Genomic DNA, 57192 nt, shown 5'->3' on the forward strand with positions numbered 1-57192 from the left:
GGCTGTCCCCGGCCCAAGCCGGTGGCGCCGTCGTGCCGGCGTCGAGGAGCGAAAGGCCGCGGCCGGGCTCCTTCGGCTCCCGAGCGGTCTTCGCGTAGAGCCGGCCGCCGAAGGACCGGACCACCGGGGAGCGTTGCAGGCCGCCGGGCAGCAGATCCGGGTCGAGCAGCGCCGAGACGATCCGGTTGATGAAGTGGAAGGCGAGCAGCGTGCCGGTGACCTCAGGGCGGTAGGGGCTGTGCCACTCGGCGGCTAGGGGGCTGCGGCTGGCCTCGGCCCAGGCGGCGAGCTGGGCGTGCCTCGGCTCCGGTGGCGTCCCGCCCTGGGAGATGACCTCGGCCAGCTCATGCTCGCCGAGCGCGTGCAGCAGCATCACGTGGGCGTCGACGCAGAACCGGCAGCGGTTGGCCCGGGACACCGCCGAAGCGACGAGCTCGCGATCGACCCGGGGCGCGTCCCCGGCGAGCAGGGCCTCACGCATCAGCGCCCAGGTCGCGGCCAGCACCTCCGGCAGGGCCGAGAGCGCCTGGAAGGTGGGTACCGGCCCGATGAACTCGTCCCGCAGCTGCCGGTAGACCTCCGCGGTGAGACCGGTCGCAGCCTTCGCGCGAGCGGGGGTGAAGAAGCGGTATGTCATGGGCTCGATGCTTGTCTCGGCGGGCCGGGAAAGCGTCGTGCCGCCGCAGGCACTTACCCGGCCGCCGATACCGCATCCGCGGTACGCCTCATCTACTGCAGGCGGGGGATGCCCCCTGACGACGGCCGTTCTACAGTTCGATCATGCGCCGCGATCTGCCGTATGCCCTCGGCGGCCTCGCCCTCGGCATCCTCCTGCTCGGCAACGCCGCGCTCGCGCCGGACGCCGGACCGGTGCGGGCGATTGACGTCGCCCTGGTCCTGGTCATGGCGGCGGCCCTGGCGGTGTGCCGGCGGTACCCCGTGGTCGCGTTGGGCGTGGTTACCGCCGCCATGCTGGCCCTTCACATCCAGGTGCACGCCGGGGTGTCCGCCGCGTTCGCCGTCCTCGGCACCGTCTACGTCGCCGCCTGGCGGGGGCGCCGATCAGCCGCCGCCCTGGCCAGCCTCGTCTTCCTCGGCGGCTTCCTCGCGTACGACATCTCGGTCGCGCCGGCCGGCCGGCCCGGCCAGCAGATCGTCGAGCGGACCGCCCTGCTGCTGGGCTGGTTTGTGGCGGCCAACGTCGCCGGGCTCATCGCGCGGCAGCGCCGGGCATACCTGGAACAGGTCGAGCAGCGGGCGATCGACGCCGAACGCACCCGCGAGGAGCTGGCGTTGCGTCGCGCCGGGGAGGAGCGCCTGCGTATCGCCCGGGATCTGCACGACTCGTTGACCCACAGCATCTCGGTGATCAAGGTGCAGGCCGGGATCGCCGTGCACCTGGCCCGCAAGCACGGCGACGAACCGTCGGCTGCGCTGCTGGCGATCCAGGAGGCCAGCAGCGCGGCGATGCGGGAACTGCGGGCGACGCTGGACGTTCTGCGCTCACCCTCCGACAGGGACCGCGTCGGGGTGGACCGAGTGGGGGAGCTGGCCGAGCGGACCCGGGCGGCCGGCGTACCGGTGCAGGTGACCGTCACCGGTCAGCTCCGGGACCTGCCCGCCGAGGTCGACCAGGCCGGGTATCGCGTCGTCCAGGAGGCCCTGACCAACGTGGCCCGCCACGCCGGCGCCGCCACCGCCCAGATCCACGTCGAGTACGCCCCGGCACAGCTGACCGTCTCGGTGACCGACGACGGCCAGGCGTCGCCGGTCCCGCCGCTGACACCGGGGGTGGGCCTACGCGGTATGCGGGAACGGGTCACCGGAGTGGGCGGCACGCTGCACGCCGCCGCCCGCGACGGCGGGGGGTTCGCGGTACGGGCCACGTTCCCGCTGGACGGTCCGGCATGACTGAGCGCTTGCGCGAGGTCCAGCCAGCTCAGTCCGCCACGGATCGTGGCGGCTCCGACCGGAGGGGGGAGCCGGCATGACTGAGCGCTTGCGCGAGGTCCAGCCAGCTCAGTCCGCCACGGATCGTGGCGGCTCCGACCGGAGGGAGGAGCCGGCATGATCCGGGTCCTGCTCGCCGACGACCAGGCTCTGATGCGGGCCGGATTCCGGGCGTTGCTCGACGCCGAGGACGACCTGGAGGTCGTCGGCGAGGCGGCTGACGGCGCTTCGGCCGCCCAGCTGTCGCGACGCCTGCGGCCGGACGTCGTGCTGATGGATGTGCAGATGCCGGGACTCGACGGCATCGAAGCCACCCGGCGCATCGCCGCCGATCCCGACCTCGCCGCGGTCCGCGTCCTCATCCTCACCAACTACGGGCTCGACTCCTACGTCTTCGCCGCACTCCGCGCGGGTGCCAGCGGGTTTCTCCTCAAGGACGCCGACCCCGCCGACCTGCTGCAGGCCGTCGCCGTCGTGGCTCGCGGCGATGCGCTGCTCGCCCCGGCGGTCACGCGTACGCTCATCAGCGAGTTCGTCGCCGGACCGCCGCCGGCCGACCCGGCGGCCGGACGCGACGTGCTGACCGCCCGCGAACAGGAGATCATCGAGCTCGTCGCCCGGGGGCTGAGCAATGACGAGATCGCCGAACGCATGGTGATCAGTCCGTTGACCGCCAAGACGCACGTCAACCGTGCGATGACGAAGCTGCACTGCCGCGACCGTGCCCAGTTGGTCGTGTGGGCGTACGAGTCGGGGCTGATCACGCCGCGTCGCCGCTGACACCACATCGTTGGGCGCGGAAGACAACGGCCGCGCGACGATGTGGGCTCCAGCCACGCGGTCCATCGAAGACTAGCCCAGTTCGCCCTCCAGCCATTGCAGGACATCGGGGGTCACCGGGTCGGTGATGTCGGCGAACTCGTCATGCTTCTTCAGGAACTTGGCCACGTAGGGGCAGACGGGCACGATCCGCTTTCCGGAGGCGCGTACGTCGGTGAGCGCCTCCTGGACCAGATGGGCGGCCAGGCCCTGGCCGGCGAAGGCGTCGTCGACTTCGGTGTGGAAGAAGACCCGTTGCTGACCGCGGTCGCGGTACTCGGTCAGGCCGGCCCGCTTACCGTCGACCAGGATCTCGTACCGATGCTTGGCATCGAACCGCTCGACGATCGGAGCGGCAGACGGTTGACTCATGGGGTGCCTTTCGGACGGAGCTGGCGCGGAGGATTCCGGCGCGGCGTAATGGTGGCGTTCGGCAGGGCGGGCGCCGGAAGGCGGTCCCCCGGATATCCCTCGACCGTGCCGAAGCGGTCGGAGGATGCCTCCCAGTCTGCTCGGGCCCGGACGATGTCCTCGTGGGTGCGGCCGATGAAGTTCCACCACATGACGATCTCCTCCTCGAACGGGGTACCGCCGAGCAGGATCGTCCGTGCCGGGCCGTCCGACAGGTTCGCGAGCGCCAGAGCGTCGATGCCGGGGCGGACATAGCCGAGGTCCGTCGGGCGCAGCAGGGTGTCGGCTACGCGGACGTGCCCGCTGTCCACGAGAAGGCCGTGCTCGAAGGCGGTGTCCACGGCGAGTGTGATCGCCGCACCCGGTTCGAGGGTGATCTCGACGCCGAGCAGCGGGGTGAACGTCCGCACCGGAGAGACACCTCCGGCGAGCGAGCCCAGGAATACCCTGATCTCGGCCCCGTCGATCCGCAGGGGTTCGGGTACGTAGTGCTGAAAGTCTCGTTCGGCGTTTCGGTGCTCTTCGGGCAGGGCCACCCACAACTGGACGCCGTGCAGGACTGTCGTGCGCGGCGTGGAGACCTCCGAGTGGGCGATGCCATGGCCGCCCGTCATGAGGTTCAGCTCCCCGGGCCGGATGAAGGCGTGACTGCCCAGACTGTCGCGGTGTTCGACCTCCCCGCTGAACAGCCAGCTCACCGTCTGCAGGCCGGTGTGCGGATGCGGGGGGACCGTCATGCCACCCGTCCGGGCGACGTCGTCGGGGCCGTAGTGATCGGCGAAGCACCAGGCTCCGATCAACGTCCGGGCCCGCTGTGGCAGCGTCCGCCGCACCGACATCGCCCGCGGCCCGCCCAGGGGTACTTCCCGCGGGGAAAGCACGTCGACCTGTGGCGCCTCAGCCGGCCGTCGGGTGTCCACCAGCGCTCCACCTTTCATTTCGACAGGTTGGGCTTCCACCTTGCTCATCATTGCTTCGCACGGCAACTATATGCCGCCGGTTCCTTCGTCGAGCAAGTAAACCGTCGCTGTTCGCCCAATGCTCAGCGGGTGGGGCTGCTTCCCCCGCCCGACCGATCATTGGCAGCCGGGCCGCGGTCCTCGAACTCGTACGTGGTGGTGAGGCCCTCGGGCAGGTCGGGGACGAGCGCGTTGGTGCCGTCGACCACCTGGACGTAGCGGCGGCCCTGGAGGATCGAGTAGCTTCCGTCGGCGACCTGCTCGATCTTGAAGAGCTGCGTCTGCGCGGTCGGATCGCACCCGCGGTCGCGGACGCTGCCCGGCGCAGCGTCGTGCACGACGGTCATGCAGATCTGGCTGGTGCCACCCGGCGTAGCCAGCATGATCCGGAATCTGTCCCCCTCAGGGTGTAGGACCCACAGCGCCCGGTCGTCGATGTCCTGCTCGGTGGTGGCTCGCACCCGGTCGTCGTCACGGCCGATCGCCAACGCGGCCCCGCCCATGCCGGGCACCACGATCAGGACCTGCCGCCGGCCGCCGAGGATCTCCTCTGGTCCCGCTGGCGCGGTAACGGACGGAGCGACCGATGGCGGGACCTCGCCCGCTGGGCCAACAACACCCCTGTCCGGCGTCCCAACGTGGTCCCGCGCCGGCAGCAGGGTGGCGCCAGCGGTCACGACCAGCACGGCCAGGCCCGCGCCGGTGACCGCCACCCGGCGCCGCCGGCGCTGGTCGCTGCGGCGGCGCAACGTCTGCGCTGTGGGCAGTGTCGTAGCCTGCCGGACCCGGTCGGCGATGGCCGTGAGGTCGTCGTGCGGATCAGCCATGGGAGGCCCCCTCCTCGTGCGCCTCGGCCAGCATTCCGGCCATCGCTCGTCGACCGCGGGCAAGGTACGTCTTGACGGTCCCGATGGGCACCTGCATCTCGGCGGCCACCTCGGCAACGCTGAGATCGTTCAGGTGGTACAGCACGACGGCCCGGCGCTGGTTGGCGCTCAGCCGCTGCAGCGCCTGGAGGAGAGCGACGTGGTCCTCGCTGAGTCCGGGCACGCTCTGATCCACGGCGGCCCGGCGGTGTGCACGGATCCGGTTGATCGTCTTGCGCCAGCTGCTCACCGCCGTTCGGGAGGCGACCCGGCGGACCCACGCCTCCGGGCTGTCCGCCTCCCGCACAGTCCGCCAGCGCTGCCAGGCCCGCATGAAAGCCTCGGCGACGGCGTCCTCCGCCTCGCTGCGGTTGCCCGTCAGCGCATAGACGTGACCCACGATCCGTCCCGCGCAGGCCGCGTAGAAGGCATCGAACTCCTCGGCGTCACGCACTCGACCTGCACCTCCCCAAACCTCGTCTCGTGGTTGCCGCGGAATGACACCCGGGAGGGACGTAGGTGCCACCTGCGCCCTGCGGGTTTGTGGCAATCGTCACACCGTGAATGATCAACCTCTCGAGCGGGCCGTGCGTCATCGTGCCGTCCCGGGAGAGGCCCGTGGCGGAGAGGACGATGTGCGACGACGGCAACGACGCGCCCTGACAGCCGGAGTGCTCGCGACCGCGCTGGCGGCGGCGGGCCTCACGGCTACCCACGCGGACGCGCAGGAGAAGCCGGGGGCCACGGTCTCCGGCAAGCCCGGTACCTACACGTTGATCACCGGGGATCGGGTGTCGCTGGACGCCGACGGCCACCTGGAGATCCAGCGGGGGCCGGGGCGGGCCGGCATGCGGTTCGTGAGCAGCCGGGAGGGCGGTCACCAGTACGTCGTCCCGGTCGACGCGATGCCGCTGCTGCACGGCGGGCAACTCGACCGGCGGCTGTTCGACCTCACCGCGCTCGGCGAGTTCGGCTACGACGACCGGACCGCCGAACTGCCGCTGCTGGTCGCGTACCCGGAGAACATGGCGCCGATGGCACGGTCTGCGGCCGTCGAGGGTGCCGCTCGGGTACGGGCCGACCTGCCCGCCGCCCACGCGCTAGCCGTACGGGCGGGCCTGGACGAGCGAGTCACGCTCTGGGCGTCACTCACCCGCGGCGCGCCGTCCGAGCGCACGTTCACCGCCGGGGTCACCCACGTCTGGCTGGACGGCAAGCGCCGGGTCTCCCTGGACCGCAGCGTGCCGCAGATCGGCGCACCAGCGGCCTGGCAGGCCGGCTTCGACGGCACCGGCGTCACGGTCGGCGTGCTGGACACCGGGATCGACGCCAGCCACCCCGACTTCGCCGGGCACATCGCCGCGATCCGGGACTTCACCGGCGGCAACGACCCCGGCGACACGGTCGGCCACGGCACCCACGTGGCGTCGACCATCATGGGCAGCGGCGCCGCCTCCGGCGGCCGGTACCGCGGCGTGGCGCCGGGCGCGAAGGTGGTCGTCGGCAAGGTCTGCGCCAGCGTGGAGTGCCAGGACTCGGACGTCATCGCCGGCATGCAGTGGGCCGCGTCGCAGGCCCGCGTGGTCAACGTGAGCCTGGGCGGTACGGACGCACCGGGTCTCGACCCGCTGGAGACCGCGGTACAGGACCTGAGTCACCGGTACGGCACCCTCTTCGTGGTCGCCGCCGGCAACGAGGGCAAGCCGAAGTCGGTCATGTCGCCGGCCTCCGCGGACGACGCCCTCGCCGTCGCCGCCGTCGACGCCGACGACCAGCGGGCCTACTTCTCCGCCAGGGGCCCCCGCGTCGGCGACAACCACATCAAGCCCGAGATCAGCGCGCCCGGCGTCGACATCGTGGCGGCCGCCCCGGGCGGCGACTACGTCGCCATGTCGGGCACGTCGATGGCCACCCCGCATGTGGCGGGTTCGGCCGCGATCCTCGTCGGGCAGCACCCGGACTGGTCCGGCCCGCAACTCAAGGCCGCCCTGATGGGCTCGGCCAAGCCGGCCGGCGACGACAGCCTCTACGAGCAGGGCGCGGGCCGGGTGGACATCGGCCGTGCCATCGGCCAGCCGATCGCCGCCGACGTCGCCGCGGTCGACTTCCCGGTCCAGCGCTGGCCCCACGCCGACGACACCCCGATCTCCCAGGTCGTCGGCTACCGCAACACGGGCAGCGCGCCGGTCACCCTGTCGCTGACCGTCGCGCCGGCCGCGGCCGGCATGATCACCGTCAGCCCGGCCACCCTGGTGGTGCCGGCCGGCGGCCACGCCGAGGCGACGATCACCGTGGACACCCGGGTGGACGCCCCCGACGGCCTCTACCAGGGCGCGCTGACGGCGACCGGCGCCGGGGACCTGCGGGTGCGGACGCCGTTCGCGCTCAACCGCGAGATCGAGAGCTACGACGTCCGACTTGACCACACCGGACGCGACGGCACGCCGGCCACGGAGTACCGGACCGTGGCGGCGAACCTGGCGACCGGGGAGTTCACCATCATTGACGGGCAACCGGGCGGCGGCACCCTGCGGCTACCCAAGGGCCGTTACGCGCTGTACAGCACCATCCACGAGGGCAACGTGTCGACCCTGCTCGTGCAGCCGGTCCTGGACGTACACGGCCCGGTCACCGAGGCGCTCGACGCCCGTACGGCCCGGGCGGTCGCGCTGACGGTGCCGCAGCGGGACGCCGCACCGCTCTCGATCAACGTGAGCGCGAACTGGAACGACGGCTTCCGCTATCCGGGTGTCCAGCTCAGCGGCGTGTCGTTCGCGGACGTCTTCTTCGGCCGGATCGGGCCCGCCGTCGCGGCCCCCGAATTCACCGTGACGCTGGGCGTCGGGCTTGCCCGGCCGGGCCCCGACCGGACGTTCCGGAACAGCCCCTACACCTACGACCTCGCGTACGTGCGCCGGGGCGACATGTTCACGGGGCTGACCACGAAGCTGTCGCCGGCGAACCTCGCCACCGTCAAGGCGACCTACCGGAGCCAGTCCACCACCGCGACCGCCGTCCGCTTCCACCGCGCGGCGTCCCCCGGCGGCCCGGGTCCGATCGGTTCGAGCACGTCGATCGACCTGCCGTTCCGCGCCACCGAGTACTACAACACCGACGGCGGCATCGTCTGGACGTCCACGTTCGTCGAGGGCGACAACGTCACCACGCAGGAGTCCACCTTCCAGCCGGGCAGGACGTACACCCAGACCTGGAACGATGCGCCGTTCGGGCCCACAGTGGGCCAGGCGTCGGCCTGGTCGCCGCTGGGGTACGCGGGCCGCGACGGCGACACCATCTCGGTGGCAGCGCCGCCGCTGTTCGGCGATGCGACCGGCCGCCCCGCCAGCCGCGACGACCTGCCGGTCCACTTCCGGTTGTCGCGCAACGGTAAGGAGATCGCCACCGCGGACGGCCCGTACGCGGACTTCTCGGTGCCTGCCGACAAGGCCGCCTACCGTTTGGAGGCGACCGTCACCCGCGGCGCCCCGGACACCCTGTCGACGTCGGTCTCGGTGGCCTGGACCTTCACCTCGGCGCACACGTCGACGCCGGAGCGACTGCCCCTGACGACGGCCCGGCCGATGCCCGTGCTCGACGACACCAACACGGCCCGGGCGGGCACGACGATGACCATCCCCGTGGCGCTGGACCAGCAGGCGGGCTCGGCCGCCGCGCCGAACCGCACGCTCGACGTCGCCGCATCCTTCGACGACGGCAGAACGTGGGTCGCGTTGCCGGTCTTGCGGGGCGTCGCACGCATCGCCCATCCGCGACGGCCCGGCTTCGTGTCGCTGCGCCTGACGGCCACCGACGTCGCCGGCAACATGGTGACGCAGACGATCCAGCGGGCCTACCGGATCGCCTGAACCACTGCCGCAGTCCGGGGTGGCCACCTGCCGGTGCCGCCCCGGACTGCGGCGTCCGCCGATGGTCGCGAGCAAACAAGATCACACCGGTCGACGGTGTTTGGCGACGAGGCCCCCGGTGGGGCGCCGATGGCGGAACAGATTGGGGATCTCAAGCACTCGATCTTGCGCCCTGTAAGACGATGTCGTCGGAGAGCCGATGGATTCACGGAGGTGAGAGGTGCGCGGCCCCCTTCGGCGTACACCGCCGGGGAGCGTGCGGCGAGAAGGCCGCGATGCTTACGAGCGGCTGCGCACGTACTTTATCGTCGCGGCGCAGGCGGCGCGGGAGGTCGCGGTGCTGTCACCATGGCGGAGACGTCGGCTGGGCATCATGCGCCGGTACGAGCACGCCGCCGAGCACCTCGAACTCGCCTACACCAACAGCCGCGAGATGGTGCATTGGGCCGTGTCGACGATACGCGCCAGTGAACCGGTGCCGGTCGGTCTTCCGGCGTCGATCGAGCACCTCGGCGAGGCGCTCCGGCTGTTGCATCGTGATTTCCTCGCCGGCCAGGAGCCTGACCTTGCGCGGGCGCGGGCCCTGCAGGCCATCAAAGTGGTCAACGAGGCGTGCGCCGACGGTGTCGAGTTCGCCGGGACCGTCGTCGTCTCGAAACTGCGCGTAGGCGTCTCTGAGCTCTTGGAAGCCTCCGGAATGCCACCGACAGAGGCGAAGCACCAGGCGGGCTTGACCGCCGAGAAGTGGGTGATGTACCGGCGGGTGGCTGAATCTGACCAGCGTTTCCAGTGCCGCCCACTGCCCGTCGGTCCGGTCGAACCGCCTTCTCACCGCTGAGGTGGCCGCGAGGTCTCCGGTGTTCAGGGTGTCGTCTCGGTCGATGAACCCGCTACCGGAGACCTCGCTGCGTATCGATCACTCGGGTACCGGCGACGACCCGCTCTGGACCAGCCGCCGTCAGCTGCCTTCCACCCGCTTCTTGAGGGCCTCATTCAGTGCGACGAAGCCCGCCTGCGTGTTGTTCAGCAGCTTTCCGGTGAAAGGCACCAGGATCCCGGTGAACCGCTCGGCCTGCACGAGCCGGGTGCGGCCGTCCGAGGTGGCGGTCAGGGTGAAGATGTGCTCCCCGTCGAAGACTCCGGGCATCAGGAGCCGGCCGATCCAGCGCAGCTCATGTGGTGGTGTCTTGGCCAGGACGCGTGGCTTGAGCGAGATCGGGCTGGAGCCCGGGGGATAGGCCCGGAAGTTCAGCCGTTCGCCCACGGCCAGCCGGCCGGTTGCCTCCCGCAGGAAGGGGTTCCATTCCGGATAGGCGGCGACGTCAATTAGCACCTCCCATACGGCGGCGGGGGCAGCTTCGATCTCGATCTCGGTGGTGATGGTCCTCATGCCGGAATCTTCGCGGCGTGATCGTCACGGCGGGAGGACAGTTCGCGCCGGTGCGGGGACCGAACGCGCGGGATTACGAGGCGGCTCGCCGGTAGTCCGTGGGGCTGCTGCCGTGCCGGCGGTGAAACGCTCGCCGGAAGGCGCGTACGTCCGAGTATCCGAGGCGGGCCGCGATCGAGGCGATCGGCATCGCGCTGTCGCCCAGCAGCTCCGCTGCGAGTGCTGCCCGGGCCGCGTCCACCTCGGCACGCCAGGTCGTGCCCGCCGAGCGCAATCGCTGCTGGAGGGTACGGGGGCTGACGTGCATGTGCGTCGCCGCCGCAGTCAGACTCACCTCGCCGGCTGCCAACGCGCGGGGGAGCCACCGCCGCACCGAATCCAGCGCCGCCGTCTGGTCGTCGACGGCGGGGAATGTCTGGATCCGCCCGGCGGCGTGCCGGCGCAGCACCGTGGCAAGCACCGGGTCGGCGCTGAGGATGCGGGTGGCGAGATCCGCCTTACGGAAGGTCACCGTGTTGGTCGGCTCGCCGAACCGGATTTCTTCGACACCCAGAGCATGGACCAGTGGACGGTGCAACCGGGGCGCGGGCTGCATGAAGCCGACGCTGTACGGCGTGACGCGGGTCCCGGTGGCGCGCTGGGCCATCGCGATCTGGTAGGCGACGCCGAAGCTCGCCGACTGCAGGCTGGTCATGGCGGCATGGTCCGGCGGCACATGCGTGGTCAGGGTGACGAACCTGCCGTCGTCGGTCAGCGTCGCCCCGCCCACGCGGGACAGCGAGGCCAGATGACGCAGCGTGACCTCGATCGCCTCACCGAGCGTCTCGGAAGTCAGGTAGAGCGAGTCCTGGAGGCCGAGCATGCCGACCTCATGGCCGAGCCCGACGTGTGCCCCGACCAGCGGATCGTCCAGGAGCCGCTCGGATCGGCCCCAGAGCGCGTACACGCGCTCGGCACTGACCCATGCGGGCACCTCGAGCCGGCTCAAGTCGAGACCAACCTCTCGCGCCAGCCGCGTGGGATCGGCTCCGAGGCGTGCCAGCGAGGGCAGCAACATCCGCGGCGCCTCGGCCGAGATCAGGACCTCTGACATGATCCGAGAGAGTACTGAACCCCCGGCTCGATCAACCTGTACCGGATCGCGACGATCCTGCGTGCGAAGGAGGCGGGACTGTCGCTGACGTACCGTCATGACAGCCCGAGCGGACATGCCCGGGGTGGCCACGGATCCGGACCGTCGAGTCGTCCTTCCGGGCATTGGCGACCCGGATCCGTGCTGCCTTATCCGGCGTGGTGCCGGCGCTCAAGCCGTGCGCAGCGCCTCGGCCGGGGCGAGACGGGCGGCCCGCGTCGCCGGGTAGACGCCCGCCAGCCCCCCGATGAGGATGGCAGCGGCCAGTCCCGCGCCGATCGCGGCAGCCGGCACGAGCGTCTGCCAGCCGCGGACGGTGGCCGTCGCGTACGTGACCGCGGTGCCCAGCAACACCCCCACCGCGCCGCCGCCCGCGCCCAGCAGCAGCGACTCGACCAGGAATTGGGCCGCGACGTGCCGCCGGGTGGCCCCCAGCGCCCGGCGCAGCCCGATCTCGCCACGCCGCTCCAGGACCGAGATCACCAGCACGTTGGCGATGCCGATGCCGCCCACCAGCAACGCCACCGCGCCCAGACCGAGCAGCAGAACGGTGGCGCCGCCGGTGACCGCGAGCCGGGCGGTGAGCGCTTCGGAGGGCCGGCTCACGGCGACCTCCTCCGGGTGGGCCGGGTTCGCCGCCCGCCCCAGCAGGCCGGCCACCTCGTCGGTACGCTCGGTCTGCGCCCGCACGAAGATCCGGGTCGGGTTGCCGTCGTACCCGAATTGGGCGGCCGCCACCGGCGCGCCGATCAGCGCCGACGCGTCCAGCTCGGGCGCCAGCTCGACCGGCGCCATGATGCCGACCACGGTGTACCAGCGGTGGCCGAGGTAGACCTGCGGGTGGCCGGTGATGTCGCGGATGCCCAGCGACGTGGCGGCGTACTGGCCGAGCACCACCGCCGGATAGCGGGCCAGCGCCGCGTCCAGGAAGCGGCCGTCCACCAGGGTGCCGTCCAGCGTGGCGAGCAGCGCCGGGTCGGTGACCCGCACGGACAGCCCGCCGGTGCGCCCGGGCGGTATCCGGTCGTTGCGGTAGATGCGCACGTCGAGGGTCGCGGTGGCCGCCGAGGTGAGCACCCCATCGGTACGCGCCACCGCCGTGCCCGCGGTCACCGGCAACTTGGCCTCGTCCCCGCGGATGGTCTTGCCGTTGGCCACGGTGAGCAGGTTGGTGCCGACCCGGTCGATGCGGGCGAGCACGTCGGCCTGGCTGGACCGGGTGACGCCGAGCACGGCCACCATGGCGGCGATTCCGATCGCCACCCCGAGGATGGACAGCGCCGCCCGTCCGGGCCGCGACCGCAGGCCCACGGTGCTCACCGGCAGCAGGTCGGCGACGCGCAGGCGGGACCTCACGACGCACCCCCGCTGTCTGCGACCACCAGGCCGTCCCGCAACTGGATGCGGCGCCGCATCGCCGCGGCGACCCGCTCGTCGTGCGTGATCACCACGATGGTGACGCCGTCGTCGTTGAGCTCGCGCAGCAGTTCGACGATCTCGGCGCCGGTGACCGAGTCGAGGTTGCCGGTGGGCTCGTCGGCGAGCACCACGGCAGGGCGGCCGACCAGCGCGCGGGCGATCGCCACGCGCTGCCGCTCGCCGCCGGACAAATGCGCGGCGGGGAAGTCGGCGCGGTGGGCCAGGCCGACCCGCTCGCATGCGGCGCGGGCGGCACGCCGGCGTTCGGCGGCCGGCACGCCGCGGTAGAGCAGGCCGGTCGCCACGTTCTCTGCCGCCGTCAGCCGCTCCAGCAGGAAGAACTGCTGAAAGACGACCCCGAGGAGGTGTGCACGCACACCGGAGAGCTGCCTGTCGCGCAGCTTCTCGACCGGGTGGCCGGCGATGCGTACCGAGCCGCTGGACGGGCGGTCCAGGCCGGCGGCGAGGTTGAGCAGCGTGGTCTTGCCGGAGCCGGACGGGCCGGCGACGGCGACCAACTCGCCGTTGTGCACGGTGAGGGTGACGCCGCGCAGCGATTCGACGGGTGGCGTGCCCGGGTAGACCTTGCGCGTGTCGATCAGCTCCAGGACGGCGGTCATGGCGGTGCCTCCTTTTGCCATGCCGTCCTGGTCCTCGCCGGTGAGGTCGTTGTGCACCACGGTTGGGTGCCGCTCGGCGTGGTCGGTCATGACGCAGGCACCTCCACGGTCTGGCCGGCGGTGAGGCCGCGGACGATCTCCACCTGGCCCGTGCTCTCGTCGAAGCTGCCCGGTTCCACCTGAACCGCGGCCCCGCCGGCCAGACGCACCTGGTAGCCGCCGCCCGGCCGCGCGAGCAGTGCGGCGATCGGGACCAGCAGGACATCGCGGCGGGTGCCGGTGACGATGTCGACGGTCACCGGTGCCTGATCCAGGCCGGAGCCGCGGGGCAGGCGGACCGCGATGGTGAGCGGGACCGTCGCCGTGTCCGGGTTCGCCGGCTGCTGCGGGCCGTTGCCCGAGTCAGCGGAGGGCCCCGTCGCGACCTCGCCGACGGCGTTGACCCGACCGGGGATCGGGTCGGCGTCCGGCAGGCTGACCTCGACCTGGTCGCCGGTGTGTACGGCGCTGCGCTGCGCGGTGTCCAGTTGGGCGGTCACCGCCCGGTCCGTCGACGTCCCGCTGAGCACCGTTGTCCCGGGTCCGACGGTGCCGCCGACCCGGATCTGCAGCTGGATTACGCGCAGCGGGGTGGGCAGGAAGACGACCTCGCCCTGGGTGAGTCGTCCGGTGCGCTGGTACGCCGGCAGCCCCCGGGACGCCTCCCAGCGCCGGATCGCCGCGGCCGTGGCGGCGCTGAAGTGCCGGTCCACGGTGATCCGGTGATACGGGTCGAAGCCCATGGCGACCAGGTTGCGCTCCAGTTGGCGCACGTCGGGGCCGTCGCTCATCCCGTACCGGAAGTCGCGGTAGGCAGGGACGCTCCCCAGCAGGAGGCGGACCGGCGCGTCGGCCACCCGGTAGAGGACACCGCCACGGCCGATCGTGTCGCCCGTGTCGGGTGCCGCGGTGAGCACGCCCGGCGCGCCCTGATGGTCGACCGTGTAGGAGCCGGCGTAGCCGAGGACGCCGCCGACCTGGACGCGTTCGGTGAGCGTGCCTTGGGTGACCTTGGCCGTTCCGATGGCCACCGCGGCGGCGGGTGTGTCCGGGGCGTTCCCCTGGGGGTGGGCGGCGTAGGCCACGCCGGCGGCGAGCGGCGCGGCCACCACAACCGCGAGCACCGTGCCGGTCCCGCGCCGGCGGCTCACTTCTTGCCTCCGTTCGCGCCACCGCCGTTGTCCCTGACGCGGATGTCCCCGCTCCAGATCTGCCGGCACGCCTGCTCCGCGGGGTTCATCCGCTGGGGCGGGAGTCCGTTCGCCAACGGGGTTCCGGTGAGGTCGAATTCGCCAGCGGCGTTCGGGTCGGGGAACTCGGGGACGCCGTGCTCGCGGATGCACCTGGCGTACTCGGCGAGCTTGCGCAGGTCCTCGGCCGAGAGCTTTTCCTTTGGGCGGAAGGCCGTCGGGGGGTAACGGTCCTCGATCGACTTGCACGCCTCGATGACCCCCGGATGGTTCCGCAGGTCCGTCTTCCACTCGTACCCGCCCTGAGGTGGGAATGAGAGGTATCCGTCCGAGGTGAGCTCCGCGTCCGGCATCCGGGACATGCCGTGGTCGCGCATGCACTGGACCCACTCCTGGCCGAGGGCGAGGAGCTGCTGCCGGCTCACCGAGGCGGACGCCGACGGGCTCGACGACGCGGAGGCAGAACCGCCGGCGTCGCATCCGGCGACCCCGGCCCCGACCGCGAGCAGTGCGGCGAGGAACACTGTGGACATTGTTCTGGTCATGGCTTCACGGTGGCCGCCGCAGCGATGGAACTCATCGGACTGGAGTCGGTCCTTGGGCCGCCGCCGGTACCGCGGACGTAGCACCTGAGTCGGACGCTGCCGGGGCCTCCGCTCCCTACCATGGGAATGTGCCCCGGTTCGTGCCGCGCCACTTCCTGACCGACGCCGCCCTGGCGCTGGTGCTGATCGTGCCGACCGTGGGGCCCGGGCTGGTAATGGGATTCCTGGCCAGGACCAACCCGGATGCCGCGGCGGAGTACCTCAAGAAGAACGATCTCCCGGCGGACCAACTGTGGTGGATGTTCGCCGCGCTGATCGTTATCGGCCTGCTGATCAGACAACACCATCCGCCGCTGGCCCTGGTTTTCGCCGGGGCCGGGACGTTCGGCCACCTGTTCATCGACGCCAAGTTCCAGCTGCTCGATCTGGCGCTTCCGCTGGTCCTGTACACCGTGGCCGCGATGGCCCGGAACCGGCGGCTCTCGCTCGCCGTGCTGGCGCTCGCCATGCTCCTGACCTACGCGACGATGGTGGGCGGCCGGATCTATGCCGAACGGCAGGAGTTCGCCCGCAAGCAGGTCGTGCAAGAGCAGGTCGAGGTGGCGTCGGTAGGAAAGGTGGTCAGGCCGGCGCCGTTACCGGCCCCGGTGTTCTCGGTCGACAGACTGGTCAATGTGGGCCAGTCGATGACGGAGCTGTGGCTGCTGCTGGTCGCGGCGTTCGCGGTCGGCGACGCGATGCGCAGCCGGCGCGCGCACCTGGCCGCGGTCGAGCAGCGCACCGCCGACCTGGCCCGGGAGGAGCGACAACGGGCGGCGCTGGCGGTCGCTGCCGAGCGCGCCCGGATCACCCGGGAACTGCACGACGTGGTGGCGCACGGGATTTCGGTGATGGTGGTGCAGGCGCAGGGCGCGTCCGCCGCGCTGGACCGGCATCCGGACCGCGCCGCCACCGCCCTGCAGCACGTGATCACCACCGGGCGGGCCTCGCTCGCCGAGATGCGCCGGCTGCTCGCCGCCGGGCGCACCGATCCGGCCGAGGACGCGCGACTCACCCCGCTGCCCGGCCTCGGCGCGGTGCCCGCGCTGATCGACCAGTTGCGGTCCACCGGAATGCGGATCGAGCTGCACGTCGACGGCGTGCCCGCAGCGGTGCCCGCGACGGTCGATCTGTCCGCGTACCGGATCGCGCAGGAGGCCCTGACGAACACGCTGAAGCACGCGGGCCCGGATGCCGGCGCGGTGCTGCGGCTGGCATTCGAGCCCGGACGGCTCCAGGTGGAGGTGGCCGACGACGGCACGGGCTTGGCGGACGGGGCGGACGGGTGCGGCAACGGGTTGCGCGGCATCGCCGAGCGCGTCGCCATGCTGGGGGGCGAACTGGAAACCGGCCGGTCCGACTCCGGCGGGTTCCGGCTGTGCGCGACGCTGCCGCTGCAGGCGCGCGAGATCACGTCGGTACCGCGATGAGCGTACGGGTGGTGCTGGTCGACGATCAGACGCTGGTGCGCACGGGGTTCCGGCTGGTGCTGGAGGAGACCGGTGACATCGAGGTGGTCGGGGAGGCCGCCGACGGGTCGCAGGCCCTGGACGTGGTGGCCCGCAGCCGGCCCGACGTGGTCCTGATGGACGTGCGGATGCCGGGCCTGAACGGCATCGAGGCCACCCGCCGCATCCGCCTCGGCCCCCACGCGGCCCGCGTGATCATCCTGACCACCTTCGACCTGGACGAGTACGTGCTGGCCGGGCTTCGCGCCGGAGCCAGTGGCTTCCTGCTCAAGGACGCGCTCGCCGCCGACCTGATCTCCGCCGTGCGGGTGGTGGCCGCCGGCGATGCGGTGGCCGCGCCCAGCGTCACCCGCCGCCTCTTCGCGCATTACCTCGGCAAGACCCCGCCCCGATCGGAGGCGACAGCGCGGCTGGCGGCGCTGACCGAGCGCGAGCGCGAGGTGCTGATCCTGGTCGCGCGAGGGCTGTCGAACACGGAAATCGCGGCGGCGCTCTTCGTCTCCGAGAGCACGGTCAAGACGCACCTCGGCCGGATCCTGGCGAAGCTGGGGCTGCGGGATCGGGTGCAGGCGGTCATTCTCGGCTACGAGTGCGGCCTGGTAGAAGTCGGCAACGACCGATAGCGTCGACCAAGCGAAGGGTCGCCGATCGCCGCGGAGGTGTCGCGCTCAGCGCGGAGCGCGGCGGTCTGCTAAGGCGTACGAGGCGGCTGCGGTGAGCGCCGAGACAGCCAGCACGGAGGGCCAGGCGCCGATGCGCCTGGCCAGCGGGTGTGACAGGCCGAAGGCCCCGACGTAGGTCGCGACCAGCGCTGCGGTCACGGCCGGGCTCGTCCGCCGGGCCCACTCGCGGCCCGCCAGCACGCCGCCCGCTGCAAGCACCACGCCGCCGAGGGGGCGGTTACCGGTCCGGCGGGCGAGCTGCCATCCGCCGATGAGGGAGCCCGCTGTGGTCGCTGCGGTGGGGAGGCCCATGCCACGACCGTACACCGGTGGAGGATCGCCTGCGCCCGAAGTTCATGCTGGTCAGAGGTTGGATCCGCCTGCCCGCCCGGTCAGTCGGAGGGAGCGGCGGAGATCAGGTCGCGGGTGATGTCCGTGAGGTCCCGGGCGCCGGTGAGCGCCATGGTGAGGTCGAGTTCGGCCACGACGTTGCGGATGACGTCCTCCACGCCGCGCTGTCCGGCGAGCGCGAGCCCGTACAGGTGCGGCCGGCCGAGCAGGACGGCGTCGGCGCCGAGGGCGAGCGCGACGAAGACGTCCGCTCCGGTGCGGATGCCGCTGTCGAGCAGCAGAGTCGGCTCCGGGCCGATCTCGTCGCGGATGGTGAGCAGGGCGTCGAGAGAGGCGATGGCGTTGTCGACCTGCCGGCCGCCGTGGTTGGACACCACGATGGCGTCCGCCCCCAGGTCGAGCGCACGGCGCGCGTCGTCCGGGTGCAGGATGCCCTTGAGCACCACCGGCAGTCGGGTGCGTTCCCGCAGGGTCTCCAGATGGCGCCAGGACAGCCCTGGGTTGGAGTAGATGTCCAGGAATGTCTCAACCGAGGCGCGGGGCAGGGGGGAGCGCAGGTTGCGCCAGAAGCGCCCCGGATGGTTGCGGGTCATCGCGAGCAGGGTGCGTACGGCGCTCAGGGTGACCCGAACGTCCTGCTTCGTGGCCGGCCCGGCTACCCGGTCGGCGACGATAGCGCCGAAGCGGGGATCCGAGGTGTACTGGGCGATGCCGACGCCGCGGGTGAACGGCAGCGAGCCGAGGTTGAGATCCTGTGGCCGCCAGCCGAGCACGGTGGTGTCCAGGGTGACCACGAGGGCGCCGGCCCCGATCGACTCTGCCCGCTGGATCAAGCTGTCCACGAGGCCCTCGTCCTTGCTCCAGTAGAGCTGGACCCAGCGCGGGGTGTCGCCCATCGCGGTGGCGCACTCCTCCATGGCGTTGCAGCCCTGGTTGGAGAAGACGTATGCGGTGCCGGTGGCGGCCGCGGCGCGGGCGATGGACAGGTCGCTGTCCCGGCCCATCAGCGCACCGGCCCCGACCGGTGCGAGCAGGACGGGGCTGGCGTGGCGGGTGCCGAGCAGGTCGACCGACAGGTCCCGCTCGACCGCGCCGGCCGCCATCCGGGGGACGATCGCCCAGCGGTCGAAGGCGGCCCGGTTCCGCCGCATCGTGCGTCCCTCGCCGGCGCCTCCGGCGACGTAGGCCCAGGCGATCCGGCTGCTGGCGCGGCGTGCCCGCCGCTCCAGCTCGGCGAAGTCGGTCGGTACGACCGGTCGCCGCCCGAGCATGCCTTCCCGGTAGATGTGCTGCAGACGGCTCAGCCCGACACCGGTGGGCGCCGGGTCGGCGCCGGTGCGGGTAGCGGCCGGGGTGCCGATCCTGCTCGGGTCCGTGGCGCCGACGGACTGGCGGGCCGTGTCGGTCATGCTGGGTCCTCCGAGGTGGCTGGCTCCGGCTGCTGCCGAGAGCAGCACCCTAGAACCGAGTCAGCCGACGTGCCAAGTCAGCTGACATGGAATCGTGCGCGCGAGCGCCGAGCATGCACGCCATGGAGACGACCCATGGACGGCGGGCGGCACGGCGCGGGCAGGTCGTTGGCGCGCTGCTGGAAGCCACCCTGGAGGGGCTCCCTTCCCGATCTCCGCAAGCAGGGTCAGCTCGGGACTCCGGCCAGGTCGGCCATCAGGGCCATGTGGTGGTCGAAGTACTCAGCACGTGCCTCGATCGTGCCGTCCAAGCGGCCGAACACCTCAAAGTTGATTAGGCCGAACAGGTGGGTCCAGCCGACGAACACGCGGTCGAGCCGTTCCTCCGGCAGGTCGCCCGGATGTTGGTCGATCAGACGGCGCAGGTCGGCGCGGACAGGTCCGGGGACCGGCGACGACACTGGCTCCAATTGTTCAGAGCCATCGATGACGATGTCCACGAGCAGGGATACCACTTTCGCTGCCAGCGCAACGGTCTCCTGCGGCGCGGCGTAACCGGGTACTGGGCTGCCGTAAAGCAGGCCGTACTCGGCCGGATGCGAGAGCGCCCACGTACGCGCCGCGCGGCAGACGGCTAGCCACCGGCCGCGTAGGTCGTCGCGAGGCACGGCCGATTCGGCTTCGGTCGCCGCCGTGCCCAGCGTCTCGTACGCGTCGATGATCAGCGCGGTGAGCAGGGCGTCGCGGCTCGGGAAGTACCGGTACAGGGCCGAAGGGACGATGCCCATGTCTCTGGCCACGCCGCGCAGCGACAGGTTCGCGCCTTCCGCAGCGAGGTGCCGGCGCGCGACTTCCTTGATCTCTTGGTTCATCTCCGAGCGGACCCGGTCACGCAACGAAGGTGCGGCCATGCCTCCAGTATCGCACAGGTCCGAGAACACTTGAACTGGACGAGAACACTGTTCTTGACGCGGCGACCGCAACCCGAGTACGGTGCACTTGTCCGAGAACGATGTTCTCGCCGAGTCGAAGAGGGTGTTCCCAAGCATGTCCCTTCACGTCATCATCGGAGCCGGCCCGGTCGGCTTGGCCACCGCACGGTTACTCGCTGGCAAAGGCGAGCGAGTGCGTCTTCTCAGCCGTAGTGGTGCCGGCCCGGAACAAGACGGGATCGCCCGCATCACCGCGGATGCCAATGACTCCGACGCTCTCGCCCGGCACGCCGAAGGCGCCATCGCGCTGTACTGCTGCGCAGGCCCGGCATATCACCGCTGGCCCACCGACTGGCCGCCCCTCGGCGCAGCACTCGTGCGTGCCGCGGAGGCGAGCGGGGCAGTGCTCGTCACCACCGGTAACCTCTACGGCTACGGCCAGGTCGATGGCCCGATGACCGAACAGCTGCCGCTGCGTCCCAACTCGGTAAAGGGCAAGGTGCGGGCCAAACTGTGGGCCGACGCACTGGCCGCGCACGAAGCCGGGCGGATCCGGACAGCCGAGGTCCGCGGATCGGACTACCTGGGTGCGGGCACGATCTCCCCGTTCAACGTCATGGTGCTACCCAAGGTGCTCGCCGGTCAGCGCGGTTCAATGCCCGCCGACCTGGACGCGCCGCACAGCTGGACCTACGTCGGTGACGTGGCCCGCACGCTGGTCGCAGTCGCGGCCGACGAGAACGCGTGGGGCCGACCGTGGCATGTGCCCACCGCGCCGCCGCTATCCATCCGTGCGCTTGCCACCCGTGCCGCCGAACTGGCGAAGGCGCCAGTCGCCCAAGTGGCCAAGATGCCCAGCTTCGCACTCCGCCTCGCAGGACTCTTCGATCCGGCTGCGCGGGAGATGATTGAGGTCCAGTACCAGCTACAACGGCCTTTTGTACTGGACTCGTCCGACGCCACGGCCGCCTTCGGGATCGAACCGACCTCGACCGACGAAGCGCTGCGGGAGACCATCGAGGGCTTGCGCGCACCAGCTGCGCGCTGACTCGCTACCGGCTCGATGCGCAGGTGGGCGAGGAGCCGGGCGACGGCGCCGATCGGGTGCACAACGATCAGGTCATGGGCGGCGAGCAGTATCGGCTGGCCGGATTCGATCCGGCAGAGCCGCCGCCCGAGGGCCGGTAGGGGCAGCTGTGTGCCTGATGCCGGTGCTCGTCGTACCGGGAGCCCACGTTCCCGATCGCCCTCGCGAGTTGACAAATGGTGGAGATCACGCCCCTTCGGTGGGACCGGCGGCACGGGTCGGGCAGAGGGGCGCGGGGAGTTCTCGGGCAAGTGAGGAGAAGGTGCGGCAAGCATGGTTAAGCGGGCAGAGATGACGATGACGGTCTCCGGCCGCGACGCCTTCGTGCGGGACGGGCTGACGATGTTGTCCTACAGCGCGCTGGGTGCCTACGCATTCTGGCTGTACGCCTTCGGCCCCGCGCTTGCCCTCCTGCGTGCCGAGCTTGGCTTCTCGTACACAATGATCAGCGTCTACTCGGCGGCGTGGGCTGCCGGTTCAGTACTGGCGGGGGCCGCGTTTCGGCTGCTGGCCGCGACGATTGGCTGGCGTGGCGTGTTGGGGTGGTCTGCATTGGTGACCACCGCCGGCGCCGCCCTGTTCACCCTCACCCACACCGTCGCCATCACGGTGCTGGGCGCCGCGGTCATGGGCTTCGCCGGTACCACCCTGCAGACCACCACGCAGTCGGTGCTCGCCGACCACCACGGCCCGCGTCGAGATCAAGCCCTGGTGGAGATGAACATCGGCGCCGGAATGTGTGCTGTTGTCGCTCCGCTGGCCCTGGGGATCCTCCCGACGACCACAACCACGTGGCGGGCCGCCATGGCACTACCCGCCGTCGGCATCGTTGTGCTGGCCGTTATCTTTCGACACCAGTCGATACCCGCGCCGCCTTCCCGCCCGCCCGGCACGAAGGGCAGGCGCAGCGCCCGGCTTTCCGTGGCGTGTTGGCTGCTATCTACGCTCGTGGCGGTCGGCATCGGGGTTGAGTTCTCCGTCGTGTACTTCGGCGCCGAACTCTTGACCGCTGCGAAGGGGCTGTCCACCTCCGCGGCGGCGACGGCCATGACTGTCCTTTACGCCGGCATCCTGCTCGGTCGGATCGTGGGTGCCCGTCTCACCCGCCGTAAAAGCGGCCATGCCGGCATCCTGGTGGGCCTGTCCCTGGCGGTCACCCTCGCCGGCTTGGTCGCCCTGTGGCTTCCCGACGACGCCGCCTTCGCCCTGCTCGGTCTCTTCCTCACCGGCCTAGGCATCGCCAACCAGTTCCCGCTGGCTCTGGCTCTTGCGTTTGCCACAGCACCGGGTAACACTGACGCCGCCAACGCCCTCGCCCAACTCCTCGGCGGCGTGTTGGTCCTCGCCGCCCCGTTCCTGCTCGGCTCGCTTGCCGACCACATTGGACTGGTTGCCGGCTTCGCGGTCGCACCCGTCCTCACCGCCTTGTCCGGGCTACTGCTCTACGTGGCGCTTCGCCTGGAGCGAAATTGGCTGTGGTAGCCATCTGGGCGTCAGTTGTAGTTCACGGTGAACGATGACCATGAATTTCGGGCCGACGTGCTCGACGCCCTCGATGATCGCAGTCAGTCGGTGCGGGGGAACCCGAGGTTGAGGCCACCGTGGCTCGGGTCGAGCCAGCGGGAGGTGACCACCTTGCCCCGGGTGAAGAACCGCACCCCGTCCATGCCGTGCGCGTGAGTGTCGCCGAACAGGCTGCTCTTCCAACCCCCGAACGAGTAGTACGCCATGGGGACCGGGATCGGCACGTTGATGCCGACCATCCCGACCTCCACCTCCCGCTGGAAGCGCCGGGCCGCGCCGCCGTCGTTCGTGAAGATCGCCGTCCCGTTGCCGTACGGGTTCGTGTTGATCAGATCCAGTCCCGCGTCGTACGACGGGACCCGGACCACGGACAGCACCGGGCCGAAGATCTCCTCCCGGTAGATGGACATCTCCGGGGTGACGTGGTCGAACAGGGTGGGGCCGAGCCAGAAGCCGGCCTCGTCGCCGTCGAAGGGGCCCTCCCGGCCGTCGACCACGAGGGTGGCGCCGGCCTCGATCCCGGCCCGCACGTATCCGGTGACCTTGTCCCGGTGCGCGGCGGTGACCAGTGGGCCCATGTCGCAGCCCTTGGTGCCGTCCCCGGTGCGCAGGCCGCCCATCCGCTCCTTGATCTTCGCCACCAGCCGGTCGGCGACCGGTTCCACGGCGACCAGCGCCGAGATCGCCATGCACCGTTCCCCGGCGGAACCGAAGCCGGCGTTCACCGCCGCGTCGGCGGCCAGGTCGAGGTCGGCGTCGGGGAGCACCAGCATGTGGTTCTTGGCGCCGCCCAGCGCCTGGACCCGCTTGCCGTGCGCGGTGGCCGTCTCGTAGACGTACCGGGCGATCGGGGTGGACCCGACGAACGACACGGCCGCCACGTCGGGGTTGGTCAGCAGCGCGTCGACGGCTTCCTTGTCACCGTGCACCACGTTCATCACGCCGTCCGGCAGGCCGGCCTCGGTCCACAGCCGAGCCACCGCTACCGCCGCCGATGGGTCCTTCTCGCTGGGCTTGAGGATGACCGCGTTGCCGCAGGCGATGGCGATCGGCACGAACCACAGCGGCACCATGGCCGGGAAGTTGAACGGCGAGATCACCGCGACCACGCCGAGCGGCTGGCGGATGGAGTACACGTCCACGTTCGTGGACGCCCCCTCGGTGTAGCCGCCCTGCAGGAGGTGCGGGATGCCGCAGGCGAACTCGGCCACCTCCAGCCCTCGGGTGACTTCGCCGAGGGCGTCGTCGAGGACCTTGCCGTGCTCGGCGGTGATCAGCTCGGCGATCTCCTCTTTGCGCTGGTTGAGCAGCTCCCGGAAGGCGAACAGCACCCGGGTGCGACGGGTCAGCGAGGCGTCCGCCCAGTTCCGGGCAGCGGCCTTCGCCGTGGCGGCCACCTCGGCCACGAGGTCCGCCGAGGCCAGGTCGACCCGGCCGCTGACGGCGCCGGCGGCCGGGTTGTAGACCTCGCCCGTGCGCTCCGGGACGCCCTTCCAGTCGCGGCCGCCGATCAAATGGGTGATCCGGGTGGACATGATGCTCACGCTCCTTCGTTGTGCGGGGCGGCGGTCCGGCGCGGCGTCACAGCCGGACCGCACGGCCGCGGCCGGTGCAGCGTCACAGCCGTGGCTGGGCCGGGGTCATGGCCGTACCCCAAGGATCTCGGCGCGGTCGGCGAGGTCGACCCGGACCGGCGCTCCGGTGGCCAGCGAGGCCACCCCCGCCTCGCAGACCGCCGTCGCCGCGTAGCCGTCCCAGGTGGTCGGGCCCTCGACCACGCCGCGGTGGCAGGCCCGCACCCATGCCTGGACCTCGATGTCGTACGCCCCCGCGAAGCGCTGGCGGTAGTCGTCCGGGATGGGGCCGCCGTAGGCGTTGTCGCGGCGGACCAGCATCTGCTGACCCAGACCGACGGTGGCGCTGCCCAACTCGGCCACCGCCTCGCAGCGCACTTCGTAGCCGACCTGCGAGTTGATGAAGACCTCGGTGGTGGCCAGGCCGCCGCCGACCATGTGAAAGAGCGCGACCTGCGGGTCGCGGAGGCCCTCGGGCGCCCGGCCGCTGGCCGTCGGGGTGAGCAGCGTGATCGTCTCGACCTCGGCGCCGAACAGCCACCGGCACGCGTCCACCTCGTGGACCAGCGAGTCGTTGACGATCGCCGCCGAGTCGCGGAACCACGCCGGAGAGGTCTTGTTCCGGTGGATGTTGTGGACCAGCAGCAGCCGGCCGAGCGGCCCGGCGTCGAGCAACCGCTTCAGCTCGACGTACTCGGGATCGAACCGCCGCATGAATCCCACCTGGACCAGCGGTCGGCCGGCCTTGTCCCGCTCGGCCTCGACCAGCCGCAGCGCGGACGCGCTGTCCGTGGTCAGCGGCTTCTCGCAGAGCGTGTACTTGCCGTGCGCGAGACAGGCGAGGACCTGCTCCTCGTGCGCGAAGCCGGGCGAGGCGATGAGCACGGCGTCCACGTCGTCGTCGGCGATCAGGTCGAATGGGTCGGCCACGTGACGTACGCCCGGATGGCGCGCGGCCACCTCGGCCGCCCGCGCGGCCTCGGCGTCGGCGACGGCCACCAGCTCGGCCCCGGCGATCCGGGTGGCCAGCCGGTCGGCGTGGTCGGCGCCCATGGTTCCGACGCCGACGATGCCCACCCGCAGCGGGCGTTCGATCATTGTTCATTCTCCCCGGTCGGTGCCAGCAGCGGCCGCTGGGCCGCCTTGTGCGCGACGTACTCGGTGTGGGCCCGGCGGGTGGAGGCGAGTTCGCTCACCTGGCTGACCGGGACGTCCCACCAGGATTCGCTGTCCGGGCCGGGCACCAGCGGATCGGTCTGCACGTGGATGACGATCGGACCGCCGTCGGCCGGCGTCGCCTTGGCATCCTTGATCGCCTGTTCAAGGTCGGCCCGGCTGCGTACCTCGATCACGCTCGCTCCGAGGCTGCGCGCGTTGGCCGCGAGGTCCACCGGCAGCGTCCCGCCGTCGAGCCGGCCGGTGGCCGGGTCGCGGTAGCGGTAGCCGGTGCCGAACCGCTGCGAGCCGAGGGACTCGGACAGCGCACCGATCGAGTGGAAGCCGTGGTTCTGCACCAGCACCACAATGATCTTGACGCGTTCCTGCACGGCGGTGACCAGCTCGGTCGGCATCATGAGATACGAGCCGTCGCCCACCAGCACGAACACGTCCCGGTCCGGGTTGGCCAGCCGCACCCCGACGCCGCCGGGGATCTCGTAGCCCATGCAGGAGTAGCCGTACTCCACGTGGTACGCCTTGCGGTCCCGTACCCGCCACAGCTTGTGCAGATCGCCAGGCATCGAGCCGGCGGCGCAGACCACCACGTCCCTGGGGTCGGACAGTTCGTTCACGCAGCCGAGGACGGTGCCCTGGGTCAGCACCCCGTCGGCCAGCCGGCCGGTGACCTCCGGCGACGGATGGTAGACCGCCTCAACCTGGGCGTCCCAGGCCCGGAACAGCTCCGCCTGCTCGTCCCGGTACGCCGGATCGACGGTGTACCCGGCGATGGCCCCGGTGAGCGCGGCGAGCGCCTCCCGGGCGTCCGCGACCACGGGCAGGCCGGCCAGCTTTCCGGCGTCGAACCGGGCGACGTTGACGTTGACGAACCGGACGTCGGGGTGCTGGAACGCGGTGCGCGACGCGGTCGTGAAGTCGCTGTACCGGGTGCCGACGCCGATCACCAGGTCGGCCGTCCGGGCCAGCGCGTTGGCGGCCGTGGTGCCGGTGGACCCGACGGCGCCCATGGCCTGCGGGTGCCCGTGCGGCAGCGCGCCCTTTCCGGCCTGCGTCTCCGCCACCGGGATGCCGGTGGCGTCGCAGAACGCACGCAGTGCCTCCTCGGCCCCGGAGTGGTGCACGCCGCCGCCGGCCACGACCAGCGGCCGGCGGGCCGCCCGGATCAGCGCCGCGGCCCGGTCCACCATGGCCGGCTCCGGCACCGGCCGCGGGACGTACCAGGTCCGCGGCGCGAACAGCTCGACCGGCCAGTCGTACGCCTCGGCCTGCACGTCCTGCGGCAGCTCGACGGTGGCCGCCCCGGTCTCCACCGGATCGGTGAGCACCCGCATGGCGCCGAGCAGCGCGGCTGGCAGGTGCTCGGGCCGGTCCACCCGGTCGAAGTATCGGGACAGCGGGCGGAAGGCGTCGTTGACCGTCCGGTCGCCGGTCTCCGGCATCTCGATTTCCTGAAGCACCGGCCGGGCCACCCGGGTGGCGAACGTGCCCGACGGCAGCAACAGCACCGGCAGCCGGTTGACGGTGGCCAGCGCGGCGCCGGTGAGCATGTTGGTCGAGCCGGGGCCGACCGAGGCGGTGCACGCCCAGGTGGACATCCGGTCGCGCTGCCGGGCGTACGCCACCGCGGTGTGCACCATCGCCTGCTCGTTGCGGACCAGCACGTACGGCAGCCGGTCCGGGCCGCCGGCCAGCTCGTCCTGGAGCAGGGCCTGGCCGAGCCCGGCGACGTTGCCGTGCCCGAAGATGCCCAGACAGCCGGCGAACAGGCGGTGGCGCTCGCCGTCCCGCTCGGTCCACTGGTTGGCGAGGAAGCGCACCACGGCCTGGCCCACCGTCAGCCGCACCGTCCCGGCGCTGGTGGTCATCGGTAACCTCCGTTCGACAGTCGTGGATCAACGGCCTGCTGGTCCCAGGTGCCGCGGACCCACGCGTGTGCCGGGTCGTCGCAGATCAGCCAGGCGCGGGTCGCGCCGGGACCGGCCATCACGTTCAGGTAGTAGAGGTCGTAGCCGGGCGGGGCCATCGCCGGCCCGTGCCAGCCGTGCGGCACCAGCACCACGTCGCCGGTGCGCACCTCGGCCAGCACGTCCAGCGGCCGTTCCGGGGTGCCGTACACCCGCTGGTAGGCCACCGGATCGGTGCCGCCGCCCTCCGCCGCCCGGACCTCGAAGTAGTAGATCTCCTCGAGCGCGGTCTCCGCGCCGGCCCGCTCCTCGTCGTGCTTGTGCGGTGGATAGGAACTCCAGTTGCCGGCCGGGGTGACCACCTCGCAGGCGATGATCGAGTCCGCCTCCAACACGTCCGGCACGCCGAAGTTGCGGACCAGCCTGGAGGCCGTACCCGCGCCGCGCAGCTCGACCGGCACCTCGGCAGCGGCCAGCTGGCGGAACGGTGGCGGGCTGGCGCGTTTCCGCGCCCTCGCCCCGCACAACGCCACGCGGGCCGGGGCGCTGCCGTCGTTGCACACGGTGAGCCGGCTGCCGCGCGGGACGTAGGCGACATCGGTGGGTCCGGCGAAGACGTCCGGCCGCCCGGCGAGCCGGGCCTCGTGGTGCCGGCCGGCGCTGTCCGCCGCGGTCACCGCGCAGCCACCGCGCAGCGGCACCACCACCGCCTCGCTGTCGCCGAGGTCCAGCTCCACCCGTCCGCCGGGGTCCAGCTCGGCCACCCGCAGGGTGGTGTGCCGCCACCCCGGAACAGCGTCGGTGATCGACACCGGGAACCCGTCCTCGGTGGCGCTGCCGTACGGCCGTACCCAGCGGCCGTTGTCCCCGGTCACCGTCCACCCCCGTGCACCAGCGCCGCGGCGGTGTCCACCGCGGCGGCCACGTCCCCGTCCGGCGGGTACAGCAGCGCCCGGCCCACCACGAGCCCGCGCACGCTCGGCAGGTCAAGCGCCGCGGCCCAGCCCGCGTACGTCTCGTCCGCCGGGCCGGTGGGGTCGCCGCCGAGCAGCAGGGTGGGCAGCGTGGTGGCCGCCATGACCCGGGCGAGGTCGGCCACGACCGGCAGCTTCAGCCAGGTGCGCCGGCTGGTCACGCCGAGCCCGGCGGCGATCTGGATGGCCCGGATGGTCGAGTCGGGGTCGAGCAGGTTGCGCACCCGGCCGTTGTCGCGTACCGAGAGGAACGGCTCCACCATTGCCATCACGTCGTGCCCGGCGAGTTCGGTGACCGCGCGAGCGCTTGCCGCCAGGGTGGCCGCGGTCGCCGGGTCGTCCAGGCAGATCCGGGTGAGCATCTTGCCGCCGTCAAGCCGCCGGGCGGCGATCTCGTCGGCCGTGTAGGCGGTGAACCGGTCGTCGAACTCGAAAACCGCGCCGTGCAGGCCGCCCCGGTTCATCGAACCGATGACGACCTTCTCCTCCAGCGCGCCGAGCAGCAGCAGGTCGTCGAGGACGTCCGGGGTGCCGAGTACCCCGTCCACCCCTGGCCGGGACAGCGCGACGACCAGCCGGTCCAGCAGTTCGGCCCGGGAGGCCATGGCCAGCCGGTCGCCGCGGACCCCCAGCGATCCGCGCGCCGGGTGGTCCGCGGCCACGATGAGTAGCCGCCCGTCCGCGCCGGCCAGGTTCCGCCGCTTCCGGGTCCGCCAGCCGTCCGTGATCCGCCGTGGTTCCCGTACCCGGATCTCGGTGAGCTCGGCGGTGTCCAGCCGCGCCAGCGTCATTGTGGGATCTCCTTCCCGGCGCCGGTTGGGGCGGCGCCCCCGGCGGCCGTTCCGATCCCGGCGCCGGCCGAGCCGGCCGCGCCGTTCGCCGGGCGGGCCGGCCCCACCGCGCCCGCGGCGAGGGCCGCCTCGACCTCCGGCTCGGTGGGCATCGCGGTCGAGCACTCCAGCCGGCCGGCCACGATCGCCCCGGCCACGTTCGCGAACCGCAGGATCCGCTCCAGGTCCCAGCCGCTGAGCAGGCCGTGCACGAGTGCCCCGCCGAACGCGTCCCCGGCGCCCAACCCGTTCACCACGGTCACCGGGAACGGTGGCACCTCGACCCGCTCGCCGGCCGTCGCGGCCAGCACGCCCTTCGGCCCCTGCTTCACCACGGCCAACTCCACCCCGCGCTCGAGCAGGGCGTCCGCCGCCCGGTGCGGGTCGGTCTCGCCGACCGCGACCGCGCACTCCTCGCGGTTGCCGACCGCGACCGTGACGTGGTCGAGCGCCGCGCGCACCTGGGCGGCGGCCTCGCCCGGGTCGGGCCAGAACATCGGGCGGTAGTCGAGGTCCAGCACGGTGTTTGGCCGGCGCCCGCGGGCCTGCCACGCCGCGAAGTGGGCGGCGCGGGACGGTTCCTGGGACAGGCCGGTGACGGTGGCCCAGAAGACCCGGGCCGCGCGGATCGCGGGAAGCGGCAGTTCGTTCGCCTCGATCATCAGGTCCGGGGCGATCGGGTAGCGGTAGAAGTACAGCGGGAAGTCGTCCGGCGGGAAGACCTCGCAGAAGGTGACCGGCGTGGGCGGCCCGGCCACGGCGCTGACGAACCGGTCGTCCACACCGAGCCGGCGCAGCTCGCGATGGACGTAGCGCCCGAACGGGTCCCGGCCGGTCCGGGTGATGATCGCGGATCGACGGCCGTGCCGGGCGGCGGCCACCGTCACGTTCGTCGCGCTGCCGCCGAGGAACTTCTCGAACCGCGTGACGTCCTCCAGGCCCACGCCATGGTCCAGCGGATAGACGTCCACCCCGCACCGGCCGACGGCCACCAGGTCGTACGCCGAGGGCTCGCCGCCCGGCCGGTCACCGAGCATCGACGCCGCCATGGCGTCAGTGTTCCGCCGGGATCGCCCCGGCCACGTCGAGCAGGTACGCGACGCTGGCCCGGACGTCCGCCACGGGCCCGGTCTCGCCGCCACCGGGCGGGCCGGTCAGCACCGTGTCCTGTTCGAGGACGTACCAGCCCCGGTAGCCGGCGCCCTCCAGCGCCGTGACGATGGCCGCGACGTCGACGTCCCCCTGGCCGAGCGGCACGTACATGCCCTGCGCCACCGCGTCGCTGTAGCTCACCGCGCCGTCGCGTACCCGGTCGGCCCAGTCGCTCCGGACGTCCTTGAGGTGCACGTGGGCGATCCGCCCGGGGTGCTGGCGGGCCACGGCGACCGGATCGCCCCCGCCGGCGAGCAGGTGACCGGTGTCCAGGCACAGGCCGATCCGGCTGCCGGCAAGCACCCGCTCGGTCTCCGTGCCGGTCTGCACCATCGTGCCCACGTGCGGATGCAGGGTCGCCACGAGTCCGTGGCCGGCGGCCAGCGCGTCGATCCGGTCGAGGTTGCCCAGCAGCGTGGCCCAGGCGGCGTCGTCCAGGGCGGGTCGATCGTCGTAGCCGTCGACGCCGGTGGCCGCGGCCAGGACCACGGTGGACGCCCGCGCGGCGACCAGGCCGGTGATCGCCCGCTCGACCTCGGGTACCGGATCGCGGTCCGGGTCGTGCAGCACGACCGGTACGAATTGCCCCACCGCCGTGAGGCCGTAGCGGCCGAGGGTGGTCACCTTGCCGGCGGGATCGTCCGGAAGAAACCCGTCCGGGCCGAACTCGGTGGCCACCAGGCCCAGTTCGCGCATTTGCCGGAGCACGGTGTCCGGGTCGAGCTGGTAGCCCCAGCCGGGCACCTCGCAGACCCCCCACGAGATCGGGGCTCCGGCGATCCGGTCGGCCAGCGTGGCCGGTTGTGTCATCGTCTTCTCCTTGACGGGGTGCCGGTCAGCGCAGCAGGTCCGCCAGCCCCGGCAACCTCTCCCGGTAGCCGGCCAGCAGCCGGCGCGCGGTGGTCACCGAGTCGACCAGCGGATGCAACGCCAGCGCCTTGACCGCCAGCGCCGCCGATCCGCTGGCCGCGGCCTCGATCGTCAGCTGCTCCACCGCCTTGACCTGCTGCACGAGCCCGAGCATGTGGCCCGTCAGCGGGTCCGTCGCCATCGGTCGGGCGCCGGCGGCGTCCACCACGCAGGGCACCTCGACCACCGCGTCGGCGGGCAGTCCGGGAACGGCCGAGCCGTTGCGGACGTTGAGGATCATCGTCGAGGCGCCCCCGCCGGCTATGCCCGCCATCAGGTCGAGCGCCACCTGCTGGTAGCCGCCCCCGGCGATGTCCTGCTGATCCCGCTCTCCGGCGCCGGCGCTGTCCCGGCTCTCCGCCATGTAGGTGGACTCCCGCTCGGCCCGGGTGCGCGTCCAGATCTCCAGGGCGTCGGCGGGCCGCTCGGCCACCTCCGCGTAGAACCGCTCCTGCTGCTGGCGCAGGAACTCGCCCCGGGTGGCGGCCGCCTCCCGGATCGAGGTGACCGCGTCCCGGTTGTAGTAGTAGTAGTACAGGTACTCGTTCGGGATGGCCCCCAGCGACCGGACCCAGTCCAGACCCAGCAGGCGGGCTTCCTCCAGCTGGCCGAGCAACGCGTCGTCGGCCAGCAGGTCGGGCAGCCGGTCGACGCCGTCCACCCGCAGCGCGCGCAGCCAGCCGAGGTGGTTGAGCCCGACGTAGTCCATCGCTACCCGCGCGCCGTCCAGGCCCAGCACCCGGGCGGCGCGCTCGCCGAGCCCGATGGGCGAGTCGCAGATGCCGATCACCCGGTCACCCAGCAGGCGTTGCATCGCCTCGGTGACCATGCCGGCCGGGTTGGTGAAGTTGATGACCCAGGCGTGCGGCGCGCGGCGGGCCACCCGGGCGGCGATGTCCAGGCATACCGGGATGGTGCGCAGCCCGTACGCGAGCCCGCCGGGTCCGGTGGTCTCCTGGCCGAGGACGCCGAGGTCGAGCGCGACCCGCTCGTCCACGGTCCGGCCGGCGAGCCCGCTCACCCGGATCGCGGAGAACACGAAGTCGGCACCGTCCAGCGCGTCGTCCAGATCGGTCGTCGTACGCACCTTTGGGGCGTCCGGTCGGCCGGCCGCCAGTTGGTCGAGCACCGCGCGCACGGCGGCCAGCCGGTGCTCCGCGACGTCGTGCAGGACGACCTCGCGGACGTCCGGTCCGCCGTCCTGGGTGAGCAGTTGCCGGTAGACCAGTGGGACCCGGAAGCCGCCACCGCCTAGGACGGTCAGTTTCACGCTTGGATGACCTCCGTGTCGGCCTGGGCGTAGACAGCCAGGGTCGCGGGATCGACGCCGTCGTTGGTGATGATCACGTCAACGTCCTCGGGACCGCAGACCGGCAGCAGCCCCGAGCCGGGGAACTTGCCACGGTCGGCGAGCACCACCGTCTGCTCGGCCGCCTCGATCATGGCCTTCTTGACCGGCACCTCCACCAGGGTGGTGTCCATCACCTGGCCGTCGCGGCGGATGCCGCTGGTGCCCAGGAACAGCCGGTGCGCGCGGAGCTGCCGCAGCGCGTCCTCGGTGAGCATGCCCACCATGGACAGATAGTTGCGGCGCAGGATGCCGCCGAGCACCAGCAGCTCGACCGCCTCGTCGTCGCGCAGCTCGTCGACCACCGCGAGGCTGCTCGTGATGACGGTGACCCGGCGGCCGCGCAGATGCCGGGCGAGTCGCGCCGTGGTGGTGCCGATGTCCAGCAACAGCACCTCACCGTCCTGGACCAGGTCGGCGGCGCGCCGCGCCACCGCCTCCTTCTCGTCCGGCGCGACGGCCGCGACCTCGGCGAACGGCACCTCCTCGACCTGGACGCTACCCGCGCCGCCGCGGATGCGCCGCAAGGCGCCGTGGGCGTTGAGCACCTGGAGGTCCCGGCGGATGGTCGAGGCGCTGACTCCCAGGTCAGCGGCGAGCGACGAGACCGAGACGACTCCCGAGGATCGGACCCGGCGGACGATTTGCTCGTGTCGGCTGACTGGAAGCACGGCATGAAGCTAGCACCGGTCCGCGCAACGTACAACCAACAACGCGCAGTGAGCGTCACTTCTACGCAAGATTGCGCAGAAGAGGGCTTGCCGATCCGCGTTTCGCGGAGCAACATGCACAGGACACCGACAGGTCACCGCGCCAGCGAGCCAAACTCGTCCGGAAGTGAGCAGAAGTGAGCAGGGCAGCACGCAACGACGCCGACGCCCCCGCGTCCCCATTCGACAAGCCGCGCTGGGATCCGCTGGCCGCGGTCCGGCGGCGGGACCCCGCCGCGATGGACGTGTTCATTTCCGGAACGGTCTTCCTCGACATCGTCTTCACCGGACTGCCCACCGCACCGGCGGCCGGCACCGAGGTCTGGGCGGCCGGCATGGGATCCGCGCCCGGCGGCATCGCCAACCTGGCGGTGGCTGCGGCCCGGCTCGGCCTGCGCACCAGCCTGGCCGCCGGCTTCGGGGACGACGCCTATGGTGACTTCTGCTGGCGCACGCTGGGACAGGAGGGCGTGGACCTGTCCGGCTCCCGGCGATTCACCCACTGGCACACCCCGGTCACCGTCTCGATGGCGGTCGACCGGGACCGGAGCATGGTGACCCACGGCCACGACCTGCCCGTTTCGGCGGACGAGATGATCGGCCAGCCGCCGCGCTCCCGGGCGGTCGTGGCCAGCCTCGGCGACGTGGACGGCGGTGTCGAGCTGCCCGGCTGGGCCCGCCGGGCCGGGGCCGAGGGCGCCCTCGTCTTCGCGGACGTGGGTTGGGACCCCTCCGGTCGATGGAACCCAGGGCTGGCCGAGCAGCTCGCCGACTGCCACGCATTTATTCCCAACGCGGTCGAGGCGATGTCGTACACCCACACCGACACCCCCGAGGCGGCGCTGCGCGCCATCGCCGACTGGGTGCCGCTGGCCGTGGTGACCCTCGGTGGGGAGGGGGCGATGGCCATCGACTCCAGCACCGGCGAGGCGGAGCGCGTGCCGCCGCTGCCCAGCGTCGCACTGGATCCCACCGGGGCGGGCGACGTCTTCGGCGCCGGGCTGGTGCTCGGCACGGTAGCCGGCTGGCCGCTGCGTGAGCGGTTGCTCTTCGCGGGGCTCTGCGCCGGGCTCGCCGTCCGGCACTTCGGCGGCTCGCTGGCCGCGCCCGGCTGGGGCGACTTGACGGACTGGTGGCGGAACACCGCGGGCCGCGCCGCCGCCGGCGACACGGAGGCGCGGGACCTGGCCACCCGGTACGGATTCCTCCCTGACCTGCTGCCGTCCGGGCCGGTGTGTGAGGTCCGGCGCGCCCATGCAACGCTGGCCCGTTACTCGGATCTCGACGCCGCGTAACAGAACGAATCCCCTATATCGCCCTTAGAGGAGGCAACCCCCATGTCTCGAACACCGGCACGCCCGCGAGCACGGGCAGGACTGCGTGCCGCCATCGGGCTCGTCACCGCACTGGGCCTGCTCGGCGCCGCGGCGTGCGCGCCGGGATCAGACAGCCCGAAGCCGTCCGGCGGCGACGCCGACCGGGCCGTGCAGACCGACGCCGCCAAGCTCGGGAACGTCACGCTGACCGTCTGGGACCAGGAGGTCCGCGGCGGTCAGGACGAACAGATGAAGGCGCTCAACGAGGCGTTCCACGCCAAGTACCCGAACATCACCATCAAGCGGGTGTCCCGGTCGTTCGACGACCTGGGCACCACCCTGCGGCTCGCGCTGTCCGGCAACGACGCGCCGGACGTCGTGCAGGCCAACAACGGCCGGGCCGACATGGGCAAGTTCGTCCAGGCCCAGCAGCTCGTCGCGCTCGATCCGTGGGCCAAGGCGTACGGCTGGACCGACCGTTACCCGGACAGCGTGCTGCAGTACTCGCGCTACTCCGCGGACGGGAAGACCTTCGGCGATGGCAACGTCTACGGGCTGCCCCAGGTGGGCGAGATCGTGGGCATCTTCTACAACAAGGACAAGCTGACCAAGCTCGGTCTCCAGCCGCCGAAGACGTGGGCCGACCTCACCTCGGGGCTGGCCACCGCAAAGCAGGGTGGCGAGATCCCGCTGCAACTCGGCAACCTCGACAAGTGGCCGGCGCTGCACGTGTTCGGCACCATCCAGGGCCAGTTCGTCCCGGCCGACACGGTCACCAAGCTCGGCTTTGGTCGGCCCGGCGCGTCCTGGACCACGCCGGAGAACACCAAGGCCGCCGAGGAATTGCTCAACTGGGTGAACGCGGGCTACTTCAACAACAGCCCGAACGGCACCGACTACGACAAGGCCTGGCAGAACTTCGCCGCCGGGCAGGGCGTGTTCCTCATCGCCGGCTCCTGGCTCGGCGCCGACCTCGGCAAGGCCATGGGCGACAAGGTGGGCTTCATCGCCCCGCCGCCCGGCCAGGACGGCAAGGTCGCCGCGACCGGCGGTACCGGCCTGCCGTTCACCATCACGAGCAAGGCCAAGAACCCGGACGCCGCAGCCGCGTACATCAACTTCATCACCAGCTCGGACGCGATGCAGACGCTCACCCGGACCGGCAACATGCCGGTGGTGGACACCGCCAAGCAGCAGAAGCCGGGCGGCGTCTCGGGCGACATCTTCACCGCCTTCGGCACCACCACCGAGTCCGGCCGGCTGCTGCCGTACCTGGACTACGCCACGCCGACGATGGGCGACACCATGGGCGCGGCGCTGCAGGACCTGATCGCCAAGCGGATCAGCCCGCAGCAGTTCCTCCAGAAGCTGCAGGACGACAATGCCAAGTTCCTTGCCGGCAACGGCTGACACCGCGCGACGGGGCGGGACGGTCCCGGTCACCGGGCCGTCCCGCGCGCCGGGCCGGCGGCGGTCGGGCTGGCTGCCGCTGGCCTACCTGCTTCCCGGCTTCGCCGTGTACGCGGCCTTCCTGCTCTATCCGCTGGTCCGGTCTGCGCAACTGTCGCTGTACGAGTGGGACGGCCTCACCCTCGGCACGTTCGTCGGGTTCCAGAACTACGTCGAGGTGCTGACCGACCCCGTCCTGCGGGCGTCGTTCGGCCACACCCTGGTGCTCATCGGTTTCTACGCGGTGCTGCCGGTACTGCTCGGCCTGCCGCTGGCCGCCCTGCTCACCCGGGCCCGGGTACGCGGGATGCCGTTCTTCCGGACCGTGGTGTTCCTGCCCCAGGTCGTCGCGATGGTTGTGGTGGCCGTCGCTTGGCGGCGCCTCTACGACCCGGACGGTCCGCTGAACGACGCCCTCCGCGCGGTCGGCCTCGGCAGCCTCGCCCGCGGCTGGCTCGGCGACTACACCCTCGCCCTGCCGGCGGTCGGCCTGATCGGCACCTGGGTGCAGCTCGGTCTGGTCACCGTGCTGCTGATGGCCGGGATGAGCCGGATACCCACCGATCGCTACGAGGCCGCGCGGCTGGACGGGGCGGGACCGGTCCGCGAGTTCTTCGCGGTCACCCTGCCCGCCGTCCGGGGTGAGGTCGCGGTCGCGCTCACCCTGACCATCATCGCGGCACTGAAGACATTCGACCTGATCTACGTCACCACGTCGGGCGGCCCGGGCAACTCCACCGCCGTGCCGTCGTACGAGGTCTACCGGCGGGCGTTCGAGCAGGGCCAGGTGGGCTCCGCGGCCGCGGTGGCCATCGTGCTCACCGCGCTGATCTTCGTGATCAGCCTCGGGGTGAACCGGATCGCCGACCGGGAGGAAAAATGATCTCCAAGGGTGAGCGGGCGGCCAACTATCTCATCCTGCTCGCGTTCGCGGCGTTCGCGCTCTGGCCGGTGCTGACCATCGTCGCCGCGGCGCTCGGGCCGGACGACAGTGCCGGATCGGCCGCGCAGGGCGCCGGGCTGCTGGGACTGCACCCGGAGAACTTCGCCGCCGCGTGGCGGCAGGGCCGGTTCGGGCAGTCGATGCTGACCAGCGTCGCGGTCTCCGCGTTCGTGGTCACCTGCGCCACCGTGCTGTCGGTGATGAGCGGCTACGCGTTCGGCACCATGACGTTCCGCGGCCGGAACGTCCTGTTCTACCTGTTCCTGCTCGGCATCATGGTGCCCAACGAGGCGACCGTGGTGCCGCTCTACTTCGACCTGCGCACGCTCGGGCTCACCGACACCTTCTGGGCGATCGTGCTGCCCCAGGTGGCCCAGTCGGTGGCGTTCGGAACCTTCTGGATGCGCACGTACTTCCGGGCCAGCCCGGTGTCGATGATCGAGGCCGCCCGATTGGACGGAGCGAACTCCTGGTCGATCCTGTGGCGCATCCTGCTGCCCCTCGGCCGCCCGGCGGTGACCACGTTGGTCGTGCTGACCTTCATGTGGACCTGGAACGAGTTCCTCATCCCGCTGGTCATGGCCACCAGCGACGAGCTGCGCACCGCACCGCTGGGGCTGGCCTTCTTCCAGGGCCAGTACACCTCCGGGTTCACCCTGCTCGCCGCCGGTGCGGTGATCGTCGCCGCTCCGGTGGTCATCCTCTACCTGTTCCTGCAACGCCGCTTCATCCAGGGCATGCTCGAGGGCGCCGTCCGCGAGTGAGGCACCGCCCGCGAGCCACGTCCGCCGTCGAGAGCGTCATGCTCGCCGGAGAGAGTTCTGGCCGGGCTCAAAGCCAGGGTGGTGGGCCCTCGAAGGTGAGGGCGTGTACGTCGAACAGGACAGCCGCCTCCACGCCCAGCGCCGGCCCGCCCTGGCGGGCCGCCCAGGTGAGGAAGGGCCCGGGTTCGGGGCCGGCCACGCCCAGGCCCCTGGTGTACTCAGCGTGCGCGGCGAGCGAGGCAATGCCGCGCTGCAACGGCTCACCGGTGACGTCCACGCCGTGCGTGGGGAGCTCGGCGCCGGCAAAGCAGACGTAGCGCACGCCGCCCCAGGGTGGTAGCCCCTCGTCCACCAGCTCTGGGAAGATCCACCGGTTGCCCGCGTCGCGGGCGCCGTCCAATGTAGCCAGCCCCACCGCCCGGTGGTCGGCCTGGTTGGTGATACCGCCGACCATCCGGACGGTGAAGGCGCCCGAGACGATGACCTCGGGCCGGTGCCGCCGGATCGCCCGCACGATGTCGCGGCGCAGGTCTGGGCCGTACTCGACGACGCCGTCGCGGTGGTCGAGGAACTCCACCACGTCCACGCCGACCTCCCGGGCCCCGGCGCGCTCCTCCTCCTCGCGCAACGACGCGGCCTGGTCCGGGTGCAAGGCGTCGATTCCTGCCTCGCCCCGGGTGGCCAGCAGGTAGGTGACCTGCTTGCCCTGTGCGGTCCAGCGGGCGATCGCCGAGGCCGCGCCGTACTCGATGTCGTCCGGGTGTGCGGCCACCGCAAGGCAGCGCTCCCAGTCCTCCGGCAGTGCCGGTAGAAGCTCGTCCACGGTCCACACCGTAGCCGCCGCTCCGCCGATCCGGCATCGCCGTGTCGGCAACACCGGCATCCGTCGAACAAGTGATAATGAGCGGGTGGACCCCAGCCGGCTCCACCCGCAGGCGCGGGCGGCGATGCAAGTCCAGCAGCGTGTCCCGCTCACCCGGGCGAACCTGCCGGCGGCGCGGCTCAGCATGATCCAGGCGACCCCGGCCGAGGTGGGCAGCGGACCGGCGATCCGGTCCGTGGTGACCGTCGACGCGGGCGGTGTGCCCGCCCGCCTGTACTGCGACAGCGATCACGACGCGGCGCCGGTGGTCCTCTACGCGCACGGCGGGGGCTGGGTGATGGGCAGCGTGGACACCCACGACGGGCTGTGCCGGCACCTGGCGGCCGCGTCCGGCTGGGCCGTGCTCTCCGTGGACTACCGGCTCGCCCCCGAGTATCCGTACCCGGCCGCGGTGGACGACATGGCGCGTGCGCTCACCTGGCTGCGCGGCCCGGGGGCGGCTCGGCACGGCCTCGACCCGGGCCGGATAGCGGTGGCCGGTGACTCCGTGGGCGGGCACCTTGCGGCGGTGACCGCTCGGCGCGCCCGGGATGCGGGGATCCGTCTTGCGGGACAGATCCTCATCTGCCCGGTCATCGACCCCGCGGCCGACTATCCGGCCTTGGACGAGTACGGCCTGGACCGGGAGGAGATGCGATTCTTCTGGGACGCGTTCGCCCCACCCGGCGTGCACCGTACCCAGCCGGATCTGGACCCACTGCGGGCCGACCTCACCGGCCTGCCACCCGCCGTGGTCATCACCGCCGAGCTCGACCTGTTGTCCGCCGAGGGTGAACGGTACGCGGCCAGGATGCTGGCGGCCGGCGTTTCCGTCACCGCAGCGCGGTATCAGGGGCTCATCCACAACTTCCCGCGGAAACTGGCCCTGTTCGACGCCGCCCATCTCGCCCTGGCCCAGTTGGCCGCCGCGCTGAATCGTTGGTGAAAAGGTCAGTACCTTGCGGGTGCCGAAAAGCCCGCATGCGTTCAGCGAGCACCGCCCAGCACTCGTGCGGCGGCGACGAATTCCATGAGAATGGCGGCGCTCTCGACGATTTCGAATCGGCCTTGCTGAAGAGCTGAAGAACCTTTCGCCGCCAGGCTGCATCCGGAGGCCCTGGGAGATCGTCCTGGGCTGACGACACCGCCGTACGCGGCACGCCGCTTCGCGAGGAGATTGCCATCGGCAGGTGGGCGATATAGGGAAAGGAGTGGGCGTACTCCCTGCCACTTTCAACATATAGCGCACTGGGGGGCTTGCGGCAAGACCCGGGTCGTGCCGCAGAATCGCTGGCCGAGGCCGGGACCTGGGGAAAATGGGAGTCGCCAAGTGCGTGTGTTGTTGTCGACGTATGGATCACGCGGGGACGTCGAACCGCGGGTGGGACTCGCCGTGCGGGTGCGGGCACTCGGTGCGGAGGTGCGGATGTGCGCGCCTCGGCGCGCGGTCGAGTTGATCGCCAGCCAGTCCGACGCGGTCACGGCGGCGGCCGAGGGATGTGACGTGCTGGTGGCGACCGGCATGATGCCAGCCGCACCGCCGTGGCCGGCATGATCCGCACCGACGGAGCGGCGATGGCCGCGAACCTGCTGCTCGACGCGCTCAGCCGGGAAAAGCCGCCCGTGTCCGCGTGAACCACGCGGGACCGTCGAGCCAGGACCCGGAACACCAGAACCTGCGGCACGCCGGTTCAGACGCCTTGCTGCGTGCACTGGTTGCAAGCCCCCTCAGATCGGAGCTGATGACGTGAACCCGCTGACTACCAGCGCGTTTGATCTTCCCGACCACCTCTCTCCCAAGGCCGACCCGAGGCTGATCGCCGGCGATGAGCAGCACTTCGCGGCCATCGCGGAGAGCCTCGAACGGGCGATCTCCGACCTGTCCGGCCGCCTCGATGCCGCGCGCAAGGCGGCCGGCGGCATCGGCCAGGCGGCGCTGGACCGGGACCAGGAGATCCACCGGCTGACCGCTCGCCTACGCGCCCTGCGTCGCTTCGGCCTGGACCTGTGCCTCGGCCACATCGTCAGCGCGGACAACCCCGAGCCCGTGTACGTCGGACGGCTCGGCCTCACGGACAGCACGGGTCGTCGGCTGCTTCTCGACTGGCGCTCCCCGGCCGCCGAGCCGTTCTTCGGCGCGACCCACGCCAACCCGATGGGTCTGGCGAGCCGCCGCAGGTACCGCTGGACCCGTGGCCGGATCACCGACTATTGGGACGAGGTGTTCACTCCGGACGGGTTCGAAGGGCACGCCGCGCTCGACGACCAGTCCGCCTTCATCGCCAGCCTGGGCGGCAACCGGTCCGCCCGGATGCGGGACGTGCTCGGCACCATCCAGGCCGACCAGGACGCCATCATCCGTGCGGGATCCGGTGGCGCTCTCGTCGTCGACGGCGGTCCTGGTACGGGGAAGACCGTTGTCGCGCTGCACCGCACCGCGTACCTCCTCTACTCCGACCCGCGCCTCGATCACCGCCGGGGCGGCGTGCTGTTCGTCGGTCCGCACCAGCCCTACCTGGCGTACGTCGCCGACGTCCTGCCCAGTCTCGGCGAGGAGGGCGTGCAGACCTGCACCCTGCGGGATCTCGTCGCCGAGGGAGCTTCGGCGACCGTCGAGGCCGACCCGGAAGTGGCCCGCCTTAAGTCGTCCGCCGACCTGGTGAAGGCGATCGAGGCGGCCGTCAGGTTCTACGAGGAGCCGCCGACCAAGGGGATGACGGTCACGACCCACGAGTCCGACATCCGGCTGAGCGCCGACGACTGGGCCGACGCGTTCCAGGCAGCGGGACCCGGTACCCCGCACAACGAGGCGCGTGACCAGATCTGGGAGGAACTGCTCACGATCCTGATGGACAAGTACGACGGCGACGAACCGGATGACCTGCTACGCCGGTCGCTGCTGCGAGACAGGGAGCTGCTCACGACGTTCAACCGCGCGTGGCCGCTGCTCGAAGCGGCCGACCTCGTCGGAGACCTGTGGTCAGTGCCCGCGTACCTGCGCAAGTGCGCTCCCTGGCTCAGCACCGACGACGTCCGGCGACTGCAACGCGACGACGCCCAGGCCTGGACGGTGTCCGACCTGCCGCTCGTGGACGCGGCACGGCAGCGGCTCGGCGACCCGGAGGCGTCACGGCGACAGCGTCGGCACAGCGCTGCTGTCGCCGTCGAACGCGAGCGCATGACCAGGGTCGTGGACGACCTGATCGAGGCCGCCGACGACGAATACGGTGTCGGCCTGGTGACGATGCTTCGTGGCGAGGACTTCCAGGACGCCCTGGTCGACGAGGCGGCACTGCCCGGCACCGAGCCGGACCGGCTCGCCGGCCCGTTCGCGCACATCGTCGTGGACGAGGCTCAGGAGCTGACCGACGCGGAGTGGCAGATGCTGCTGCAGCGCTGCCCGTCCCGCAGCTTCACCATCGTCGGGGACCGCGCCCAGGCCCGGCACGGGTTCACGGAGTCCTGGCAGGAACGGCTCGAGCGGATCGGGCTCGGCCGGATCAACCTGGCCTCCCTGACCATCAACTACCGGACACCGGACACGGTCATGGCGGAAGCCGAGCTGGTCATCCGGGCCGTGCTGCCAGACGCCAACGTGCCGACCTCCATCCGCACCAGCGACGTTCCGGTCGTACACGGATCTGCTTCGGATCTGGGTTCGATCCTCGACACCTGGCTCGCCGCGCACGCCGACGGGATCGCCTGCGTCATCGGCGATCCCACCTTCCGGGCGACGTCCCGCGTTCGGTCGCTGACCCCGGAGCTGTCGAAGGGGCTCGAGTTCGACCTGGTCGTCCTCATCGACCCCGAGGCGTTCGGCAAGGGCATCGAAGGAGTGGTCGACCGCTATGTCGCGATGACCCGAGCGACCCAGCAACTCGTCATCCTCACGAGCTCCTGACATCGGTAAACGCGGTTGCGCGGGTCCCGCCGCTGGCCCATCATCGTCGGATGATCTTCAACCGGAAGGGCGGCGACGCCCTCGCGCAATGAGCGCGCTCGCGCGGCGCCATGACGCCGCGATGCCTCCAGTGGCCGTCGGCAGCACCAGCGCCCAGGAGATGTGGCAGGTGGCCGTCGACATTCGCCAGGAGTGGCTCGGCCATGCCTTGTCCACGCAACCGGCCGACAGGGCGGTTGCCGAACGCAGCTTGACCGCGATCTACGCACGGATCGCCCGCCCACGTCCCCGATTCGAGTGGGTTGACTCGCCGGCCAAGGCCCTGCCGCTGACCGCCGGCTTGCCGACCCTCACCCAGCTTCACGACTGGGTCCGGGATCCACGACCAAATGGGACACCACCACTCGCCAGCGATCTGGCAATGTCGGTGTCGCGGTTACGCGGCGCACTGAGCGCCGGCGTCGCCCATGCCGACCCCGAGCTGTCGCCAGCGCGCCGGGGCAAGACCACAGATCCATGGCCCGACTTGCCGCCAGTCGACGCACTCAGCAACGGCGTACCGCTGGGGGTCGTGCTGCACCAGGGCGTCCGCGCCGCGCTGCATAGAAGCCTCGCCCGCGGGTGGTACCTGCCCGTGCGCGCAGCGCTGGCCGACAGTGGCCCGGTACCGGTGTGTTGGTACGGGCAGCAGGATGCGTCGTGGGTTGCCTACTACGACGTGCTGCAGCGGCTTGGGCTCGCCCGGTACGGGCCGGACGAGACCGACCATCTCGGCGTCTGGGCCGACGTGGCGCGTTCCTGCGGCTGGTGGTGGCCCGGCGAGGACGTGTGCGTTGTGGTGGAACGGCCCGAAGCCGTGCGCACCGAACCGGTCCCAGGCGCGTTGCACAACGAGATCCGGCTTCACCACCGGGGCGTGCGCTACCGCGATGGCTGGCATCCGCCCTTGACGTGACCCGACAGCCCGGCCGGGACAAGGCCACTGGTCCGTCCCGGCCGGCCGCCGGTCCGATACCTGCTCGTCGTGATTGCGCCTACCTGCCGCCTCATGGCAGAGATCCTGTCGGTACGGGCCTTCCTGTCACGGGCTCGTGTCGTACGGGTGCGGGATGCTCGCCGCGTGACGCACACGATGAAGCGCTCGGTGTCGGCGATCCCGGCAACCGGTGGAAACCTCTCCACCACCCATGGTGTGGCCCTCTACGTCGGCGCGGTTCTCGGCACCGGGGTGATCGCGCTGCCAGCGCTGGCCGCCCGCGCAGCCGGGCCTGCTTCCCTCGTCGCCTGGCTCGGCCTCGTCGTCGCCTCTGTCCCGTTGGCCGTGACATTCGCCGCGTTGGCTGCCCGGTACCCGGACTCGGGAGGGGTTTCGACCTACGCACGTCGGGCCTTCGGACCGCGCGCTGCGGCGGCAGTCGGCTGGTGGTTCTTCGCGGCCGTGCCGGCCGGGGCGCCGGCGGCGGCATTGTTCGCCGGTGGCTATGTCGAGGCAGCCTTCGGCGGCGGTGAGACCACGGTGTACCTCACGGTGCTGGGTCTTTTCATCGTCGTCGCCATCGCCAACTACTTCGGCGTCCGGGTGTCCGGCAGGATGCAGTTGATCCTCGCGGGCGTCCTCGTCACACTGCTCGTCGTCGCCGCCGTGGCGGCACTTCCTCAGGCCGATCTGGGCAACCTGCGTCCGTTTGCGCCGCACGGGTGGCTCGCGGTCGGGTCGGCGGCGGCGCTGCTGGTGTGGAGCTTTGCCGGCTGGGAGGCCGTGACCTACCTCGCCGCCGAGTTCCGCAATCCGCCCCGATCGCTGCCCCGAGCGACCGCCGCAGCGATCGTCATCGTCGGTGGCCTCTATCTGGCTATCGCGGCAGCGAGCATCCTCGTCCTCGGAGCGTCCGCCGGCAGCACCGACGCTCCATTGGCTGAACTGCTCGGCCGCAGCTTCGGCGAGCCTGCCAAGGCGGTCGCGGCGATCGTTGCTCTGCTCCTGACGCTCGGCGTGATGAACACCTACTACGCGGGCGCCGCCAAGCTCGGCGCGGCACTCGGCCGGGACGGAGCGCTGCCGGCCTCGCTCGCGCTGGGCAGCCGGGCCGGCGAGGTTCCGCGGCGCAGCCTGCTGCTGACCGTCGCCCTCGGCCTGGTCGGGTTCGCGATCGTCGCGCTGACCGGCGTCGGTACCGACTCGCTCGTGCTCGCTACGACCGGCTCCTTCGTCGCCGTCTACGCCGTCGGCGCTGTCGCAGCGCTGCGTCTGTTGCCGAGGCGTACGGCAGCGTGGTGGACGGCCCTCGCCGCGGTCGGAATGGTGCTCATGATGCTGGCCGCAACCGGCGCCTACCTGCTCTGGCCGCTGCTGGTCGGCGGCTCCTCCCTGGCTTACGTTCGAGGCCGCCGTCGCCGGATGGCGGGAGGTTCCTGACAGGTGCCGGCAGGAGGCACCTGGCCCAGCGGGGCGCCAGCTGCAGTCTCGTTGGGGCTGCGGATCAGCTCGGCTTGACCGCGTGGATGCGTTCGACGGTGCCCGCCTTCAGCCTTTCTGTCTCGACGATCTCGAAGCCCGCCGCCTGCACCAGGGGTAGCTGGCGGCGGGTGAAGTGCTCGCCGGCCGCGCGGATGGTGACCCGTTCGAGGAGCCACTGCGCGGCGTAGATCGGTGGCCAGGTGCTACTGATGTGGTCAAGCAGGAGCAGCCTGCCGCCAGGTACGAGGACGCGCTTCATCTCGCCGATCGCCGTCACCGGATTCGGGATGCTGCACAGCGAGAGGGCGCAGACCACCGAGTCGAACGACGCGTCGCCGAACGGCAGCTGCTCCGCGTCGCCCTCGTGCAGGTCGACCGCACGGCCGAGGTCGGCGGCGTGCCGCCGGGCGATGTCCAGCATCGCCGGGCTCAGCTCGATCCCCGTGACCGTCACGTCGGCGGCATAGTGCGGCAGGCTCCGGCCGGTGCCGATGGCGACCTCCAGCACGCGACCGCGCGCGCGGGCGCCCAGCCACTCCCGGCCGCCACCGAACTGGATGCGCTCGAGGAACGCGATCTGCTTGTCGTAGCTGGGTGCGGTCTTGTCCCAGACCCGCCGCTGCTTCGCGGCCGCGGTCTCGCTGGTCTTCGCCTTGGCGGTGCCGGTCATGACGGTGGTCCTTTCAATGTGGCGGGTGGGGAAGGGGGGCAATCCACGTCGGAGGAGACCGCTGCGCCGATCACCCCCATGACCGCCTGACGGACTCGAGCGGCGGCTCGGGCGGGGTCGGGCTGACCGGCGTCGAGCCAGGCGATGATCGCCTCGATCGCCACCACCGGGGCGAGCTGTGCGGCCCAGCGCGCCAGCGCCTCGTCGGGTACGAACGCCGAGATCTGCAGGTGCGAGGCGGCGGTGATGTCGGCGCGAAACCTCTCGATGCGCTCCTTGAACTCCGGTTCGCGCAGGGCGTGCTGAAACAGCAGCCGGAACCCGGCCGGGGACTCGACCGCTGCCTGGAGGAGCCCGTCGATGCTGGCGTCGGTGAACCCGCCGACGGGCTCGTTGACGTGGGCGTCCAGCCGGGCGCACATCCGGTCGAGAACCGCCTGGTACAGGTCGGTCTTGGAGTCGAAATGCCGGTAGAGGATCACCCTCGTGATCCCGGCTTCCGCGGCGATCTCATCCAGGCCCGTCGCCGCGAATCCGGACCGCGCGAACGCTTCGGTCGCCGCGACGAGGATCTGTTCCCGGCGTTGCGCCCGGGGCAATCGGCGTCCCGGCTCCAGCTTTTCGTCGATCACCAATCAGCCCCTCGAGCTCTTGTTGACTCCAGAGTGTACTTATGTCTATGTTGACTTTCAAGTACACAACCGGAGGCTTCGATGGACCCGTTCATCACCGCCGATGCGGTCACCAAGCAGTTCCGAGACGGCACCCGCGCTCTCGACGGCCTGACCCTGACAATCCCGCGCGGCGCGATCTACGGGCTGCTCGGTCCCAACGGCGCGGGCAAGACCACCCTCATCCGCATCCTCGCCACCCTGCTACGCCCCGACGGTGGCACGGTCCGCGTCGCCGGACACGACGTCGTCCGCCACCCGGCCGCCGTCCGCCAACGCATCGGCCTCGCCGGACAGTTCGCCGCCGTCGACGACCATCTGACCGGCCGGGAGAACATCGCCATGATCGGCCGCCTCTACGGTCTGTCCCGCCGCGAAGCCGCCACCCGTGCCACCGAAATCGTCGACCGGATCCACCTCGCCGACTCGGCCGACCGGCAGGTCAAGACCTACTCCGGCGGCATGCGCCGCCGCATCGACCTGGCCGCCAGCCTGATCGGCCGACCGCAGGTGCTGTTCCTCGACGAACCCACCACCGGCGTCGACCCGGCCAGCCGCCAAGACCTCTGGCGCCTCGTCCGCGACCTCGCCGCCGAAGGCACCACCGTCCTGCTCACCACGCAGTACCTGGACGAGGCCGACCAGCTCGCCGACCGCATCGCCGTCATCGACCACGGCCGCCTGCTCACCGAAGGCACCGCCACCGAACTCAAGGACCGCACCGGCGGTTCGATCGTCGAGATCACCGTGCCTGCCGATCGCGCCGATTCGGCGGTGGCCGCACTGAGGCCACTGGACCCACGGTACGACCGGAAGCGCGACGGGATCGTGCTACCCGCCCCCGACGGGCCGCTCACCCTGCGGCACGCGCTGCGCCTGCTCGACCACTACGACATCAGCCCGACCGATGTCGCCCTGCACCGGCCCACCCTCGACGACGTCTTCCTCACCCTCACCCGCCACGACCCGCGCGAACTCGCCGGGAGGCCCGTATGACCACCACCGCCACTCCGACCCGCCGCCACGGTCGGGCCGTCATTCACACCGGCGTGATAACACGCCGGAATCTGCTCGCCAACGTCCGCCTGCCCGACGTGCTGATCCTGTCCACCGTCCAGCCCGTCGTCTTCATGCTCATGTTCCTCTACGTCTTCGGCGGCGCCATCCAAGCCGCCCTCCCGGCCGCGGCCAAGGGCGAATACGTCTACTGGCTCATGCCGGGCATCCTCGCCCAGTCCGCCGTGTTCGGATCCGCACCCACCGCCTACGGGCTCAACAACGACCGCACCAAAGGCGTCCTGGACCGCTTCCGCTCGCTGCCCATGGCCCGCTCCGCCGTACTGACCGGCCGCACGCTGTCCGACCTGATCCGAAGCACTGTCATCCTCGGGCTGCAACTCACGGTCGGCATCGCACTCGGCTTCCGCTGGCAGGACGGCCTCGGCGGCCTGCTCACTGCCATCGGCGTCGCTCTTGGCTTCGGCTACGCCTGCTCCTGGCTGATGGCCTACCTCGGGCTCACCATCCGCAACTCCGAGGCCATCCAGGCGGCGATCTACCTGGTCGTCTTCCCGATGACCCTGACCAGTTCGGTATTCCTACCCACCCAGACCATGCCCGGCTGGCTGCAAGCCTTCGCCGAACATCAGCCCATCACCGTCGTCGCCAACGCGCTGCGCGGCCTCACTCTCGGCCCGGGAGCCCTCCCTGCCGGTCACACCATCACCGGCGAGACCCTCCTCGCCATCGCCTGGACAGCAGGCATCCTCGGCGTCTTCGCACCCCTCGCCGTGCACGCTTACCGGCGCAACGCAAGGTAGGAGATAACCCGGTACGGCGTTCCCTGGCCGGCACCCGAACTCTCGGGTGCCGGCCAGGTGCAGATCCAGTCATGGGCGACGTTCTGACCCGGCCCTGCCGGGGCGGAACGCCTCGGGTACCGGCTCAGGTCATGCGTAGCGACGACGCCGTTGCGCGAGAAGCAGTACGAGGCCGACCACGATGAGACTGGCACCCACCGCGGTGAATGTGCCGAGCGTCGGACCGGAGATTGCCGCGCCGGTCACCGGCAGGCTGGGGCTGGGGCTAGGTGTCCCGGCGGTCGCCGGGCAGGTCTGCGCCAGGTCGAATGTTCCGTCGGTGCCCGTGATCACCGCCGTGGCGTTGGTGAGGGCGAACGGATTCACCAGTTCGCCGGTTGCGGACAGGCCGGCTGGTGTCCTGATCCAGGCTCTGTCGCCGACGATCGCGCGGTCAGCGGCGGGCGTGGTCGTGATGGTCTCCGTGACCGGGCCACCCTCCGTGGCGAATTCGATGGTCAGTGAGGTGAAGGTGCCCTGCTGCTTCGCAGCCGGCAGGGCGAAGACCCAGACGTCCTCGGCCTGGAAGGGGCCACCACCGAGGTTCGGGTCGCACCTGTGAGTGCCGAACGCGGCCGCCGTCGTACCGGTGTCCGCTGGATCGATGTTGATCGTCGTGTCGGCCCACGCTGGTGCGGCCGAACCCAGGCCGATCACCACGGCCAGCATGGTGGCACCCGCAAGGCGGGTGAATGATGATTTGGTCACCTAAATCCCCCCAGTTAGCGTATTTTTTTAATAGCTCGTGAAGTGGGGCGCGACCCGGTGCCAGGTAACCACGGATGGCGGATGCCGGTTGCCGGAATTCAGCTCTTCCTGCGGGAGCCAGAGGGACGTGATAGGCGATCTGCGAGCTGCGACTCCAAGGAAGCCTCCCGGGCCGATCGATGTCGCAGCTCGGCCGCGGTCACCACGCTCGTTCCGGTGATGGCCGTGCGGCGTCGGACGCGTGGGAGACCATCGCGATGACGCAGGCGATGTTGAGGTTGAACTGGAGCAGTTGTCGGCACTGTGGAGTGGGACCGAGTTGGTACTCCCCTCGTGCCCGAAGGCCAGGGGTCAGTTCCCTGTCACGCAGAACTCGTTGCCGTCGGGATCGGCCAGCACGACGGCGCCGTCCGCACCGACCTCGAGCCGAGTGGCCCCGAGGGAGACCAGCCGGTCGACCTCCGCTTGCTGGTCGCTACCGGCCGGGGTGAGGTCGAAGCGCTGCCGGTTCCGCACCTCTTTCGGGGCCACGGGGGGGCCTCCCCATGCGACCTTTGTGCCGCCGTGCGGTGACTGGATCGCGGTCTCCTGGTCCTGGTCCCACACCAGCGGCCAGCCCAGCGCCTCGCTCCAGAAGAGGCCGACCTCCCGGGTGCCGTCGCAGGCGAGCTCCCCGAGCAGGCCGCACCCGGCGAGGAAGGCATTGCCCGGCTCGATCACGCAGAACTCGTTGCCCTCGGGGTCGGCCAGGACGACGTGCCCCTCCTCGGGGCGCTGCCCGACGTCGAGGTGGCCTGCGCCGAGCCCCAGCGCGGTCGCCACGGTGTGCTGCTGGTCGTCGTGGCTGGCGCTGGTCAGGTGAAGGTGCATGCGGCGGTTCGGCCCCACCTTCTCCGCGCGGCTCGGGACGAACCGGAGGCCGAGCTGGGTGTCCTCGCCGGGCAGGAGCGCGCCATCGGCGTCCTCGACGACCTCCCGGCCGAGCATGCCGGCCCAGAACTGCGCCAGGCGAGCCGCGTTGTGCGCATCGAAGGTCACCGTCAGCAGTCGCGAGATCATCACTTCACAGTAGGCAGGGGCCAGCAGGGCAACAAGGTAATTAGCCGGGCCGGACGTATCGCGGGTGGCGCAGGGCACGTGTCGACAACCGCGCGCCAGATCTCGGCCCAGCGGTCGGGGGAGCGATGAGTTACGAGTTGGCCAGTTCGGGGCCGACCTGGCCATGCTGTTCCGCCTGTGGCCGACGCCCTCCCGGCCGTCGGCCGGGAGGGCGGCGTGCGTCAGCCGTGCGTACGCCGGCGCAGCTCCTGGGCCCGTTCCGTGAGCGCGGCGAGCACGCGTTGGGCCGTGGCGAGGTCGTCGTGGTCGAAGCCGGTGTAGAGGTCCGTGGTCACGGGAGCCAGTCTGGCCGTCAGCCGGGCCTGTGCGTCGGCTCCGGCGGCGGTGAGCGCCACCGTCTCGCCGATGGTGATCAGGCCGTGCTCCCGGAGCCCGTCGACGAGCCGTGCGGCTGCGGTGGCGCTGAGGTTGAGCTGGGGTTGGTCGGCGAGGAAGGCGGCCAGCGTCTCCGGGCCGTCCCACGGCCCACGCAGCGCCACGGCGCGCATCGTCACGTATTCGGTGGGGCTGATTCCGGATCCGTCGAGGACGGCAGCCATCAGCGCGGCGAGGGCGCCCTGCGCTTCGGCGACGGCTTGGCCGGTCAGCGGCGGCGGGGCGGTCGAGGGCTGGACCATCGTGGTGCTCCCTTCGGTGGTGCCCGGCGCGGCGCCGAGCAGGGTGGTGAGGGTGGCGACGAGTTCTCGGTTGCGGGCGCCGTGCGGCCCGCCGATGGGTGCGGTGAGTTCGGCCTGCAGCGCATGCACGATGCCGATCGCCTGCTGCACAACGGACTGGCCGCGCTCGGTGAGCGACAGCTGGAAGGCCCGGGTGTCGTCGGCGTGGTCGGTGCGGGCGATGAGGCCGGCGGCGCTGAGCGCCTTGACGAGTTTGGACACGAAGACGGGGTCGAGCCCCGCGTAGTCGGCCAGCTCGCGCTGGCTGGGCTGTCGCCCCTGGCGGTTGAGGCCGTAGAGGGAGCCGAGCAGGGAGTATTGCGCGTGGGTCAGGCCCAGCGGGCCGACGGCACGATCCACGGCCGCCCGCCAGCGGGTGGTCACCTGCCACAGTAGACGGCCTGTCGCGATGTCCGGGGTGGTCACATCTCTCAATGTACATGGAAACAATGTCCATGGAAAGTATGTCGGGGCAGGTGGGCCAACGGGACGCGGAGGCGCCGAACTCATTGCGCGGCCGGCCGGTCGGCCCGACGAGTCCCCGGGTCCATCGGCTTGCGGAGGCGCTCGACCAGCTCCCGCGCCGCCTCGGTGAACGGCTGGTCGGACTCGCAGGGCCGGTGTCCCTGGATCGGTGGTGGGACGCTGTCGCCAGGTCGAGCCACCACACCGGCGGGATCTCGCAGCCGACGGTCCACCGTTGATGCTGGGCCGACGATGACCGGCGCGGCTGGCAGGTGGGCGGCGAAGATCGAGCCGCCGATGGGGTCGGTGTCGCGCCACAGGTTGATCCACCGCCAGTCGACTCGAGCGCCGATCTCGTGCAACACCTCGTCGTCGACGTAGGCGGGGAAGAGCCGGGCGTAGAGCCGCCGCAGCGGCGACCCGTAGGTGAGCAGGGCGACCCGGCTGCTGACCTCGGGTGGCAACTGGAGCACCGTCGCGGCGGCCAGGACCGAACCGTGGCTGTGTCCGGTGAGCAGCACCGCGTTGCCGCGTCCGACCAGGTACGTCACTCGTCGGGTCAGCTCCGGCACGGCACGTTCGGCGTAGCAGGGCGGCGCGAACGGGTGGGCGGCCCGGGGCCAGAACGTGCCCAGGTCCCACAGGACGCCGACGTGGCGCCTGAACTCGACGGTCCGGTAGGCGAAGATGCCGCCGATCACCAGGCCGAGGATGATCGCTGCGATCACCCAGCTGCCGAACGCGATGGCGAAGGTGATCAGGTCGGCTGGCACCCCGGCGTACCGCTCGACGACGTCACCCGGATGCAGCTGCAGCAGACCGATGGTGGTGGTGGCCGTGCCGATCCCGGCGAGGCAGGCGTAGACCACGGCCAGCGGTATCAGTCTCTCGGTGAACCGAGCCTGGGCTATCGCTTTCTGCACCTGCCGCAGTCGGGGCCTGGCTCCCGCAGGCGGGTCCGGGTAGTCGCGCGCGACAATTGCCGCCGCGGCGCGGAACCGGTCGGGCCGGGAGATCAGGGTCACCAGGCCCGCGACGGCCAGCGTGATCAGTACCGCCCGGAAGAAGCCGAAGATCGCCCAGGTGTACGGCCGCGGCGGTCCGGCGGCCACGCCCGCCACGGTCGGCGTATCTCGGTCCAGGAAGTCCGCCACCCGGTAGACCAGCTCGGCGGAGAACGCCACCGCCAGACTGATCGCCGCGGCCGCGATCGCCAGCGCTCCCAGCCCGAGCAGCGGCGTGGCATCCGACTGGCGGTCCCGGCGCCAGAGCAGCACAGCTCCCAGGGCGGTCAGCAGGGCCGTCTGGGTGACGAACAGCCAGGTGAGGATGGAGTCGTAGCCGGGTAGGGCGCCTCCCTCGTGCCGTGGCGCCGGGCTGGCGAGGACGTGGGCCGTGACCACGATGGTCAGGACGACGGCGATCGTCCGCAACGTGCCGGTGATCCGGTCGAGTCGCCGATCCGCGGCGGCCCGGTCGATCAGCGGGGGCGTGCAGAGCAGGACCGCGCAGGTGGCCAGGACCGTCCCGGTGACCACCGTCAGCGCGATGGTGCCGGCCGAGGTGCCGGGTGAGACCCGGGCCGCGAGCAGAGTGATGTCCAGGGTCGCGAACGCCGCCGCCACGTGGATGGAGCGCAACCGGCCAAGCAGCGGTTCGGCGTGCCACTGACCGACGGCGCTGAGCCGATGCCCAGAGACCCCCGCCTCGGGAGCGCGAAACGCCTCGTACACCCTCCCTGGGCGGGTACTGGCCCCCCAGAGCAGGCCGATGGCGACGGCCGGAACCAGCGCCAGTACTGCCAGCCGCAGCCCGACCGGTCGCCCACCCAGCCAGGACAACCAACTGCGCCCGGCCAGGCAGTGCGGCGAGCTCATGCACTTCCACGCGATCAGGTCCAGCGCGACGCCGGCGGCCGCGAGCACATACAGCGCGGTGAGTGTGAGCGCCAGCAATCGGCACAGGGATCTGACCATCGCATCGGAGCCGCGGTTCGCCGGGCGCATCCAGATCGCGACGTTCACCAGCATGAACGGCAGCAGGAACACCAGGGACAGGGTTCGGGCCACGGTTCCGGAGGGCAGGTCACCCCAGCGGTACGCCTCCAGCGTCACCCGGGTGGCGCCACTGGCGCCCGAACGACGGCGGCGGGGTCGGTAGAAGCCCCCACTACGGTCGCCCGCGACCTGTTCGATCTGCAGCAGGTCCAACACCTGGTCGGCACTCGCGCTGGAGGCCCCATGTACGCGCAGCTCCACCACGTCATCGGACATCCCCGGCCCGCTCAACCGCGCTGATGCATCCGACATCGGCCCCCCGAGCCGTCTTCGGGGGCCCACACCGGGTGAACCCGGCCGAGGGCGGCCCCGCCACTCGTGGCGGTCTACCCAACCCCGCCGGGACCAACCGTGAGACCGGTGCCGCCTGCCGAGCACCTCACCTCTTGGCGGCCCCACCCCACTGCGCCGTCAGGTTGGGCCGCCCGTGGCTTCCAGCGCAGTACCAAGCCGGTACTTTGATCCGTTTGTCCGACCGCTCATCCGACACCAAGAATGATCTTATGTCCGTCTGTCCGGTTGGTTAGCATGCCCGGCGATGATGTTTCTACTCTCCTCCCTGCGGCTACGCCGCGCCGCCCGTAGACACTTCGGCTGGCAGAAGCTGCGCGTCACGCAGATGCGCGCGATGCGCGCGCTGCTGGCGGGCCGCGACACACTGGTCGTGCTGCCCACCGGGGGCGGAAAGTCGGCCGTGTACCAGGTTCCTGCCACGCTGCTGCGCGGACCGACGGTGGTGATCTCACCGCTGCTGGCACTGCAGCAGGACCAGATCGGCAACCTCAACGAGCGGGGGGACCCGGCTTTGCGCGCGGTTCGGATCAGCTCCGCGGAGAGTCCGAGCAAGCAGGCCGCCGGGCTGGCGGAGCTGCGTTCGGGTGCCGCGAAGTTCCTGTTCATCACGCCGGAGCAGCTCAGTTCGCCGGAGCGGCTGGCGGAGATCCGGGCGCTGCGGCCGGCGCTGGTGGCGGTTGACGAGGCCCATTGCATCTCGTCGTGGGGCCACGATTTCCGCCCCGATTACCTCACACTCGGTCATCTCATCCGCGGCTTGGGCCGCCCGCCAGTCGTGGCGCTGACCGCCACGGCGTCGCCGCCGGTACGCGATGACATCACCGCGCGGCTCGGCCTGCGCAAGCCGCGGCTGGTCCTGTCCGGGTTGGACCGTCCGAACCTTGTCGTGGCGGCCGTGCACTGCCCCAGCGAGGACTACCGGTGGCGGAGGCTGCTCACCCTGCTCAAGGAGGCCGACCCGCCCGGCATCGTGTATGTGCCGACCCGGCGCGCCGCGGAGGAGATCGCGGACCGGCTGTCCGGAGCGGGGTTTCCCGCGCAGGCCTACCACGGCGGGATGGCCGCTGGGGTGCGCCACCGCCGCCACGAGGACTTCCTCGCCGACCGGGTGCCGATCATGGTCGCCACGTCGGCGTTCGGCATGGGCATCGACAAGCCGAACATCCGCTGGGTGGCACACGTGGCGCTGCCCGACTCACCGGACAGCTACCTGCAGGAGATCGGGCGGGCAGGGCGCGACGGTGAGCCCGCTCGGGCGTTGCTGCTCTACCGAGCCGAAGACATCGCGCTGCAACGCTTCTTCAACGGGGGCGCGCCGGAACTGAAGGAGTTGCGAGCGGTCGCAGCTGCCCTGCACAAGGGCCCGGTGACGCGGACAGCGCTGGGAAAGGCCACGGGCCTCGGACCGCGCAAGGTCGCCAGCCACGTCAGCCTGCTCGAGCAGGTCGGGGCGGTGGCGACCGGCGCCAAGGGCGAGCTCCACGTCCCCAGGTATGCGCCGCTGCCCGATCAGGCGGCTCGGGAGGCGCTGGCCGAGTACGCCCGCTATCAGGCTGGGCAGCGTTCCCGCACCGACATGATGCGCCGCTTCGCCGAAAGCCGGGGCTGCCGTATGCAGTCACTGCTGGGCTACTTCGGAGAGCAGTTGAGCCGTCCCTGCGGGCACTGCGACAACTGCCACGGCGGCACCTCGGAGGTGCTCCCGGAACACGGGCCGTACCCACTGCACAGCACGGTGCGGCACGCCAAATGGGGATCAGGCATGGTCCTCGGGTACGAGAAGGACAGCGTGACCGTGCTCTTCGACGACGTCGGCTACAAGACCCTTTCGGTTTCCGTCGTGCAGGCGCAGGGCCTGCTGGCGCTTGAGGCGAGTCGCCGCTGAGGGCACGGCCGGGCCGGCCCCGCTCGCCGTCGTCAGCGACGGCCCTGTTCGCTCCGCTGCACCCATTGACACGCCCGTGGCTCGCCCGGAACGATCGGCGACAGTCCATTGCTCCCGCCTTCGTCAGTCACGAGACCGTTGACATCGATGTCGGGCTGCAGGGTGCGACTCCGAAGGAGAGTGCATGGCCGACGGAGCGAGCCGACCGCACAGGCTCGGCCGGCCTGAGCGCCCGGCAAGCACGTTCGCTCCATCGCGGTCGACCGGCCGCGGCAGCCACGGTTCTTCTCCGCCCAGACGTTCGACGCACTCGACCCGGATCGAGTCGAAAGGGCCTGCCTCCATGTCGTACCCCCTCCTTGCGCGACCCTCGTCCCCCCGGCTGTTCGCCGCGGCAGCTGCGGTGTTGCTGCCGACGGCACTGCTCGTCGCCGCGCCCCCGGCGGCTGCCGCGCCCGCTACGGCGCCGCCCGGCAGTTTCAGCTCGTCGTTCGAGTTGGCCGACCCGCAACCCTCTGTGAGCACCGTCGAGGTCGACGCGAGCGGTAAGCCGGTCCAGGCGAACCTGAGCGGCTCGAGCCCCAGCGGATTGCCCGGCAGCCTGCTCGGTCAGGTCAAGGCGGTGACCGCGAGTGCCGAGAACCCGCCGAACGAAACCGCCGTGAACCTCGCGGACGGCAATCCCTCGACCAAGTGGCTGGCGTTCAACCCGACCGGTTGGGTGACCTACCAGCTGGCCAAGCCGGCGGCGGTGGTGCGGTACGCGCTGACCTCCGCGAACGACGCCCCAGGTCGTGACCCCAGGGACTTCACCCTGCAGGGGTCCAACGACGGCAGCACGTGGACCGACGTGGACAGGCAGACCGGGCAGAGCTTTGGTGGGCGATTCGCCACGAACACCTACAGCTTCACCAACACGACCGCCTACGGCTACTACCGCCTGAATGTCTCCGCCAACTCCGGTGACTCCCTCGTTCAGCTCGCCGACTGGGACATCAGCGACGGCTCGGACGTCCGGCCGCCGGCCACCCCGATGGTCAGTGCCGTCGGCACCGGCCCGGTCAGTGGCTTCAACATGAAACCCAGGGCCGGGTTCACCGGACTGGCTTCGCTGCGATACTCGGGCAGCGCCGAGGCCGACGGTCGCTCGTACGCGACCAACAAGCTGTTCGACGTCGACATCCCGGTCGGGCCGAAGACCCGGCTGTCGTACAAGATCTTCCCCGAGTTCACCGCCCGGGACGTCCAGTACCCGTCCACCTACGCGGCCGTCGATCTGCACTTCACCGACGGCGGCTATCTCAGCCTGCTGTCGCCGGTGGACCAGCACGGATACCCGCTCACCGCCGCCGGGCAGGGCGCGTCGAAGGTGCTCTACGCCGACCAGTGGAACGCGGTGCAGTCCGAGATCGGCGCGGTCGCGAACGGCAAGACGATCGATCGCATCCTGGTCGCCTACGACAACCCCCACGCGACCGCTTCGACCCGCTTCCAGGGTTGGATCGACGACGTCACGCTCACGGGCGCCCCGACTCCGATTGACGGCTCCACCCTGACCAACTACGTCGACACCCGTCGCGGGACCAACGCGTCGGGCTCGTTCTCGCGCGGCAACAACCTGCCGATCTCGGCGATGCCGAACGGCTTCAACTTCTTCACGCCCGTCACCAACGCCACCTCGAACTCGTGGGAGTACGAATACCAGCGGAACAACAACGCGGCGAATCTGCCCACCCTGCAGGGGCTGGCGATCTCGCACGAGCCCAGCCCGTGGATGGGTGACCGAAACCAGATGTCGGTCATGCCCGTGCCGGCCGGTGGATCCCTCACCGGGGCGCCGAGCGGTCGGGCCCTCGCCT

The 57192-nt window shown here is 71.2% G+C and carries 50 protein-coding genes and 1 pseudogene (2 of these 51 only partly in view); 21 read left to right on the forward strand and 30 right to left on the reverse strand.

Annotated elements, in window-relative coordinates; genetic code table 11:
• Positions 1 to 637, reverse strand: the 5' portion of a protein-coding gene (locus ACFYOS_RS05050) for a carboxymuconolactone decarboxylase family protein (protein ID WP_387136110.1). Its footprint begins 353 nt before the window's first position; the window shows 637 of its 990 coding nt (coding positions 1-637); its start codon is at positions 635 to 637; the stop codon falls past the left edge of the window.
• A gap of 143 nt (positions 638 to 780) precedes the next feature.
• On the opposite strand from ACFYOS_RS05050, the gene ACFYOS_RS05055 reads away from it, so the two are divergent.
• On the forward strand, positions 781 to 1911 hold the full coding sequence (locus ACFYOS_RS05055) for a sensor histidine kinase (protein WP_387136111.1): 1131 nt from the start codon (positions 781 to 783) through the stop codon (positions 1909 to 1911).
• A 156-nt stretch (positions 1912 to 2067) separates the two neighbouring features.
• On the forward strand, positions 2068 to 2730 hold the full coding sequence (locus ACFYOS_RS05060) for a response regulator (RefSeq protein ID WP_387136112.1): 663 nt from the start codon (positions 2068 to 2070) through the stop codon (positions 2728 to 2730).
• A 72-nt stretch (positions 2731 to 2802) separates the two neighbouring features.
• On the opposite strand, the gene ACFYOS_RS05065 is transcribed toward ACFYOS_RS05060, so the two are convergent.
• The 4 genes from ACFYOS_RS05065 to ACFYOS_RS05080 form a co-directional block, all read right to left on the reverse strand.
• Complete coding sequence (locus tag ACFYOS_RS05065) at positions 2803 to 3141, reverse strand: GNAT family N-acetyltransferase (RefSeq protein ID WP_387136113.1); 339 nt, start codon at positions 3139 to 3141, stop codon at positions 2803 to 2805.
• On the reverse strand, positions 3138 to 4100 hold the full coding sequence (locus ACFYOS_RS05070; RefSeq protein ID WP_387136114.1) for a pirin family protein: 963 nt from the start codon (positions 4098 to 4100) through the stop codon (positions 3138 to 3140). Before ACFYOS_RS05070 ends, ACFYOS_RS05065 begins: the two co-directional genes overlap by 4 nt.
• 122 nt (positions 4101 to 4222) lie before the next feature.
• The gene (locus ACFYOS_RS05075; RefSeq protein ID WP_387136115.1) at positions 4223 to 4966 is read right to left on the reverse strand and encodes a hypothetical protein; all 744 of its coding nucleotides are present in this window, start codon (positions 4964 to 4966) and stop codon (positions 4223 to 4225) included.
• Positions 4959 to 5459: a SigE family RNA polymerase sigma factor gene (locus tag ACFYOS_RS05080; protein WP_387136116.1), complete on the reverse strand. Its 501-nt coding sequence runs from the start codon at positions 5457 to 5459 to the stop codon at positions 4959 to 4961. Before ACFYOS_RS05080 ends, ACFYOS_RS05075 begins: the two co-directional genes overlap by 8 nt.
• 217 nt (positions 5460 to 5676) lie before the next feature.
• On the opposite strand from ACFYOS_RS05080, the gene ACFYOS_RS05085 reads away from it, so the two are divergent.
• A complete protein-coding gene (locus ACFYOS_RS05085) occupies positions 5677 to 8871 on the forward strand; it encodes a S8 family serine peptidase (RefSeq protein WP_387136117.1) in 3195 nt (1064 codons plus the stop codon).
• A 256-nt stretch (positions 8872 to 9127) separates the two neighbouring features.
• On the forward strand, positions 9128 to 9709 hold the full coding sequence (locus ACFYOS_RS05090; protein WP_387136118.1) for a hypothetical protein: 582 nt from the start codon (positions 9128 to 9130) through the stop codon (positions 9707 to 9709).
• 120 nt (positions 9710 to 9829) lie between these two features.
• Here the strand turns inward: ACFYOS_RS05090 and ACFYOS_RS05095 are convergent, their stop codons facing one another.
• From ACFYOS_RS05095 to ACFYOS_RS05120, 6 genes are all read right to left on the reverse strand, one after another.
• A complete protein-coding gene (locus tag ACFYOS_RS05095; RefSeq protein WP_387136119.1) occupies positions 9830 to 10261 on the reverse strand; it encodes an SRPBCC family protein in 432 nt (143 codons plus the stop codon).
• Between the two features lie 73 nt (positions 10262 to 10334).
• On the reverse strand, positions 10335 to 11453 hold the full coding sequence (locus ACFYOS_RS05100) for an AraC family transcriptional regulator ligand-binding domain-containing protein (protein WP_387136120.1): 1119 nt from the start codon (positions 11451 to 11453) through the stop codon (positions 10335 to 10337).
• A gap of 111 nt (positions 11454 to 11564) precedes the next feature.
• Positions 11565 to 12749, reverse strand: coding sequence for an ABC transporter permease (locus tag ACFYOS_RS05105; protein WP_387136121.1), 1185 nt, complete (start codon positions 12747 to 12749; stop codon positions 11565 to 11567).
• Complete coding sequence (locus ACFYOS_RS05110; RefSeq protein WP_387136350.1) at positions 12746 to 13432, reverse strand: ABC transporter ATP-binding protein; 687 nt, start codon at positions 13430 to 13432, stop codon at positions 12746 to 12748. The genes ACFYOS_RS05105 and ACFYOS_RS05110 overlap by 4 nt, the downstream gene beginning before the upstream one ends.
• A gap of 86 nt (positions 13433 to 13518) precedes the next feature.
• Complete coding sequence (locus tag ACFYOS_RS05115) at positions 13519 to 14622, reverse strand: peptidoglycan-binding protein (protein WP_387136122.1); 1104 nt, start codon at positions 14620 to 14622, stop codon at positions 13519 to 13521.
• Complete coding sequence (locus ACFYOS_RS05120) at positions 14619 to 15206, reverse strand: hypothetical protein (protein ID WP_387136123.1); 588 nt, start codon at positions 15204 to 15206, stop codon at positions 14619 to 14621. The genes ACFYOS_RS05115 and ACFYOS_RS05120 overlap by 4 nt, the downstream gene beginning before the upstream one ends.
• A 128-nt stretch (positions 15207 to 15334) precedes the next feature.
• On the opposite strand from ACFYOS_RS05120, the gene ACFYOS_RS05125 reads away from it, so the two are divergent.
• Together ACFYOS_RS05125 and ACFYOS_RS05130 are read left to right on the forward strand one after the other, a co-directional pair.
• Positions 15335 to 16675, forward strand: coding sequence for a sensor histidine kinase (locus tag ACFYOS_RS05125; protein WP_387136124.1), 1341 nt, complete (start codon positions 15335 to 15337; stop codon positions 16673 to 16675).
• Positions 16672 to 17337, forward strand: a complete 666-nt coding sequence (locus ACFYOS_RS05130) for a response regulator (RefSeq protein ID WP_387136125.1) — start codon at positions 16672 to 16674, stop codon at positions 17335 to 17337. Before ACFYOS_RS05125 ends, ACFYOS_RS05130 begins: the two co-directional genes overlap by 4 nt.
• A 45-nt stretch (positions 17338 to 17382) precedes the next feature.
• Here the strand turns inward: ACFYOS_RS05130 and ACFYOS_RS05135 are convergent, their stop codons facing one another.
• The 3 genes from ACFYOS_RS05135 to ACFYOS_RS05145 all read right to left on the reverse strand — a co-directional run bounded on the left by ACFYOS_RS05135 (position 17383) and on the right by ACFYOS_RS05145 (position 20047).
• Positions 17383 to 17688, reverse strand: a complete 306-nt coding sequence (locus ACFYOS_RS05135; RefSeq protein WP_387136126.1) for a hypothetical protein — start codon at positions 17686 to 17688, stop codon at positions 17383 to 17385.
• Between the two features lie 80 nt (positions 17689 to 17768).
• Positions 17769 to 19136 carry an alpha-hydroxy-acid oxidizing protein gene (locus ACFYOS_RS05140; RefSeq protein ID WP_387136127.1) on the reverse strand — a complete coding sequence of 456 codons (1368 nt, stop codon included), beginning with the start codon at positions 19134 to 19136 and terminating at the stop codon, positions 17769 to 17771.
• Between the two features lie 227 nt (positions 19137 to 19363).
• On the reverse strand, positions 19364 to 20047 hold the full coding sequence (locus ACFYOS_RS05145; RefSeq protein WP_387136128.1) for a TetR/AcrR family transcriptional regulator: 684 nt from the start codon (positions 20045 to 20047) through the stop codon (positions 19364 to 19366).
• Positions 20048 to 20183: 136 nt separating this feature from the next.
• Between ACFYOS_RS05145 and ACFYOS_RS05150 the strand changes: the two genes are divergently transcribed.
• Positions 20184 to 21116: an NAD-dependent epimerase/dehydratase family protein gene (locus tag ACFYOS_RS05150; protein WP_387136129.1), complete on the forward strand. Its 933-nt coding sequence runs from the start codon at positions 20184 to 20186 to the stop codon at positions 21114 to 21116.
• A 312-nt stretch (positions 21117 to 21428) separates the two neighbouring features.
• A complete protein-coding gene (locus tag ACFYOS_RS05155) occupies positions 21429 to 22637 on the forward strand; it encodes an MFS transporter (protein ID WP_387136130.1) in 1209 nt (402 codons plus the stop codon).
• A gap of 83 nt (positions 22638 to 22720) precedes the next feature.
• On the opposite strand, the gene ACFYOS_RS05160 is transcribed toward ACFYOS_RS05155, so the two are convergent.
• The 9 genes from ACFYOS_RS05160 to ACFYOS_RS05200 form a co-directional block, all read right to left on the reverse strand.
• Positions 22721 to 24214 carry a CoA-acylating methylmalonate-semialdehyde dehydrogenase gene (locus tag ACFYOS_RS05160; RefSeq protein WP_387136131.1) on the reverse strand — a complete coding sequence of 498 codons (1494 nt, stop codon included), beginning with the start codon at positions 24212 to 24214 and terminating at the stop codon, positions 22721 to 22723.
• 105 nt (positions 24215 to 24319) lie between these two features.
• Positions 24320 to 25351, reverse strand: coding sequence for a Gfo/Idh/MocA family protein (locus ACFYOS_RS05165; RefSeq protein WP_387136132.1), 1032 nt, complete (start codon positions 25349 to 25351; stop codon positions 24320 to 24322).
• A complete protein-coding gene (iolD, locus tag ACFYOS_RS05170) occupies positions 25348 to 27294 on the reverse strand; it encodes a 3D-(3,5/4)-trihydroxycyclohexane-1,2-dione acylhydrolase (decyclizing) (protein ID WP_387136133.1) in 1947 nt (648 codons plus the stop codon). The genes ACFYOS_RS05165 and iolD overlap by 4 nt, the downstream gene beginning before the upstream one ends.
• Positions 27291 to 28208, reverse strand: a complete 918-nt coding sequence (gene iolB, locus ACFYOS_RS05175; RefSeq protein ID WP_387136134.1) for a 5-deoxy-glucuronate isomerase — start codon at positions 28206 to 28208, stop codon at positions 27291 to 27293. Before iolB ends, iolD begins: the two co-directional genes overlap by 4 nt.
• Positions 28205 to 29098, reverse strand: a complete 894-nt coding sequence (locus ACFYOS_RS05180; RefSeq protein WP_387136135.1) for an aldolase — start codon at positions 29096 to 29098, stop codon at positions 28205 to 28207. Before ACFYOS_RS05180 ends, iolB begins: the two co-directional genes overlap by 4 nt.
• The gene (iolC, locus tag ACFYOS_RS05185; protein ID WP_387136136.1) at positions 29095 to 30186 is read right to left on the reverse strand and encodes a 5-dehydro-2-deoxygluconokinase; all 1092 of its coding nucleotides are present in this window, start codon (positions 30184 to 30186) and stop codon (positions 29095 to 29097) included. Before iolC ends, ACFYOS_RS05180 begins: the two co-directional genes overlap by 4 nt.
• A 4-nt stretch (positions 30187 to 30190) precedes the next feature.
• Entirely contained in the window at positions 30191 to 31099 is a 909-nt protein-coding gene (locus ACFYOS_RS05190; protein WP_387136137.1) for a TIM barrel protein, read from the reverse strand.
• A gap of 25 nt (positions 31100 to 31124) precedes the next feature.
• Positions 31125 to 32468 carry a 6-phospho-beta-glucosidase gene (locus ACFYOS_RS05195; RefSeq protein WP_387136138.1) on the reverse strand — a complete coding sequence of 448 codons (1344 nt, stop codon included), beginning with the start codon at positions 32466 to 32468 and terminating at the stop codon, positions 31125 to 31127.
• Positions 32465 to 33217, reverse strand: a complete 753-nt coding sequence (locus tag ACFYOS_RS05200) for a DeoR/GlpR family DNA-binding transcription regulator (RefSeq protein ID WP_387136139.1) — start codon at positions 33215 to 33217, stop codon at positions 32465 to 32467. The genes ACFYOS_RS05195 and ACFYOS_RS05200 overlap by 4 nt, the downstream gene beginning before the upstream one ends.
• Positions 33218 to 33393: 176 nt before the next feature.
• Between ACFYOS_RS05200 and ACFYOS_RS05205 the strand changes: the two genes are divergently transcribed.
• From ACFYOS_RS05205 to ACFYOS_RS05220, 4 genes are read left to right on the forward strand one after another with little or no spacing between them, the layout of a single operon-like run.
• Positions 33394 to 34551 (forward strand): PfkB family carbohydrate kinase, encoded by a 1158-nt coding sequence (locus tag ACFYOS_RS05205; RefSeq protein WP_387136140.1) that lies wholly within the window; start codon positions 33394 to 33396, stop codon positions 34549 to 34551.
• Positions 34552 to 34593: 42 nt separating this feature from the next.
• Complete coding sequence (locus ACFYOS_RS05210) at positions 34594 to 35982, forward strand: ABC transporter substrate-binding protein (protein WP_387136141.1); 1389 nt, start codon at positions 34594 to 34596, stop codon at positions 35980 to 35982.
• A complete protein-coding gene (locus tag ACFYOS_RS05215; protein ID WP_387136142.1) occupies positions 35966 to 36904 on the forward strand; it encodes a carbohydrate ABC transporter permease in 939 nt (312 codons plus the stop codon). The genes ACFYOS_RS05210 and ACFYOS_RS05215 overlap by 17 nt, the downstream gene beginning before the upstream one ends.
• The gene (locus tag ACFYOS_RS05220) at positions 36901 to 37728 is read left to right on the forward strand and encodes a carbohydrate ABC transporter permease (RefSeq protein ID WP_387136143.1); all 828 of its coding nucleotides are present in this window, start codon (positions 36901 to 36903) and stop codon (positions 37726 to 37728) included. Before ACFYOS_RS05215 ends, ACFYOS_RS05220 begins: the two co-directional genes overlap by 4 nt.
• A 67-nt stretch (positions 37729 to 37795) precedes the next feature.
• Here ACFYOS_RS05220 and ACFYOS_RS05225 read toward each other — a convergent pair whose 3' ends face one another.
• Complete coding sequence (locus ACFYOS_RS05225) at positions 37796 to 38551, reverse strand: PIG-L deacetylase family protein (RefSeq protein WP_387136144.1); 756 nt, start codon at positions 38549 to 38551, stop codon at positions 37796 to 37798.
• 85 nt (positions 38552 to 38636) lie between these two features.
• Between ACFYOS_RS05225 and ACFYOS_RS05230 the strand changes: the two genes are divergently transcribed.
• From ACFYOS_RS05230 to ACFYOS_RS05250, 5 genes are all read left to right on the forward strand, one after another.
• A complete protein-coding gene (locus ACFYOS_RS05230; protein WP_387136145.1) occupies positions 38637 to 39536 on the forward strand; it encodes an alpha/beta hydrolase in 900 nt (299 codons plus the stop codon).
• Between the two features lie 390 nt (positions 39537 to 39926).
• The gene (locus ACFYOS_RS05235) at positions 39927 to 40145 is read left to right on the forward strand and encodes a glycosyltransferase (RefSeq protein ID WP_387136351.1); all 219 of its coding nucleotides are present in this window, start codon (positions 39927 to 39929) and stop codon (positions 40143 to 40145) included.
• Positions 40146 to 40346: 201 nt separating this feature from the next.
• Entirely contained in the window at positions 40347 to 42491 is a 2145-nt protein-coding gene (helR, locus tag ACFYOS_RS05240) for an RNA polymerase recycling motor ATPase HelR (protein WP_387136352.1), read from the forward strand.
• Between the two features lie 88 nt (positions 42492 to 42579).
• On the forward strand, positions 42580 to 43446 hold the full coding sequence (locus ACFYOS_RS05245) for a DUF6745 domain-containing protein (protein ID WP_387136146.1): 867 nt from the start codon (positions 42580 to 42582) through the stop codon (positions 43444 to 43446).
• Positions 43447 to 43539: 93 nt separating this feature from the next.
• On the forward strand, positions 43540 to 44907 hold the full coding sequence (locus ACFYOS_RS05250) for an APC family permease (RefSeq protein WP_387136147.1): 1368 nt from the start codon (positions 43540 to 43542) through the stop codon (positions 44905 to 44907).
• 64 nt (positions 44908 to 44971) lie between these two features.
• On the opposite strand, the gene ACFYOS_RS05255 is transcribed toward ACFYOS_RS05250, so the two are convergent.
• Together ACFYOS_RS05255 and ACFYOS_RS05260 are read right to left on the reverse strand one after the other, a co-directional pair.
• Positions 44972 to 45619: a class I SAM-dependent methyltransferase gene (locus ACFYOS_RS05255; RefSeq protein WP_387136148.1), complete on the reverse strand. Its 648-nt coding sequence runs from the start codon at positions 45617 to 45619 to the stop codon at positions 44972 to 44974.
• Positions 45616 to 46251 (reverse strand): TetR/AcrR family transcriptional regulator, encoded by a 636-nt coding sequence (locus ACFYOS_RS05260; RefSeq protein ID WP_387136353.1) that lies wholly within the window; start codon positions 46249 to 46251, stop codon positions 45616 to 45618. The genes ACFYOS_RS05255 and ACFYOS_RS05260 overlap by 4 nt, the downstream gene beginning before the upstream one ends.
• Before the next feature lie 81 nt (positions 46252 to 46332).
• Between ACFYOS_RS05260 and ACFYOS_RS05265 the strand changes: the two genes are divergently transcribed.
• Both ACFYOS_RS05265 and ACFYOS_RS05270 read left to right on the forward strand, forming a co-directional pair.
• Positions 46333 to 47286 (forward strand): ATP-binding cassette domain-containing protein, encoded by a 954-nt coding sequence (locus ACFYOS_RS05265; protein WP_387136149.1) that lies wholly within the window; start codon positions 46333 to 46335, stop codon positions 47284 to 47286.
• Positions 47283 to 48110 carry an ABC transporter permease gene (locus tag ACFYOS_RS05270; protein WP_387136150.1) on the forward strand — a complete coding sequence of 276 codons (828 nt, stop codon included), beginning with the start codon at positions 47283 to 47285 and terminating at the stop codon, positions 48108 to 48110. Before ACFYOS_RS05265 ends, ACFYOS_RS05270 begins: the two co-directional genes overlap by 4 nt.
• 129 nt (positions 48111 to 48239) lie before the next feature.
• On the opposite strand, the gene ACFYOS_RS05275 is transcribed toward ACFYOS_RS05270, so the two are convergent.
• The 4 genes from ACFYOS_RS05275 to ACFYOS_RS05290 form a co-directional block, all read right to left on the reverse strand.
• Positions 48240 to 48818 carry a hypothetical protein gene (locus tag ACFYOS_RS05275; RefSeq protein ID WP_387136151.1) on the reverse strand — a complete coding sequence of 193 codons (579 nt, stop codon included), beginning with the start codon at positions 48816 to 48818 and terminating at the stop codon, positions 48240 to 48242.
• 390 nt (positions 48819 to 49208) lie between these two features.
• Entirely contained in the window at positions 49209 to 49916 is a 708-nt protein-coding gene (locus ACFYOS_RS05280; RefSeq protein WP_387136152.1) for a VOC family protein, read from the reverse strand.
• Positions 49917 to 50137: 221 nt separating this feature from the next.
• Positions 50138 to 51058, reverse strand: coding sequence for a MarR family transcriptional regulator (locus ACFYOS_RS05285; RefSeq protein WP_387136153.1), 921 nt, complete (start codon positions 51056 to 51058; stop codon positions 50138 to 50140).
• Positions 51059 to 51138: 80 nt separating this feature from the next.
• Positions 51139 to 53370: a hypothetical protein gene (locus ACFYOS_RS05290; RefSeq protein ID WP_387136154.1), complete on the reverse strand. Its 2232-nt coding sequence runs from the start codon at positions 53368 to 53370 to the stop codon at positions 51139 to 51141.
• 322 nt (positions 53371 to 53692) lie between these two features.
• Here ACFYOS_RS05290 and ACFYOS_RS05295 point away from each other — a divergent pair, with 322 nt between their 5' ends.
• Complete coding sequence (locus tag ACFYOS_RS05295) at positions 53693 to 55333, forward strand: RecQ family ATP-dependent DNA helicase (RefSeq protein WP_387136155.1); 1641 nt, start codon at positions 53693 to 53695, stop codon at positions 55331 to 55333.
• Positions 55334 to 55676: 343 nt separating this feature from the next.
• Positions 55677 to 57192, forward strand: a pseudogene (locus ACFYOS_RS05300) (GH92 family glycosyl hydrolase); it runs 4108 nt beyond the window's last position.

The sequence above is a fragment of the Micromonospora sp. NPDC005806 genome, assembly GCF_042871425.1.
Lineage (GTDB): Bacteria > Actinomycetota > Actinomycetes > Mycobacteriales > Micromonosporaceae > Micromonospora.

What these genes read in the sequence shown, in the direction of transcription:
- ACFYOS_RS05055 (WP_387136111.1), top strand. Translation starts at nt 781, where the DNA reads ATGCGCCGCGATCTGCCGTATGCCCTCGGCGGCCTCGCCCTCGGCATC.
- ACFYOS_RS05060 (WP_387136112.1), top strand. Translation starts at nt 2,068, where the DNA reads ATGATCCGGGTCCTGCTCGCCGACGACCAGGCTCTGATGCGGGCCGGA.
- ACFYOS_RS05065 (WP_387136113.1), bottom strand. Translation starts at nt 3,141, where the DNA reads ATGAGTCAACCGTCTGCCGCTCCGATCGTCGAGCGGTTCGATGCCAAG.
- ACFYOS_RS05075 (WP_387136115.1), bottom strand. Translation starts at nt 4,966, where the DNA reads ATGGCTGATCCGCACGACGACCTCACGGCCATCGCCGACCGGGTCCGG.
- ACFYOS_RS05095 (WP_387136119.1), bottom strand. Translation starts at nt 10,261, where the DNA reads ATGAGGACCATCACCACCGAGATCGAGATCGAAGCTGCCCCCGCCGCC.
- ACFYOS_RS05100 (WP_387136120.1), bottom strand. Translation starts at nt 11,453, where the DNA reads ATGACGGTACGTCAGCGACAGTCCCGCCTCCTTCGCACGCAGGATCGT.
- ACFYOS_RS05110 (WP_387136350.1), bottom strand. Translation starts at nt 13,432, where the DNA reads ATGACCGCCGTCCTGGAGCTGATCGACACGCGCAAGGTCTACCCGGGC.
- ACFYOS_RS05120 (WP_387136123.1), bottom strand. Translation starts at nt 15,206, where the DNA reads ATGACCAGAACAATGTCCACAGTGTTCCTCGCCGCACTGCTCGCGGTC.
- ACFYOS_RS05130 (WP_387136125.1), top strand. Translation starts at nt 16,672, where the DNA reads ATGAGCGTACGGGTGGTGCTGGTCGACGATCAGACGCTGGTGCGCACG.
- ACFYOS_RS05135 (WP_387136126.1), bottom strand. Translation starts at nt 17,688, where the DNA reads ATGGGCCTCCCCACCGCAGCGACCACAGCGGGCTCCCTCATCGGCGGA.
- ACFYOS_RS05140 (WP_387136127.1), bottom strand. Translation starts at nt 19,136, where the DNA reads ATGACCGACACGGCCCGCCAGTCCGTCGGCGCCACGGACCCGAGCAGG.
- ACFYOS_RS05145 (WP_387136128.1), bottom strand. Translation starts at nt 20,047, where the DNA reads ATGGCCGCACCTTCGTTGCGTGACCGGGTCCGCTCGGAGATGAACCAA.
- ACFYOS_RS05150 (WP_387136129.1), top strand. Translation starts at nt 20,184, where the DNA reads ATGTCCCTTCACGTCATCATCGGAGCCGGCCCGGTCGGCTTGGCCACC.
- ACFYOS_RS05155 (WP_387136130.1), top strand. Translation starts at nt 21,429, where the DNA reads ATGGTTAAGCGGGCAGAGATGACGATGACGGTCTCCGGCCGCGACGCC.
- ACFYOS_RS05160 (WP_387136131.1), bottom strand. Translation starts at nt 24,214, where the DNA reads ATGTCCACCCGGATCACCCATTTGATCGGCGGCCGCGACTGGAAGGGC.
- ACFYOS_RS05165 (WP_387136132.1), bottom strand. Translation starts at nt 25,351, where the DNA reads ATGATCGAACGCCCGCTGCGGGTGGGCATCGTCGGCGTCGGAACCATG.
- iolD (WP_387136133.1), bottom strand. Translation starts at nt 27,294, where the DNA reads ATGACCACCAGCGCCGGGACGGTGCGGCTGACGGTGGGCCAGGCCGTG.
- ACFYOS_RS05180 (WP_387136135.1), bottom strand. Translation starts at nt 29,098, where the DNA reads ATGACGCTGGCGCGGCTGGACACCGCCGAGCTCACCGAGATCCGGGTA.
- iolC (WP_387136136.1), bottom strand. Translation starts at nt 30,186, where the DNA reads ATGGCGGCGTCGATGCTCGGTGACCGGCCGGGCGGCGAGCCCTCGGCG.
- ACFYOS_RS05190 (WP_387136137.1), bottom strand. Translation starts at nt 31,099, where the DNA reads ATGACACAACCGGCCACGCTGGCCGACCGGATCGCCGGAGCCCCGATC.
- ACFYOS_RS05210 (WP_387136141.1), top strand. Translation starts at nt 34,594, where the DNA reads ATGTCTCGAACACCGGCACGCCCGCGAGCACGGGCAGGACTGCGTGCC.
- ACFYOS_RS05220 (WP_387136143.1), top strand. Translation starts at nt 36,901, where the DNA reads ATGATCTCCAAGGGTGAGCGGGCGGCCAACTATCTCATCCTGCTCGCG.
- ACFYOS_RS05245 (WP_387136146.1), top strand. Translation starts at nt 42,580, where the DNA reads ATGAGCGCGCTCGCGCGGCGCCATGACGCCGCGATGCCTCCAGTGGCC.
- ACFYOS_RS05250 (WP_387136147.1), top strand. Translation starts at nt 43,540, where the DNA reads ATGGCAGAGATCCTGTCGGTACGGGCCTTCCTGTCACGGGCTCGTGTC.
- ACFYOS_RS05255 (WP_387136148.1), bottom strand. Translation starts at nt 45,619, where the DNA reads ATGACCGGCACCGCCAAGGCGAAGACCAGCGAGACCGCGGCCGCGAAG.
- ACFYOS_RS05265 (WP_387136149.1), top strand. Translation starts at nt 46,333, where the DNA reads ATGGACCCGTTCATCACCGCCGATGCGGTCACCAAGCAGTTCCGAGAC.
- ACFYOS_RS05270 (WP_387136150.1), top strand. Translation starts at nt 47,283, where the DNA reads ATGACCACCACCGCCACTCCGACCCGCCGCCACGGTCGGGCCGTCATT.
- ACFYOS_RS05275 (WP_387136151.1), bottom strand. Translation starts at nt 48,818, where the DNA reads ATGCTGGCCGTGGTGATCGGCCTGGGTTCGGCCGCACCAGCGTGGGCC.
- ACFYOS_RS05280 (WP_387136152.1), bottom strand. Translation starts at nt 49,916, where the DNA reads ATGATCTCGCGACTGCTGACGGTGACCTTCGATGCGCACAACGCGGCT.
- ACFYOS_RS05290 (WP_387136154.1), bottom strand. Translation starts at nt 53,370, where the DNA reads ATGTCCGATGACGTGGTGGAGCTGCGCGTACATGGGGCCTCCAGCGCG.
- ACFYOS_RS05295 (WP_387136155.1), top strand. Translation starts at nt 53,693, where the DNA reads ATGATGTTTCTACTCTCCTCCCTGCGGCTACGCCGCGCCGCCCGTAGA.